This is a genomic window from Sphingomonas sp. PL-96, assembly GCF_020707215.1.
Taxonomy (GTDB): Bacteria; Pseudomonadota; Alphaproteobacteria; order Sphingomonadales; family Sphingomonadaceae; genus Sphingomonas.
On sequence record NZ_JAJFET010000003.1, the window covers coordinates 345,219 to 386,358 of the forward strand.

Sequence of the window (41,140 nt, forward strand, 5' to 3'; positions counted from 1 at the left end):
CTGCGCGCATCCCCAGCGGATCTCCGCGAGCGCGGCACCGTTCACGTCGGTGTCGAACGCCACAGGCACGCCGAACGGCGCAGAGAGCGTGCCCAGCACGTCGGCACCTGGCCAGCCCGCCTTGTTGGTCGCCATCACCTGGCCATAGGTCGGCGACTTGGGATTGATGTCGATCGGCCCGAACGAGGCGATGCCGATCGCCTGGAAACCGTGCGCGGCATGCCACTCGTTCAGGATGGCGAGGATCGCCGGCAGTGTCTCTGCCGGAACCGTCGTAGGCACCGTCCGCTGGTCGAGGATGGCGTCCGGTCCGTGCGCGAGCGTGCAGATGCACTTGGTCCCGCCGAGTTCGATGCCGACGAGCGGAAGCGCCGAGGTGTCGATAGCAGTGTTCACGCGCGTCGTTTCCGGAATTGTGCGGCCGCGGGAGAGGATGGCCGGCAGGGCGCCGCCATCGAGTTCAGCCGGAACATGGAATCGTCTCCCCTTGTTGGCGCCTACCCGCAATCGGAGCCTGCGCCATCCTGAATTAATACATCAAATTTTGTAACTCAACGGGCAACAAACACAGGCGACCGTGCCGGTACGAAAAGGTTGTATCTGCGTCACGCTGCTGCATTAGTAGGAGCAGACGGATCCACCAAGGGTCGCCGGCGGGCGGGAGAGACAGATGCACAGAGCCACGACCGAGCCTCCGCATCATCCGTTCCGGCGCCGCTGGATCGCCGCATGATCGCTGCCGCGTCCGGTGCACGTCTTTCCGGAACCAATCTCGAACGCGCTGCCGACCACAACCAGCGAGTGACGCTGCATGCGATCCGGGTATGTGGTTCGCTCACGCGCGTCGAACTTGCCGGCATCACAGGGCTCACGCCGCCTGCCATCGCGAACATCACCCGTCGGCTGCTGCAGGACGGGCTGATCGAGGAGGCTGGCCAGCGCCGTGGGGGGCGCGGCCAGCCGCCGACAAAGCTCGTCGTGCGTCGCAACGCCTGCTACTCGATCGGCGTCAACATCGACCGCGACCATATCACGGTGGTGCTCGTCGATTTCTCGGGACGGACGCTCGCGCGGGCGTCCGAAGAGGTCGCGTTTGCGCTTCCCGACCATGTCCACTCGCTGTACGCGCGGTCGATCGAGGAGATGCTGCGCACGGCGGACGTCGATCCGTCGAAGCTGGTCGGCATCGGTGTCGCGGCACCCGACGATCTCGGCCTGGTCGACTTGCCCGGCCGGCCCCCGGAATATGCGGCGTGGAACGGGCTCGACATGGCTTCGCTGTTCACCGACCCGTACGAGCTTCCCGTGTTCGTCGAGAATGACGCTGCTGCTGCGGCAAGCGGCGAGATGCAGCTGGGGCTGGGCCAGAAATACGGCAGCTTTTTTTACGTGCTCCTATCGTCGGGGCTTGGCGGCGGCTTTGTCGTCGACGGTGCCTATGTTCGCGGCGCCAACGGCCGCAGCGGCGAACTCGGCTTTATGCTTGCAACCGATGGCAAGGGCGGGCGGGAGCCTGTCCAGGCGCTCGTCTCGCTGTCTGGCCTTTCCCGACACCTTGAAGCTTCGGGCTTTGATCTTGCCGACGCCATGCACCGCACCCGGATCGCGCCCGAGCTGTCGGCCTGTGTGGATGAGTGGATCGAGGCGGCCGCCCAGCGGCTGTGTACGCCCGTCTCGGCGATCTGCTGCCTCATCAATCCAGCGACGGTGCTGATCGGCGGTCGCCTCCCGAGCGCCTTTGTCGAACAACTCGCTGACCGCGTGAACGCGCTGATGCGCGAGCAGGTCGATGTGCTGCCGGCGATTGCTCCCGTGGCACGGGCGGCCTTGTCCGAGGACGCGCCCGCGGTCGGTGCCGCGGTGCTGCCCTTCAGCCACTTCCTGCTGCCCAAGCCCGGCGCACTGTGGAAGACCCCGGTTGCCGACCGCGCCACGGCTGGCCCGGCGGCGGTACTGTAACGCCGGATCAACCCGTCCCGCCTTGGGCCGGGCGGGCGCCACCCCGCCATTCAATCCGTAGCCCGGCGCAGGCAGGGAACCAGGGCCGGGCGAAACAACACTTGCGGCGTTTGGGGCCCTGGGCTCCTGCCTCCGCAGGAGCACGGTGTCGGAGATGTGCCGCCTGCGGGGTCGCCTACTCTCCGCGCACATCCTGACCCACGAGGATCATAGAAGGCGCGCGTTCGATGAACACGTCCAGCACGCCGTCCGCCACCTTGATCGGACCCTGCGGCCGGGTGGTGTTCGGGATGGTCTGGATCGCCGCTGCCTGTGCCGCGAGCGCCTTTGCCTGCGCCAAGAAGGCGGGCGCGCGCGAGCCGCCCTGGTCTGCGGACGACAGCCCCATCGCAGTCGCCTGCAGCGCACGGCCCCAGAGCTGGAGCGCGTCCAGCCAGGGCTTGCTCTGCGCGATGAAGCCCGCGTCCGCCACGCCTGCGCGGATCGTGTCGGAGGCGCCGGCGAGCGCATCCGCCGTCGTCTTCAGCTCGGCGAGCGCTGTGCGGCGCGCGCCGGCGTCACCGGTCGCCAGTGCCTCGGCAACGCCGTCGAGCGTAGCCTTCAGCCTGGGTGCCGAGGGCTGCCAGGGCTGGCTGCCGAAGGTCGGCGCCAGATGCTCGACGTCGAAGAAGGTCATCAGCGCCTCGGTCGTCGCAGCATCGTCGGATGCGAGCATCCGCGCTGCCGCTTTCCAGGCGCGGTCCGCATCATAGCCGCGGTCATTCCAGGCAAAGGCGGCGCTGCCGAACACGGCGACGCGGCTCGGCGCCTCCTGGTTCATCGGGTTGGCCAGGATGCCGCTCAGTTCCTTGGAAAGCCCCGCCTCGCGCTTGGCGTAGGGTGCCATCAGCAGCCGGCCCGCGGACTCGCCATAATCGTTGACGGGGTAGTTGTCCCAGAGCAGCGTTTTGCGGCCGAACGCCTTCGTCGCATCCTTGGCATTGCCGATCGAGATGGCGGGCGGCACCACATCGGTGCCGGTCCACTGCACGTACACGGCCGGATCGACCTTGCGCAGCGCCGCCTTATACGGCGTCTCGGTCGTGTTGTAATATTCGGTAGGGACGATCATCAGTTCGGCCTCGTCGCCGTCCTGTGCCTTCAGCCAGCTGTAGATGCTGTTGGAAAGCTGCGCCTGGGCAAGGCCCGCGGCCCGCTCGCCCGGCTCACCCAGCGCGGCGCGATCCTGGTCGCAGTTCCACTTCTTATACTCGATGTCATCGAACGCGATGTAGAAGGAGCGGACGCCGAGCGCCCGGAACGCGTCGAACTTGCGCTTGAGCGCCTGCACATCGGCCGGGTTCGAATAGCAGATCGAGGGGCCCGGCGAGATCGCATAGGTGAAGCGGACGTGGTTGCGCCGCGCCTGGTCCACGAGCCCCTTGAGCGCATCGAGCGTCGCCTGGGGATAATCCTCGCGCCACTTGTCGCGCGCGAACGGATCGTCCTTGGGGCTGTAGATATAGGTATTGGCCTTGACGCTACCCAGGAAATCGAGGTGCGCGGCACGGTCAACCGTCGACCAGGGCGCGCCGTAGAACCCCTCGATCGTGCCGCGGATTGCCATTGCCGGGTGATCGGCGATGTTGATGGCGGGCAGCGACCCGCGTGCCGTCAGCTGCCGCAGCGTCTGCGCGGCGTAGTAGAGTCCGTCCGCGTCCTTGCCGGCGAGCACCACCAGCGCAGCATCGCCGCGTAGGCCGCTCGTCAGCGTATAGCCCTCGCGCTGCTCCGGAAGCGTGCCGTCAAGCTGGGTGACGGCAGAGCGCACCGCCGAGGCAGTCGCCGTGCCGAGGACCACGACCGTGCCCCGCGCGTTCCCGGGAAGGCTGCGCGCAAGGTGGATCGTCTCCACGCCCGCCGCAGCAAGCGCGCCGCGCACGAGCGCGATCGTCGCCGTGTCGATCGTGCCGTCCGCCACCAGCGTCGCTTCGCTGCCCAGCGGCAGGGCGGGGCCATTGAGCGTCATCGACACCGGCTGCGGGAACACCTGCGGCAGGGTAGTGACAGGCCCCGCCTGTGCAGTGCCGGCAAGCAGCGCCGCAGCCGCGGTGGTGAACAGGGCAGTCGAGCGGAAAAGGATCTGAGGCACTTTGGTCTCCGAAAGGTAGCCAAAAGGTCTCAGAACATCGCGCCGCTGTCTAGAGGTTCCGACTGCCAGGGGCAGGCAGGCGCGGAGGCGCGTCCGCAGCGGCTTTCGCCGCTGCGGCGCTGCGTACCAGTACCGCCGTCGACAGCAGGATCGACGAGACCAGCCCGCCGATCGCCAACAGCCCGGCCGGGGTCACCTCGACACTCGCGCTGAACCCGCGGCGGCGCCCGAACTTGAGCGACACCGAGGCGCGCTGGCGTCCCGGCGCCGTCGGGTTGACGGGCGCGGGGGGCACGAGCCCCCGGCTCATGACTCCGCGCTGCCCGGCATGTCGAACAGCGAGCGATACTGCCGCGGCTGTGAGCGCAGATACTGGTCTGCCGCCCGGACCCGGCCGCCCAGATGCGCGGCGGCATGCCACGGCCAGCGCGGATCGTAGAGGATCGTGCGCGCCAGGCCGACATAGTCGGCGTCGCCGGTGCCGACGATCGCCTCCGCCTGCTCGTAGTCGGTGATGAGGCCTACCGCGACGACCTGCACGCCGGTCGCCTGCTTCACCGCGCGTGCCAGCGGCACCTGATAGTTCGGCCCGACCGGGATCTGCTGGCGCGGATCAAGGCCGCCGCTCGACACATGGATCAGCCCGCAGCCGCGTGCCTGCAGCGCCTTGGTGAAGGCGATCGTCTGTTCGACGTCCCAGCCACCCTCGACCCAGTCGGTCCCCGACACGCGCACCGTCACCGGCTTGTCGGCCGGGAAGGCTGCACGCACTGCGTCATAGACCTCCAGCGGGAAGCGCATGCGATTCTCCAGGCTGCCGCCATAGTCGTCGGTGCGCTGGTTGGAGAGCGGCGAGAGGAACTGGTGCAGCAGATAGCCGTGCGCGGCATGGATCTGGATGGCGTCGATGCCGAGCCGGGCCGAGCGGCGCGCCGCATCGGCAAAGGCGTCGCGGACCCGATCCATGCCGGCGCGGTCGAGCGCCTGCGGCGCGTGCTCATGCGCCTCGAACGGCAGCGCGGAGGCGGAGACGGTCTGCCAGCCATTGGCGTCCTCCGGCGGCAGCTGTGCGCCGCCCTTCCACGGCACCTCGGTTGACGCCTTGCGGCCGGCATGCGCCAGCTGGATCGCGATCGGCATCGGCGAGTGCCGACGGACGCTCTCGAGGGTTCGCGCCATCGCCGCCTCCGTCGCATCGTCCCACAGGCCGACGTCGCCGTAGGTGATGCGGCCTTCCGGCACGACGGCCGTCGCCTCGATCGTCAGCAGCCCAGCGCCCGACAGCGCCAGCTGGCCCAGGTGGATCAGGTGCCAGTCGGTCATGCAGCCGTCGACGGCGGAATATTGGCACATCGGCGCGATGACGATGCGGTTGTCCATCTTGAGCGAACCCACGGTGGCCGGGGTGAACAGTGCTGGGGTGGTCATGAAGTCTCCGTCAGGCGTCGGGAAAGTCGGTGGCGAGGCTGATGTCGCGATTGCCCTCGATCTCGGCGAGGCGCTCCTTCAGGCGGGCGACAACCGCGTCATGGCCGAAGCGGCCGAGCACCAGGTGTCGCGGCGGATCGGCCTGCTCGGCAAGCGCGATCATGGCATCGGCGGCACGAGCCGGGTCGCCGGCCTGGGTGCCGCTCACGCCGCGGGTGTCGTCCATGCGCTTGCCGGCGGTCTCGGCGTAGTCCGCGATCCGGTTCGGCGTCTGGCGCAGCGAGCGGCCGGCCCAATCGGTGCGGAACGGCCCCGGCTCGACACAAGTGACGTGGATACCGAGCGGCGCCGCTTCGGCGCGCAGCGTGTCCGACCAGCCCTCGACCGCATGCTTCGACGCGGCATAATAGCCGGATGCCGGGAAGCCGATCAGCCCCGCAACCGAGGTGATGTTGAGGATGCGTCCGCTACGCTGCGCGCGCATCAGCGGCAGCACGGCGCGGGTCAGCGCGAACAGGCCAAAGACGTTGGCGTCGAACTGCGCGCGGATTTCCGCCTCTTCGCCTTCCTCTACGCTGCTTTGATAGCCGTAGCCGGCGTTGTTCACGAGCACGTCGATACGGCCGAACTTTTCCCGCGCGGCAGCAACGGCAGCCGCGATCTGACCGGCCTCGGTGACGTCCAGCGCCACCGCCAGCGCGCGGTCCTCGCGGCCTGCAACCAGGTCGGCGACGGCGTCAGCATTGCGCGCGGTCACCACCACCCGCCAGCCGTGGTCCAGAACGCGCGTGGCAAGCTCGCGGCCAAAGCCGGTCGAACAGCCGGTGATGAACCAGACGGGGGCGGTGGAGGTCATGGCGGCATCCAGATGGAGCAAGGGACCCGAAAGGTAAGGGCCGATCCTCGCTCCGCAACCCGCTACGCCAGGTGACAGGCACCAAAAAAAAGGGCCCGTGCTCGCAAGGAGCACGGGCCCAGTTCATGGGAACTATGTCCGCGGGGAAGCGATCAGAAGTTGACCGTCGCCCCGAACGCGATCTGCCGGCCCAGCGAGTCATACCGCGCCGAGATGGTGTTCGCGCGCGAAAGGCCGATGTCGTAGGAGTTCGGCAGGATCGGCGGCGTCTTGTCCAGGATGTTGTTCGCCGCGAAGCGCAGCGAGAAATTCTCCTGGACCCGGAAGTTCGCCGACAGGTCGAAGTAGTTGTAGGCGCCGATCCGGTAGAAGGTCGAACGGGTCGAGTCCTCCGTCCAGCCGAGCGTCTCGTCATACGAGTTCGACGTGCGGGTCAGCGGGCCCAGGTAGCGCCAGTTCAGCGACAGGCTGAACACCTTGTCCTCGGTCGTATAAGTGCCGCGCAGGTTGTGCGTCCACTTCGGGATGAACTGGCTGCAGCCAGCACCCCCGAAATAGCCGGCGCAGTTGCGCTCGGACAGGAACGATGCGTCCTGTGCACCTGCACGGGTGGTCAGCGAGCCCGAGAAGTCGAAATCGAGGCGGCCGACCTTGCCGAGGCCCAGGCCATATTGTGCCTGGAAGTCCCAGCCGTACGACTTGCTCTTGTAGTAGTTGGTCGTGCCCTGGCGGATATAGCCGGTCGTCGGGTTCGTCGTCGGATCGCTGGACAGCGTCCCGTCGGCGTTGCGGACGAACATGCTGCAGAAGAAGTCGTCGCCCGTCTCAGCGCAACCCTGCGAGAAGTAAGAGTAGTCATTGTACCCGATCGACTGGTTCAGATCGATCAGGAAGCGGTCGACCGAGACGATCAGGCCCGGCAGGAAGCGCGGCTTGAGGACCACGCCGAAGGTCTTGGTGTAGGCGGTCTCCGGATCGACGGTAAAGCCGCCAGCCTTGTAGGTGCAGCCGACGTCCGTCGGGCAGAGCAGGGTGGCGCTGCCGTAGAGATTGTCGGCGAGACCGGTTGCCGCGCAGACCTCACGCGATGCGACCGGCGAGCCATAGGTATTGATCTGCTGGCCCGTGTTCGGATCGAACGTCGTCCCGGTGATGGTGGGTGCGCAGATGTCGTTGTACGCAGTGGTAATCCGGCCGTAGCTGGTGTTGCTCGCCTGGAACTGTTCGACGACCGTTGGTGCGCGCTGCGCACGGTTGATCGAGCCGCGGAAGGTGATGTCCGGGATCGGTGCCCAGACCGCCTCGGCCTTCCAGGTCGAGAAGGTGTCCGGGTTGCTGCTGTACTTCGACAGGCGATAGGCGCCGTTGAACTGCAGCAGGTCCGCGAACCGCTGGTGCTGCATGATCGGGACCTGCAGCTCCACGCTACCTTCCCAGACGTGCTGGGCCAGATAGCGATCCGAGTCGTTGCTGATCGTTTCGCGCCAGATCTCGTCGGCATGGCTCTTGAGCTGGTCCTCGCGGAACTCGGCGCCGACCGCAACGGCCACGCCTTGCTCGGCCCAGGGGCTCTTGATGCCATAGGTGCCCAGGTCACCCTGAACCGTGGCAATGGCGTTGTAGAGCGTGTTGGTGGTGGTTGAAGTGCCGTACGTACCCGAAATCAGGTAGTTGTACAGCGCAGCGTTGTTGACTTCGGAATTGGCGCTGAACGGGTCGAAGGGAACGCAGCCGTTCTCTACGTCGTTTGCGCAGCTGATCACGCCGTTGTTGTTGACCACGTTGAGCGAGTTGTTGACGCGCTCCCATACCGGCCCGGCGGACCAGCTGGTGATCATCTTGTTGCGCGAGTAGACGCCGCCGACATCATAGCTCCAGCCTTGGGCGAAGTCGCCGCGGAAGCCGGCGGTGATGCGCGTGCCTTCGTTGGTGTAGCGGTCTTCCAGGTCCGGCACGCCGCTAAAACGGTAGCGCAGATCGATGGGCACGCTCGTGTTCGTGCCCGCATCCGCGCCGCAGATCGTCGCCGACTGTGCCGCCGACATGTACGGGTTGTCGCAGCTGACCGTGTATGCACCCTCGCTGTACGAGGTCGAGCTGAACACGCGCGCCGGATAGAGGTTTACCGACTTGTCCTTGAACCACATTGCGCTGGCATAGAGTTCCACCGCGTTGGAGATCTCGAACGAGGTGAAGCCACCGGCGTTCCAGCGCTTGCTGCGCCGCTGGAACGAGTAGTTGTCGTACGGATTTTCGGCGAGCGCGGTCGAATAGGGAACGAAGCTGCGCGTGCCGTCCGGGTTGTTCACATAGGCGTTGCCGGCGTTCGGACCGCTCTGGGGCGAGACATAGCCGGTGCGCGTGTAGGTGGACACCGTGCAGCTCAGCGGGCCGTCCTTGACGCTCTCGGTCAGCTGGCAGCCCGAGGTCTCACGCGCGCTGTAGGGGACGAGGTCCGCCTGGCGATAGTTGACGTAGCCCGAGATGTGGAAGCGGTCGTCGAACAGCTTCTTGCCGGCGGTCAGCGACAGGTCGATGCGCGCGCCGTCATTGGTGGTACCGGTCGCCGGCTGCGCAAAGCCATATTGGCTCGCCACGTCCGAGATCAGGCCGGACTTGTTCTTGTGGTTGTAGAAATTGTAGTTCGCGTTCGCCTGGATACCCTCGAAGTCGTTGTCGAGGATGAAGTTCACGACGCCCGCGATGGCGTCCGAACCATAGACCGCAGAAGCGCCGCCGGTGAGCACGTCGACGCGCTTGATCAGCGAGGTCGGGATCATGTTGGCGTCAAGGCCGTTGACGGTGCCCAGGCGCTTGCCGTCGACCAGGACTAGCGTGCGCTCGAAGCCCAGGTTGCGCAGCTTGATGCGCTGGCGGCCGTCCGAGTCCTGATAGTTCTGCTGGCTGTCCGGCGCGACCGACGGGATGCGGTTGAGCACTTCCTCGATGTTCACCGCCGCCTGTGCGCGGATCGATTCAGAGGTGACCGAGGTGATCGGGGCTGCTGCCGCGACGTTCGGGCGATTGATGCGCGAGCCGGTGACGACGATCGAGCCGCTGTCCTCGGCAGCAGCGTCGTCCTGGCTGACGATGGCGGAATCGGTCGTGATCGGCCCGCCGGTGACATTGGCTTCCTGAGCCATCGCCGGCATGGCAACGCCGGCGATGCAGGTGGATGCTAACAACAATCGCGTCATCGTCTTCATCAATAGTCCCCTTAGTTCTTGGCGCCGCTCGGCCCTTTGAGGCTCTGTGCGGCGTGAATGGTTGTCCTGCCTTCGGAATCGGTAACGGCGTAGGTGAAGCCCGGAAGGTGCGCGAAGGCGCCGACCTGCCCGTGACGGTCGATCGCCAGGAAGCCGACTTGGGCATCCCGGACGGCATCGCCGCGGAGCTTCACGATGTGCTGCACGGCCTCGACGCACGCTGCCTGCGGCGTCATTCCCATGCGCATCGAATTGGTGATGCGGGCGGTGCCGACGATCCGGGTGACTTCCTCGCCCACGCCGGTCGCGGTGGCGGCGCCGACGCCCGGCTCCACCATCAGGCCGCAGCCAGCCTGGGGAGAGTCGCCGACTCGCCCGCGCAGCTTGAACGCCATGCCGGAGGTCGTGCAGGCACCCGCCAGCCGTCCGTCCGGACCGCAGGCGAGGATGCCGATGGTGTCATGGTCGAGCGCGGAGCCGCGCTGGTTCTCGCTGTTGGCGACCGGCTTGTACTGCGCAGTCTTCAGCCATTCGCGCCAACCCGCCTCCGCCTCGGGAGTCAGCAGCTTGGTGCGCTTAAAGCCCTCGGCCATCGCGAACTGGCGCGCACCTTCGCCGACCAGCATGGTGTGCGGGGTCTTTTCCATCACCCGGCGCGCGACCGAGATCGGGTGGAGCACGTCCTCCAGCGCCGCGACTGCGCCGACGTGGCCCTGATCATCCATGATGATCGCGTCGAGCGTCACATGGCCGTCGCGGTCCGGATAGCCGCCATAGCCGACCGAGTGGTTCGTCGGGTCCGCTTCGGGCACCTGAGCGCCGGCTTCCACCGCGTCGATCAGCGTGCCGCCCGCCTTGAACCGGGCAAAGGCTGCGGCGTTGGCGGCAGCGCCAAAGTCCCAGGTAGAGATGATGAGGGCGCGTCCGGCGGGTGCGGCGCGCGCCGCCGACGCGGACGCAAGGCCGGCAAGGCCGATGGCAAGCGTATCTCTGCGCGACACAATCACGACCCGGCCCCCCCAAGTGTGTCGGGAAACATCGATACGTTTCCCGCCTCAAAATGGTCGCGCTATCATTTTTGACTGCGCGTCTGTGAAACAAACCTGTCACAGTCCCAAGATCAATACAATACCAAAAAGAGTTAATGGTGCTGTCGCGCGCGGGTGTGGCACTCCTGCCATAGAAGGCGGTTGCAGGCTCGCGTGGCGCAATAAAAAAGGCCGCAGACGCCTGAGCGTCCGCGGCCCGGTACGCGAAGTTGGTGGCGTTATCGTCGCGTGATGAACCCGCCGATGCCGGCGATCGCCAACCGCTCCTTTGGCAATGCCGCCTCGGCAAAGCGCAGGCGCAGGAATCGCGCACTGCGCGGTGTCTCGAACGCGATTCGCTGCGTCGACAGCGCATAGGCGATGTTGCTGAATTCACCCGTGGCGGCGGACTGCCACGTCTTCCCGTCGACGCTCGTCTCCGCGACATAGCCCTTGGGTGGCGCGGCATTGGTCATCACCTGGCGCGATGGCGTCAGGCTGAAGCCGGCGAGCATCACCGTCTCGGAAAGCGCCACCGTCACGCTTGCCGGCTTGCCGGCGGCAGGCGCAGGCTGCGCCCAGATCGTCGCCGCGTCATTGTCGAGCAGCTTTTCCGCGCCCGGCGCGCTCGCCTCCACGATCTTCCAGCCCGACGTGTCGAGCACTGTTGGATCGGACGAAACGATCGCCGGCACCTCTGCCGGGGCGACGGAGCGGAACAGCGCGACTTCGCTGATGGCCGGGCAAGCCGGCGCCTCCAGGATGCGCAGCCGCACGCGCCGGGCGGCGATCGGCTTTTCGAGCCGCACGATGCGCTGGGCGGAAATGCACTCATGCTCGCCCAACGTCTGCCAGCGGCCGTCCACCTCTGCGTCGATGGCGAAGCGCGTGACGCGCACGCCCAGCGGCAGATATTCGCGCACGCGGATCACGTCGAAGCTGCGCCCCGGCGGCAGGTCCAGGGTCAAGCTGGGGTTGGTGACGCCGTCGGGCGCCGACCAGTAGCTCTCGCGATCGCCGTCCAGCACCCGTGCCGGCTCGAATCCGCGCCCGCGGCTGTGGCTCGCCGTCGCCACCGCGCCTTGTGCCAGATCCTTGGCGAAGGTCGCGCGGATCGCTTCACCAAAGGACTTGAGGATCTTGAGGTCCTGGTCGGCGATGCGCCCGCGCCGGTCCGGCGGCAGGTTGAGGTTCAGATTGGTACCACGTCCAACCGACTCGTCGTACAGCCGCACCAGCCGTTCCGGGCTCTTCACCTTGGAGTCCTCGTCGGCATGGTAGAACCAGCCCGGACGGATCGACACGTCGGTCTCGGCCGGCCACCACAGCTCGCCACCGCGCACCCCGCTGTTGCCGTCCTTCTGGTCGTAGGGCTTGTTCGGCATCGTCGGCCAGCACGGGTCGCCCGCGACGCCGTCCTCGTTGCCCACCCAGCGGATGTCGGCGCCCAGCGGGTCGAAGGTGCAGGCGTTGGGCTGCAGCTTGTGGACCATCGCGATGATCGAGGGCCAGTTGTAATAGCGCGGCGCGTCGATCTTCCGCGCCTCACGCGCGCCGCCATAATAGCCGTCACCGCCGTTGGCACCGTCGAACCACACTTCGAACAGTTCGCCATAGCGGGTGCACAGCTCGGTCAGCTGCGCGCGATAATAGGTGATGTACGCCGGCCGGCCGTATTCGGCGTGGTTGCGGTCCCATGGCGACAGATAGAGGCCGAAGGGGAGGTTGGCGCGGCGACAGGCGTCCGTCATCTCGCGCACGATGTCGCCCTTGCCGTCCTTGTACGGGCTGTTGCGGATGCAATGCTCGGTCAGGGTCGTCGGCCACAGGCAGAAGCCGTCGTGGTGCTTGGCGGTCAGGATCAGCCCGCGCAGTCCGCCTGCCTTGGCCGCCGCGACGATCTGGTCTGGGTCGAAGTCGCTCGGATTGAACAGCTTCGGGCTTTCGTCGCCAAAGCCCCATTCCTTGTCGGTGTAGGTGTTGATCGAGAAATGGACGAAGGCATAGGCCTCACGCCCGTGCCAGCGCCATTGGCGCGGGGAGGGAACGGCGCCCCAGGGCTTGGGCGCACCGCTCTTGGTGGCGGCAGCGCGGGCGGCGCCGGCGGGAAGGGCGCCTGCCACCAGGCTGGTGGCGATCAACGTACGCCGCGAAACATCGGTCATGGGTAACTCCGACAGGAACAGGTCAGGCAGGCGTGCTGCCATAGGAAGGCGGGCGGTCGGCTAGCGCGCGGCCGAAGTCGCGGTTGGGCGTCGCGCTCATGGTGAAGCGCAGCGTGCCGCCTTTCACAAGCTCACGGTGCGCAATCCAGCTGCGCGTCCAGGGACGCCCGTTCCAGTGAACGGCCGCGACGTACGGCGTGTCCGCGCGGTTCCCCGGTGCCTCGATGATCAGGCGGCGGGTGCCGCCCAGCTTCAGCTCGGCACGCTCGAACAGCGGCGATCCGAACACATAGGCAGCCTCCACCGGATCGACCGGATAGAAGCCGAGCCCGCTCATCACGAACCACGCGCTCATCTGGCCGCAATCGTCGTTGCCGATCACGCCATCCGGATCGTCCTTGTACATCTCGGTCAGCAGCCGCCGGACCATCGCCTGCGTCTTCCATGGGGCACCGGTATAGGCATAGAGATAGGCGACGTGGTGGCTCGGCTCGTTGCCGTGCGCATATTGCCCGACCAGACCCGAGATGTCCGGCGGCGCATTGTCGGGCAGCGTCGAGGGTGCCGAGAACAACGCGTCGAGCTTTGCCTCGAACGCCGCATCGCCGCCGAAATGCGCGATCTGGCCATAGATGTCGTGCTGGTTCAGGAAGGTCGCCTGCCAGCCGTTCGCCTCGGTATAGTCGCGATACTCCGACACCTTGTGACCGATCTGGATCGGGTCGTAGGGCGTGATCCAGCTGCCGTCGGCAAGCCGTGCTCGCGCGAAGCGGATCTTGGGATCGAGCACGTTGCGATAGTTCAGGCTACGCTTGCGCAGGGCCGCTGCGTCTTCGTGCGCGCCGGCCGCCGCGGCCAGATGCGCCATCGCCCAGTCGTCATAGGCATATTCCTGCGTGCGGCTGACGGACTCGTCGACTCGGTCGGCGGGCAGGTAGCCGAGCGCCGCATAGTCGCCGCGGTGGCGGGTTCCGGCGACGTCGGGCGTGCTGGGGTCGAACGCCCGCTTGCGGATCGCCGGCCAGGCGGCGGCATAGTCGGCGGCGATCCCCTTGGCATGCGCCTCCGCCATCACGGCGACGGCATGCTGGCCGATCATCGTGCCCGTCTCGACCGCCTGGAGCGGCCACACCGGCGGCCCGAAGCGGCTCTCCTGGCTCTGGCGGAGCAGGTCGTGGGTGAATTCGACCGAACGCTCGGGCTCGATCAGGGTCAGCAGCGGATGGAGCGCGCGATAGGTGTCCCACAGCGAATAGGTGCTGTAGGCGCGCTCCCTGGCGCCAAGCTGATGGACCTGCTGGTCCATGCCGAGGTAGCGGCCGTCGACGTCGGAAAACAGCGTCGGCGCCAGTTGCGCATGATAGACCGCGCTCGCCAGGATGGTGCGCTGCGCGGGTGTCCCGCCGGACACGCGCACCGTGCCGAGCGCCTTGTCCCAGGCCTTGGTCGCCGTGCGGCGGCGCATGTCGAAGTTCCAGCCTCGACCTTCGGCATCCAGGTTGGCGAGCGCGCCCGCCACATCGACGCCGGAAAGGCCGCACTTGGTCAGGATCGGAGCAGCACCGGCATCGTCATAGTGCAGGACGATCTTGAGCTTGTCGCCCGACACGCTGCGCGTGCCCTCCGGCTGCGCCTTGTCGTCGACGTACAGGGTCACGCGATCCGGCGTGCGCGAGAGGCGCAGCGCGAAGTGGATCTTGCGCCCTTTGGCCCAGCGATAGACCGACCGGCTGCCCGTGATCGTACCGTCCTCGGCGATCGCCAGCGTGGCGTCGCGTACCAATCGATAGCTCGGCGGCTGCACCGGCGGCATGTGCCAGAAGTCGATCAGGACATGGCCGGGCCCTTGCGGGAAGCGGTGCCGCTGCCAGCCGGTCCGCTCGGTCGCGGTCAGCTCCGACAGCACGCCGCTTTCCAGCCGCACCCGGTAATAGCCGGGCTCCGCATGTTCCTCGGAAAAGCGCTGGCGGTAACCCTGGTCCGGATTGTCGCGCGGACCGGGCACGAGCTCGACGGGCCCGCGGGTCGGCACCACCAGTACGTCCATCAGGTCGCCGATGCCGGTGCCCGACAGATGGGTGTGCGAGAAGCCCATGATCGAGGTGTCGGTGCGGTGATAGCCGGAGCACCCCTCCCACCGCACATTGTCGGTATCGGGTCCGACCTGCACCATGCCGAACGGCATGGTCGGGCCGGGATAGGTGTGGCCGTCGCCCCCGGTGCCGATGAACAGGTCGGGCGGCGTCTTCTCGACCCCGCGGCCGACTGCCTGGTGAGGCAGGCTGAGCGCGGTCACGGCCAGGCCGGAGGTCGCAAGCAAAGTGCGGCGGCTCATCGTCATGTCAGAGGGCTCCAGCCAGCAGCTTCGGGCGTCGATCGGCAAGCGTCACCAGCAACTCCCCGAACAGCCCGTTCGCCCAGGCGAACCAGTCGCGGGTGAACTTCACCGGATCATCCTGATCAAATGCCTCATGAATGAAGCCGGTACCGCCGTCGGTATCGCGCAGCATCTTCAGGCACTGGCGGATCGTCGCGTCGTCCTCGGCCACGAAGGCGCGCTGGATCAGCGACATCGGCCAGATCTGACCCAGGCCGACATGCGGTCCGCCGATGCCCTCGGCCGCGCGCCCGCGCGACCAATAGGGATTGGCATCGCTCCACGCGGCATCCGCGGTCCGGCGGAACAGCGGGTCGCTCGCCGGCATGCAGCCGAGATAGGCGAGGCTCGAAAGCGAGGGCACGTTGGCGTCGTCCATGAAGATGGCGTTGCCATAGCCGTCGACCTCAAACGCCCAGACCTCACGCCCGTCGCGCAGGCGCATCTTGCCGTACGCGTGCAACGCCGCCTCGACCTCGGCCGCAAGCGCGGTCGCGTCCTCGGCCAGCGCCGTGTCGCGGCGTGCCTCGTTGGCGACCACGGCGAGTTCTCGCAGCGCCGTCACCGCGAACCAGTTGGCAGGGATCAGGAAGGGATAGACGCACGCGTCGTCGGACGGACGGAAGCCACAGTGGATCAAGCCCACCGACTTCGATGGCGGCCCCCAGCCGTCGAGCATCAGCGTCTCAGTGGTGCGATTGCTCACCCGCTGGAAGCGATACGGTCCGCGATTCTCTTTGCGCTGCTGCTCGCGAAAGGTGCGGACGCTCGCGCGCGCGGCCTCGGCCCATTGCGCGTCGAACGGCGTCGCGTCCCGTGTCGCCTGCCAATAGCCGTGCGCCAGGCGCATCGGATAGCACAGCGAGTCGATCTCCCACTTCCGCTCGGCGACGCCGGGCTTCATCTCGGTCTGGTCGGTCAGCGCCCAGCTGAGCTCGGTCTTGCCGTTCGGATCCTCCAGGAACGCGTTGGCATAGGGGTCGATCAGGATGCAGCGCGCCTGGCGGTGGATCAGCCCCTGGAACAGCGTGCGCAGCTTCGGGTCCTGCTTCACCAGATGCAGGTACGGCTTCACCTGCGCGGCCGAATCCCGCAGCCACAGCGCGTCGATGTCGCCGGTGATGACGAAGCTGTCGGGCTTGCCGTCGACGGTGCCCATCTTCACGGTGGTGTCGAGCGTGTTCGGATAGCAGTTGCCGAACATCCAGCGCAGCTTCGGATCGCCGATCTTGGCGGAGACCCGCGCGATCTCGCGCTCCACCGCCTTGCTGGTGAAGCGGCGTTCGGCCAGCGCAGGCCGCTTGCTGGCAGGCGCCGAAGGCGCCGTGCGGGCGAAGGCGGGCGTTGCCGCCAGCGCCACCCCGGCGCCGATCACGGAACGACGATCGATCATTTCGCAAGCTCCCGGGCGTCGCCCGTCACAGTGAAGTCGGTCCAGGCGCCGACGCCGTCACCCGGCTGGCCGCCGCCGACATAGAGGCGATAGGCGCCCGGCTGCACGGTGCGCGTACCATCGCGTGCGACGGTGCTCAGGCTGCGCGGATCGAGGTCGAAGCGCACGGTCTGCGTCTTGCCCGGCTTCAGCGACACGCGCTGGAACGCCACCAGCTGGCGCTGGAGCACCGGGGTGGTGAGCCCGCCTCCCTTGCCTGCGGCCGGCGGCACCAGATAGGCCTGCACCACCTCGTCGCCAGCGCGCTTGCCGTCGTTGCGTACGGCCACGCTGACCGACACATTCGCCCCGGTATCGCCGGCCTTCGCCACCGGCGTGCCGTAACCGAAGCGCGTGTAGCTCAGTCCGTGACCAAAGCCCCACAACGGCTTGCCCGTGAAGAAGCGATAGGTCCGCTCCTTCATGCCATAGTCGGTGAAGGCCGGCAGGTCGCTGGTCTGGCGGTAGAAGGTGACGGGCAGGCGGCCCGACGGGTTGTTGAGCCCGGCTAGCGTCTCCGCGATCGCAGTGCCGCCCGACTGGCCCGGGTACCACGCCGCCAGGACCGCATCGGCCATGTCGGGATCGATCGAGACCGCGCTGCCGCTGGTCAGCACGACCACGACCGGCTTGCCGGTGTCGCGCAGTGCGGCGAGCAGCTTCTGCTGAGCGAACGGCAGCGCGATGTCGGTGCGGTCGCCGCCGACGAAGCCGGGGACGCTCACCTGCAGCGCTTCGCCCTCAAGATCTGCCGAGAGGCCGAGCACCGCGACGATCACGTCCGCGTCCTTGGTCGCCTCGACGGCCTGGGCAAGCAACGGTTCGGCCGGCGGCAGCCACAACAGGCGAATGCCCTCGTCCTCGCCCTGGTGGTCCAGCTCCAGGCGGATGTCGACCGCGCGACCGTCGCTGGTGAACGGCACCTCGACGCGACCCTTGGTGATTTCGCCCGCCATCAACGGCTTGCCGTCGACCCACAGCCGCACGGAATCGTGCGACTTGCAATATTTCCAGCAGACCGGCGTATCGATCGCCAGCCGGTAGGCACCCGGGCCGGGCGGCACCAGTTGCCCGGTCCAGCGGACCGCGAATCCTTCGGGCGAAAGCTGGGGCAGGGGCGCCGCGCGATTAAAGTCGAAATCGACGCGCCGGTCCTGGCGGACCGCCACCGGCGTGCCGGTCACCGTCCTGCTGGCGAAATATTCCCCGCGCAGGCCCGGCTTGCCGTCGGCGCGCAACGCCGTCTCCGGGACCACCACCGCTGCGCCATCGGCGAGGACCGACCCTTGCGCATAGCGGACGTTGGCCGCGCCGAACTGCTTGCGGATGCCCTCGAGCGGCGTCACCGGTGCACCCGCCGTGCCGTGGTAGTTCGCCTGGAGCACGCCCAGGTCGTCCGCATTAGTGCCGATCACCGCGATCCGGCTGCCGGCCTTGAGCGGCAGGCGGTCGGCATCGTTCTTCAACAGCACGATCGATTTGCGTGCGGCTTCCAGTGCCAGCGCGCCGTGCGCAGTCGCGCCAAGCTGGTCAGGCTTGATCTTGGACCACGGACTGCTCGCGCCGAACGCGATGCCGAGTGCGCGACGGGCGTTGAGCGACCGGACCAGCGCGGTGTCGACCTCGGCTTCGGTGACCAGCCCCTTGGCGACGGCCTCGGGCAGGGCGGCAAAGCTCGTGCCGCAGTTAAGGTCGGTGCCGCCCTTGATCGCCGCCGCCGATGCCGACGCCGCGTCGAGGCGATAATGGTGGAACATATGGATGTTCGCGACCGCGTCACAATCGGTGACGGTGAAGCCGCGGAAGCCCCAGTCTTTGCGCAGCCGGTCGATCATCAGCGACGGCAGCGCACAGACGGGCGTTCCATGGATCGAGTTGTACGCGCACATCAGCGACTGCGCCTTGCCCTCGGTGATCGCCATGCGGAACGCCGGCAGATAGGTGGACTCCAGGTCCTGCGGGCTCACGTCGACGTCGAAGCTGTCGCGCCCCGCCTCCGGCCCGCTGTGGACCGCGAAATGCTTCGGCGTGCCGATCACCTTCGGGTGCGCGGCATCGGGTCCCTGCAGCCCCTGGATGAAGGCGGTGCCGAGCTTGCCGGTCAGGACCGGGTCCTCGCCATAGGTTTCCTGGCCGCGGCCCCAGCGCGGATCGCGGAAGATGTTGATGTTGGGCGACCAGATCGTCAGCCCTTCATAGATGAGCCGATCGGCGCTCGCGGGCTTGCGATTGTACATCGCGCGCGCCTCGGTCGACACCACATCGCCGATGTCGTGCAGCAGCTGGACGTCCCAGGTCGCGGCCATGCCGATCGCCTGCGGGAAGACAGTGGCAACGCCGTTGCGCGCCAGGCCGTGCAGCCCCTCGTTCCACCAGTCGTACGCCGGCAGTTCCGCCTTGGGATCGGCCGGTGCGCTGCTCTGGAGCTGCGCCGCCTTTTCCTCGATCGACATCTGCGACACCGTCGCGACCACCGGATCGGCCGGCGCCTCGACGCCGGCGAGAAGCAGGGGAAGGAAGATCATGGTCGGGCACTCAGCGTACGAAGGGTAAGGGCGCGCGCAAGCGCACGTGCGGAGGCATCGGACGCGACGTCGATGGTCACGCTTTCACCGGGCAGCAGGTCAAAGCCATCGTCGCTCGGCTGGGCGGCGACCGTGCCGAAGTCGAGCATCACCGCACGCGCCAGGTTCTTCGCGGTGATCGTCACCTGCTTGCCCTGCCAGCGCGTCGAAAGCTCGGGCGCGGGATAGGCCATGTCCTTGGGCAGCATGCGCTCGAACACCTTGCGCGACACGGTCTTGCCGTCGACCACCAGCTCCGCGACCGCATAGCTCGCGTTGGCTGGCGCGGTGCCGAACAGCTCGGCATCGGCGAGGCTCGCGATGTCCGCCGCCGAGAGCGGCGCCAGCGTCGTCGTGCCGCCCTTGTCGCCCAGCGGCTGCCCGGCCATGTCGAACGCGCGCACCCGCCACTCGGCCGCGATCGGCTGCGTCGCGTCGGAGACGAGCGCGATCCGCGTCTTGCCGTCGCGATGCTCGGGCACGATTGCCTGGGGCGCAAAGAAGCGCCGCGCCGCATAGTTCAGCAGCTTCCACCGGCCATGATAATCGATGCTCGCCCAGGAGATCGAAGGCCAGGTGTCGTTCATCTGCCAGAAGAGCGAGCCCATGTTGGTCGGGCGGCAGGCACGATGATGGCGCGCGGCCATGTCGATCGCCTGGGCCTGGTTGACCTGGGTCAGGTACACCGTGTCGGCGAAGTCCTTGGCCGGGCGCAGCCGCTGGTCGAGGTACATCTTCAGCCGCTCGTTGCCTTCGCCAGCCAGGAACTTCTGGTGGCCCTTCAGCACCGGGCTGTCGAGCGCGAGCGGGCCGTTGCCGGCGAACTCACGGATCGTCGCCATGTCCGGCATCGCCTGGAAGCCATATTCGGACATGAAGCGCGTGCAGCTATCGAGGTAGTTCTCGACCGGCTTGGAGCCGGACCACACGTCCCAGAAGTGGCGGTCGCCCGCGGCGTCGGTGTCGACCGGACCCTCATAGTTGGTCGACGGCGATCCCGGCCAATAGGGCGTGCCCGGCGAGCGGGTGAGCACCGCGTCGCGCAGCACCTGGTTGAACAGCACGGCCATGCCCGCACCGATCCGCTCCTGCTCATCGGCGCCGATGCGCTTCTTGAACGCCTTGCGGTCCGACCAGTTTTCCCAGCCGGACAGCACTTCGTTGCCGCCGGACCAGGCGACGACGGAGGGGTGCGACTGGAGCCGTGCGACCTGCTGCTCGGCCTCGACGCGGACGTTCTCGCGGAATTCCGCATCCGGCGGCGTCACCGACCCGCCGAACATGAAGTCCTGCCAGATCATGATGCCCATCTCGTCCGCCATCGCGTAGAAGGCGTCGTCGAGATAATAGCCGCCGCCCCAGATGCGCAGCATGTTCATGTTGGCGTCGACCGCGCCCTGCAGGATGTGCCGCATCTGCGCTGCCGGCACCCGGCTCGGAAAGTTGTCGAACGGGATGACGTTCGCGCCCTTGGCAAAGATCGGGATGCCATTGACCTGGAAGCCGAAGCCGCCGTCCTTGGTCAGCAGTTCCACCGTGCGCAGCCCGATGCGGCGCTCGGTCCGATCGGTTTCGGCACCCGCCTCGACCAGCGCCGCCTGCACACGGTACATGGGCTGCGCGCCATAACCGACCGGCTGCCAGCGCTGCGGATTGGCAATGGTCAGTGGCACCGTAACGCGGTTCTCGCCGGCCGCGACCTGCACCGTCCGCTCGACGCCCTGCGTCTGCCCGTTGGGACCGACGACATTGGTGCGCAGCGTCACGCTGCCGGCGGTATCCGCCATCAGCGTATAGCGTGCTGTCAGCTGCGCCTCGGCATCGTTGATCGCTTCCTGGTCGACCTGAAGCGTTTCGATGCGCACATCGTCCCAGGCTTCCAGGCGCACCGGACGCCACACGCCGATGTTGATGATGCGGGGACCCCAGTCCCAGCTGTAGTGGTATTTGGGCTTGCGGATGTAGGGCGAGCTCTGCTTGCCCTTGGGCTCGTCGCCGAACGCGGAGTCATATTCACCTGGCAGCGGGTTCGCTTCCTTCAGCACCATCGGCTGGAGCGTGCGTACGGGCGAGGCGATCGACACCAGCAGCTCGTTGCGCCCGAGCTTCAGTGCGGGCTTCGCATCCACCCGCCACTGGCGATGGGCGTTGGCCGTCGCGAGCAATTGCTGTCCGTTCACCGACACGGTCGCGAACGTGTCCAGCCCGTCGAACACCAGCTCCAGATGGTCGCGCCGGAGCATCTCGGCCGTGACGTCGATGGTGCGGCGGAACTGCCAGTTGGTGAGCCCGGCCCACTGGATCTTGGCTTCGTTCAAGCCCTGGAACGGATCCGGCACGCGCTTGGCGGCGATCAGGTCCTGCTGGACGCTGCCGGGCACTTGCGAGCGGAACCACTTGGCCTCGCGCGGGTGCTGGCCTGCGGCGGTCGCGTCGGCGGGATCGATGCGGACCTGCCAGTCGCCATCCAGCGAAACGTGGGTGCGCGGCGCGCTCCAGGCCGGCAGCGACGCGAACAGCAGGGGAAGGGCGATCCAGCGTTTCATGATGCGGTCTCCGTCAGAGTCGCCTGTCCGGCTGCATCGTGCAGGCCGAAGGTCGGGGAGGGGAATGGAACGGCGCGGTGCTGCACACGCGCGGCAAGGGGCAGCGAAGCGGGGAAGCGGACGCGCACGGCAGCGGTATGTCCTTGCGGCGCCCGGTCCTCGAGCGGCAGACATGCCGTGCACCCTCGCCGCTCGGGTCGGCTGAACCTCGCCCCCATCCGATACTCCCCCTTTCGGGCGTCAGGCGCCCTGGTATTGTAACTGTGTAACCAATATAGGTCCTGGCATGCAACAGAACTGTGCCGGCTGTAACACTTTGACGCGGAACGAACGCGCCTTCCAGGCTGGCAATACCATTGCAGGACCGGAGTTGCCCGCGAACCGCGCTTACGATAGCTCTTGTGCAAACAGGGCGCGAACAGCGCTGGCGGGGGGAGCGGAACGGATGGGCTTTTCGGATCAGGTGGGACGTTTTCGTGCGGGCAATCCTTCCCCGCTCTACCTTCAGCTCCAGCAGCTGATCCGCGAGGGTATCAACAGCCATTTGCTGGGCCAGGGCGACGCCATCCCGGCAGAGCGCGACCTTGCGACCGAATATGACGTGTCGCGCATCACCGTTCGCAAGGCGATCGGCGGGCTTGTGGAGGAAGGGCTGCTCACGCGTCGCCGCGGGGCGGGCACGTTCGTGGCCGGGCGTGTCGAGAAGAGCTTCTCCAAGCTCTCCTCCTTTTCCGAGGACATGGCCGCGCGCGGGCGAGCCGCCAGCAGCCGCTGGATCTCGCGTGCGTCCGGCACGGTCAACCCGGAAGAGGCGATGGCGCTGGATCTGTCGCCCGGCGCGCCGGTGCTGCGCTTCCACCGCATCCGCTCGGCCGACGACGTGCCGATGGCGCTCGAATATTCGACCATCGCCGGATATTGCCTGCCGTCGGTGGAGGCGGTCGGGGACTCGCTGTACGAAGCGCTGGAGGCTGCCGGCAATCGGCCCACGCGCGCGCTCCAGCGGCTGCGCGCCGTGCCGTTCGGGCTCGAACAGGCCAAGATGCTGGGTGTCGACGCGGGCGCGCCCGGCTTGCTGATCGAACGCCGCGGCTTCCTGCGCGACGGGCGCGCAGCCGAGTTCACGCGCTCCTATTATCGGGGCGACGCCTATGATTTCGTAGCGGAGTTGACCGACCTCTGACGGTCGCCCGCCGCTTCACCCGCGCGGCCGAGCGGCCGCCATCCGGAGGATCCCGCATGCACCGACGCCAGCTTCTGGCGAGCGGCGCAGGGCTTGGCGCCCTGCTTGCCGCCAATCCGCAGCTTGCCCTGGCAGCGCCCGCCCGGGGGCGCGGCCATGACGGCTTCCCCATGCCGCAGCCGGAGCAGACGCTGCCGCATCCGCTGGCGGTGCAGGACCCCTCGCGCACGCTGCTGGAGCGGGGCTGGCGCTTTCACGAAGGCGACGTCGTGGCGCCGATGCCCGACACGCACAATGCCACTTATCTGAGCGTGAAGGCTGGCAATGCGCTGGGCGCCGCCGCCATGAGCTTTGACGACTCCGATTGGCAGGCGGTGCGGCTGCCGCACGACTGGGCGGCGGGCCAGCCGTTCGTGGAGACAGCCAATGTCTCGCAAGGATATCGGCCGCGCGGCATCGGCTGGTATCGCCGCGCGCTGACCCTCGATCCCGCCGATCGCGGCAAGACGATCGAGCTGCACTTCGACGGCATCGCGACCAACGCCACCATCTGGATTAACGGCAGCACGGTCGCCCACAACTGGTCGGGCTACAACAGCGTCCATATCGACCTGACCCCCTTCGCGCGCTTTGGCGAAGAGACCAACGTCATCGCCATCCGCGTGGACGCCAACGCGATGGAAGGCTGGTGGTACGAAGGCGCCGGCCTGTACCGTCACGCCTGGCTGGTGCGCCGCGCGCCCGTCGCAATCGTGACCGACGGCGTTCACTGCGATCCGCGCCGGGCTGAGGACGGGCGCTGGCACGTCCCGATTACCGCCACCCTCGGCAATGTTGGCCGGGAGCCGGCCGACGTCACCGTCGAGGCGCTGCTGCTCGATCCGGACGGCAGGACCGTCGCCACCGGCCGAGCCGACACCGTGGTGCCGGTGCTGGAGCGCGCCGAGGCTTCGCTGACCCTTGATGCTGGCGCACCCAGTTTGTGGTCGGTCGAGACGCCGACGCTCTACACGGTCGTCACGCGCGTGCTACGCGACGGCGCAAGCGCGGACGAGCGCCGCACGCCGATCGGCTTTCGTACCATCCGCTTCGATGCGGACCGCGGCTTCTTCCTCAACGACCAGGCCGTGAAGCTGAAGGGCGTCTGCCTGCACCAGGACCATGCCGGCGTCGGCGTGGCGGTGCCCGACGCGCTGATCGCGTGGCGGCTGGAGCGGCTGAAGGCGATGGGCTGCAACGCCATCCGCTGTACCCACAACGCGCCCAATGCCGAGCTGCTCGACCTGTGCGACCGCATGGGCTTCCTCGTCATGGACGAGAACCGCCACTTCAATCCGGCGCCCGATTACATGGAGCAGCTCGAGTGGCTGGTGCGGCGCGATCGCAATCACCCGAGCGTCATCCTCTGGTCGATCTTCAACGAAGAGCCGATGCAGGGGACGGAGGCCGGCGTGGAGATGCTGCGCCGCATGGCGGCGGCGGTCCACCGGCTCGACGGTGCTCGGCCCGTCACCGCGGCGATGAACGGCGCCTTCTACGATCCCATCAACGTCTCGACCGTGGTCGATGTGGTCGGGTTCAACTACTACCAGGCGGACTACGACCGTTTTCACCAGCTCAACCCGACAAAGCCGATCACCAGTTCGGAGGACACCAGCGCCTACGAAACCCGTGGCGCGTTCGAAAGCATTCCCGCCGGTCATGTTCTCACCTCCTACGATACGGAGGCGACGAGCTGGGGCGCCACCCACCGCGAGACCTGGCGCGAGATCGCCAAGCGCCCGTTCGTGGCGGGCGGGTTCGTCTGGACCGGCTTCGACTATCACGGCGAGCCGACGCCCTATGACTGGCCGACCATCGCCAGCTTCTTCGGCATCCTCGACCTGTGCGGCTTCCCCAAGACCGCCTTCGACATCCACCGCGCCCACTGGATCGAGGACGAGGCGGTGGTCGGCATCGCGCCGCACTGGACCTGGCCGGGCAAGGAGGGGCAGACGATCCCCGTGTTCGTCAGCAGCAATGCCGAAACCGTGCTGCTGCGCCTCAACGGCCGCGATCTGGGCGTGCAGAAGGTTGACCGAATCCTGGGCAACGAGTGGCAGGTGCCCTATCAGCCCGGCCGTATCGAAGCACTGGCAATGCGCGGGGGCAAGGTGGTGGCGAGCGCCGCGCATGAAACCGCGGGCGCCCCGGTGGCACTGCGGCTCACCCCAGCACGCACGGTGATGGCCGGCGATGGGGAGGATGTGCAGCCGATCACCGTCGACGCGATCGACGCGCGCGGCCGCCACGTGCCCACCGCCAACCTGCTGAGCCAGTTCGCGGTCGAGGGCGCCGAGATCATCGGCGTCGGGAATGGCGATCCGAACAGCCATGAGGCAGAGCATGGCAACCGCCGCTCGCTGTTCAACGGTCTCGCCCAGCTGATCGTGCGGGCGGAGACGGGAAGGGGACGCATCACCGTGCGCGCGACTGCCGAGGGGCTGAAGCCGGCACGCCTCACCCTCGACAGGCTCCCCGCCAGTGGCCCTGCCCAGGTCGCGGTGACACCGCCGACGATGCTGCTGGCCGAGTGGCGCCGCTCGCCCGCGCTGGCCGAGCGACCCGACCCAGCGCTCGCGCCTGCCGATGGTGACAACAACAGCTGGGCGTTTGTGCGCAGCGGCACGCCGACGCGCGCCGAGCCGAGCGCCGGTTGGCGGGTCTATCGCACCGTGTTCCGCCCGTGGAAGCGGGTCGGCGCGGAAGGCGGCACGATCACCTTCGATCGTGTCGCCGGCAGTGCGGAGTTGTGGGTGGACGGGCAGAAGCTCGCAACCAAGGCCGATGCCGCGCCGGGCCCGCTCCGCGCCGACATCCCCGCCGGCACGGAACCTCGCCGCGTGGCCCTGCTGGTGAACGCGCCCGCCGACACCGTGTCGGGCATCCTGGCGCGCGTGACCGTCACGACGCGCTGAGGAGGCGGCGGCCGCCCCTAAGCGGCCGCTGCCCGGCGAAGGCCGGGGTGCAGTTGGAGGGCTTCAGGGATCCGTGCCCGCGCGAACCCGCGGCTAACCAGACCGACATCCGGGTATGTTCGGGACCCTGGGCTCCTGCGTTGGCAGGAGCACGGGTGCGCGAGCGGGTAGCGCGGCTCCAAACTCGTCGACCTGACAAGCGTCAGGTTCCATATCCGCAGCGGTCGGAGCAAGAACGCTGCGGCCGGGCCGCGGGTCTTCGCCACCTGGGCGAAGACCCGCTCAGCCTTCAACGCGCCAGCAGCGCCTCGAGCTTGCCTGGCGCCACCAGCAGGTGCGCCAGACCCTCGGCCGGCACTGCCACGGCGCGCACGCCCAGCGCGGCAAGCTCTGCCTGCCTGGTCTCGCCGCCCTGTGCCAGTTCCACCCGGATGCGGTTGCCATGGACGCTCACCCCGGACACGTTCGCTTCGCCGCCAAGTGCCGCGACCAGCGCGGGAGCCAGGCGGGTCCCGCTCGCCTCGACAGGCGCAGCATCCTTCGGCGCCAGTGCGACGGGCATCGCCAGCGCGTCGCGGATCTCGACCGCCACCAGGTCCGCCATCGGCCCGAGCACGATCTGCAGCGCCTTGTCGGACGGCCGGATGATCCCGCGTGCGCCGAGTGCCTTCAGCGCCGCGTCGTCGACCTTGCTCTGATCCCCGACGATCAGCCGCAAACGCGTGGTGCAGGCGCCGACCTCGCGGAGGTTGGCGGCGCCACCAAGCGCCTGGGCAAAGGCCGCGCCGCGGCTGTCTGGGGCTGCACCGCTGGTGCTCGCCGGGACAACTGCCGCCTCCGGCTCACGCCCCGGCGTCTGGAGGTTGAACCGGCGGATCACGAAGCTGAAGACGCCATAGTAGAGCGCGAAATAGACCAGCCCGATCGGGATCAGCATCAGCGGCTTGGTCGACTTGCCGTAGTTCAGCGCATAGTCGAACAAGCCCGCCGAAAAGCCAAAGCCGAGCTTGACGCCCAGTGCGTCCATGATCGCCATCGACAGGCCGGTCAGCACGGCGTGCACTGCGTAGAGCACGGGCGCGAGGAACATGAAGCTGAATTCGATCGGCTCCGTGACGCCGGTGAGCGCCGAGGTGAGGGCAAGGCTGAACAGCATGCCACCCACCGCCTTGCGCCGCTCGGGCAGCGCCGTGCGGTACATGGCGAGACACGCAGCCGGCAGGCCGAACATCATCACGGGGAAGAAACCCGCCATGAAGCTGCCTGCGGCCGGATCGCCGGCAAAGAAGCGGCGCAGGTCGCCGTTCGCGCCGTTGAAGTCGCCCAGCACGAACCAGAAGACGTTGTTGAGCAGGTGATGCAGCCCGGTCACCAGCAGCAGCCGGTTGAACAGGCCGAACAGGAACAGCCCGAAGCCTCCGGCATTGGCGATGCCATGGCCGAGACCATCGATGCCGGCGCTCAGCGCCTGGAAGCTGGTGCCGATGATCACCGCCAGCACCAGGCCCGCAAGCCCGCTGACGATCGGCACGAACCGGCGTCCGCCGAAGAACGCCAGATACTCCGGCAGCTTGATTGCGGAGAACCGGTTGTAGAAGATGCCGCCGGTCAGGCCGGAGAGGATGCCGATCGGCACGTCGAGCCGCGCCACCGCCTTGGCCTTCCAGCTTGCCGCGGCAAGCTCCGCGATCGCCGGATCCATGCCCGCGGTGGCTTCGGACGGTACGGCCAGCAGCACCTTGGCGGCCTCCGTCGCAACCAGGAAGCAGACGATGCCGGCAAGGCACGCCGCGCCATTGCCGTCGCGCGCATAGCCGGTGGCGACACCGATCGCGAACAACAGGCCCAGGTGCGAGAAGAGCGCATCGCCAGCAGCACTCAGGAACGCGATGTCGAGCAGGTCGGGCTGACCCAGGCGCAGCATCAGCCCCGCCACCGGCAACACCGCGATCGGCAGCATCAGCGCGCGGCCGAGCGGTTGCAGCTTCTCCAGGATCGACTTCATGCGCGGAACTCCCGGGCCAGAACGCGGACTTCGGCGGCCGACCGGCATTGCAGGGCGGCGGCGGCATGGGCGCGGCAGGCGTCCATCGACAGGCTGGCGACCAGCGCCTTGATCTCTGGCACCAGCGCAGCGGTTGCGGAAAGCTCGGTCACGCCAAGCCCGATCAGGATCGGCACGGCAAGCGGGTCGGAGGCCAGGCCACCGCACACACCGGTCCAGCGGTCATGCCGCGCCGCCCCCAGGCAGGTCGTCGCGATCATGCGCAGCACCGCCGGGTGAAGCCCGTCGATCGCGCCAGCGACCGCCGGATTGCCGCGGTCCATCGCCAGTGCATATTGGGTGAGGTCATTGGTGCCGACCGACAGGAAGTCGGCCTCGCTCGCCAGCAGGTCGGCGGTGACGGCTGCTGCCGGCGTCTCGATCATCACGCCGACGCTTACCGGCTCGGTCAGGCCAAGCTCGGCGCGCACCCGGTCGACAACCTCGCGCACCCGGCGCAGTTCGTCGAGCGACGCGATCATCGGGATCATGATCCGGCACTGGCCGGTCGGCTGCACACGCAGGATTGCGCGGATCTGGTCTTCGAGCAGCTGCGGATTGGCGAAGCCCACGCGGATGCCGCGCAGGCCAAGTGCCGGGTTCTCCTCCGGCGGGATCGGCAGATAGGGCGCGGGCTTGTCGCCGCCGATGTCGAGCAGGCGCACGATCAGCGATCGGCCGCCCAGCGCATCGGCGATGCCCTGATATTCGGCAGTCTGTTCGGCAAGCGACGGGGCCGTTTCGCGCTCCAGGAACAGGAATTCGGTGCGCAGCAGGCCGCAGCCCTCGGCGCCATTGGCGACCGCGATCTCCGCGTCGGCGCGCGAGCCCAGGTTGGCGAACACCTCGATGCGCTCGCCGCCAGCCATGTGGCAGGGGGCTGCGGCATTCGCCTGCGCCTCGGCCCGGCGCGCGCGCCGTTCGGCGACCAGCGCATGGGCGCGCGCCAGCATCTCGGCGTCCGGGGCAGTCTGGAGCGACCCGGCGTCGGCATCCAGGATCAGCATCGACCCTTCGGCGATTCCGTGCAGCGCCGGCCCGGTCGCGACCAGCGCCGGCAACCCCATGCTGGCGGCAAGGATCGCCACATGCGAGGTCGGCCCGCCCTTTTCGACGCAGAAACCGACGACATTGGCCGGATCGAGCGCCATCAGCTGCGACGGCAGCAGGTCTTCGGCCAACAGGATCGTGTCGGGCGGGAAGGCGATCGGCGCGTCCTCGACCCCGGCCAGCAGCGACAGCACCCGCCGCTCCAGGTCGAGCATGTCGTCCGCGCGTTCGGCCAGATGCGAGTCACCGGTCGCGCGCAGCGCGGCTGCCTGCGGGCGGATCGCCTCGCGCCAGGCGTGGCCGGCGCTGGCACCCTTGCCGATGGCGGTGCGGGCGGCATCGGCCAGCCCCTCATCCTCCAGCATCGCGGCATGCGCGGCCAGGATCGAGCGGCGCGGACCCGAGGTGGTCACGGTCTCGCTCTCCAGCCGCTTGGCCAGGGTGCGGATGGCCTGATCGAGGCGCGCCTGTTCTTCCTCCGCGCCGACGCCGATCGGATCGACGGCGAGTTCGGCCAGGTGAAGCCGGCGGGCATGGCCGATGGCCAGGCCAGCAGAGGCGGTCACGCCGGCCAGCTTGCCGTCCGCGCCGATCGTGGAAACGGGGGCAGGGGCGGCGGCCACCGGCTGCGGGGCGGGTGTCGCCTGCTTCGGATCGGCTGCCTCACCCATGCCGCTTGCGATCAGCGAGGCGACCGCCTCGACCGCCGCCTCCGCATCGGCGCCATGCGCCTCAACCCGGATGGTGTCTCCGAGCCGAGCGCCGAGCGTCAGCAGTGCCACGGGGCTGCGCGCATTGGCGACCTGCTCGCCCTTCGAGATCGTGATCTCGGCAGAGAAGCGCACCGCGGTCTCGCGGATGCGGGCGGCGGGTCGCGCGTGGATGCCGTGCGCAAGCGGCAGCTGCAGCTCCTGCGCGACCACTGCACCTTCGACCGTGGATTGCGCGACCGGCGTCGAAGCCGCCTTGGGTGCCAGCGTGAACAGCGGATCGCCGACTGCCACCGGTCCATCGTCGTCCGCCAGCAGCGAAACGGCATAAAGATCGCTGTCGAGCATCAGCACCGGGGTGATGACCGAGGGAGCCTCGCGCACCAGCAGGTCCAGGTCGAACCGGATCAGCGGATCGCCGCGCCGAACGCGGTCGCCCGCCGCCACCAGCGGCGTGAAGCCGCGGCCGCCGAGCGCGACCGTGTCGACGCCGACGTGGATGAGCACCTCCGCACCCTCCGCCGCCGCGATCGTCACGGCATGGCCGGTCGGCTGCAGCGCGCGCACGGTGCCATCGCAGGGTGCGTGAACGGTGTCGCCGGTCGGGTCGATCGCAACGCCCGCACCCAGCATGCCTTGTGCGAACACCGGGTCGGGTACGTCGGCCAGCGCACAGCGCCAGCCTTGCATCGGTGCGTGGAGGACGATCGAGCCCCCCGCCTGGTCGTCGATCGGGTCGGTCGGCGCGGTCGTGCTCAGAACAGCCTCCAAGGGGTCAGGCGATGGGTGCGCCGGCGATCCAGGTGCCCGCCGGCTGCAGATCCTGGGTCAGGCAGACCCAGTCCGCGCGCAGGCCGGGCGCCAGTGCGCCGCAATCGTGCGAAAGGCCCAGAAAGGCCGCCGGGCTGGTCGCAGCCATGGCTGCGGCATCCTCGATCGACAGGCCCAGGCGGGTGACGGCGTGGCGGAACGCACCGGTCATGTCCAGTGCCGAGCCTGCCAGCGTGCCGTCCGCGCCCAGGCAGCAGCCGTTCTCCACGCGGATGGTCCGCCCGTGCAGCTCGAAACTGTCGACGTTGGCGCCGACGCACGGCATCGCGTCCGTCACCAGCACGAACCGGTCGAGCGGGCGCGAGCGCATGGCGACACGCAGCGCCGCGTCATGGACGTGGAAGCCGTCGGCGATGATGCCGCAAAAGACGCTCTGGTCGTCCAGCGCCGCGCCGACGACGCCGGGCTCACGGTGCTTGAGCGGCGACATGGCGTTGTAGAGGTGGGTGACGCCGGTCATCCCGGCCGCGAACGCAGCCGCGACCGTGTCGTAGTCCGCATCGCTGTGGCCGACGCTCAGGATCACGCCCGCGGCCGCGAGGCGACGGATGTCTTCCAGCGAGACCATCTCGGGTGCCAGCGTCAGCAGCACCTTGCCCTTGCGGGGGCGGCTGAGCAGTTCGATCAGCGCGTCGTCCAGCCGCCGGAACTTCGCCGGATCATGGATGCCCTTGCGCGCGGTGTTGATGATCGGGCCTTCGATATGGACGCCGATGCAGCCCGGCACACCCGCTTCGATCGCTTCGTCGGTCGCGTCGAGCGCCCGGGCGATTGCCTCGGGCAGGTCGCTGATCAGCGTGGGCAGGAAGCCGGTGGTGCCATAGGGCGCGTGCCCACGGCCAATCGCGTCGATGCCCTCGGGCGTCAGCGCGTCGTTGAACAGCACGCCGCCGCCGCCATTGACCTGCACGTCGATGAAGCCAGGCACGACGATGCCGCCGGCCAGATCGATTTCCTGATCGGCAGGACCAGCCGCGGCGTCGATCGAGACGATCCGCCCTTCGGCCAGGGTGAAGGTCGCGCCCTCCAGAGTGCCGGCCGCGGTTACGACGCGGCCATTGGCGAAGCGGATCGTACTCATCGCGTTTCGGTTACCTTCCGCAGGTGCTGCGGACGGTCCGGGTCGAAGCCGCGGGCGACCGACAGCGCGTTGGTCATCAGGTAGAAGCTCTGCACCATCAGGATCGGCTCGATGGCCGGATGGCCCGCGATGCTGGGGAGCGTCGCCTCGCCGCCGGCCTGCGCATCGGCGAGGCACACGCGCGCCTCACGCCCGGCGAACTCGGCCGCCGCCTCACGGACGCTGTCGCCCGCGGTGTCGGAGGTCGCGAAACCCAGGACCGGGAAGCCCTTGTTCACGATCGCCATCGGGCCGTGGCGGACCTCGGCGGCGCTGAACGCCTCGGCATGGAGGCCGCAGGTTTCCTTGAACTTGAGCGCGGCTTCCTGCGCGATCGCGAGGCTGTAGCCACGGCCGATCACGAACAGGTTGCGCGCGTCGACCAGAGCCTCCTGCGCTACGCTCCAGTCGAGGTCGCGCGCCTGCTCCAGGCCCTGGGGCAGCGCCGCCAGTGCCCCGCCCAGCGCCGCATCCTGGCTCCACGCCGCCACGATCGCCGCCAGGCCCGCAAGCGAGGCGATGTAGGACTTGGTCGCCGCGACCGACTTTTCCGGCCCCGCCTTCAGCCCGATCAGCGTGTCTGCCATCGCCGCAAGCGGCGAACCTTCGTCGTTGACGAGCGCGACGACGCGCGCGCCTGCAGCCTTTTGCGCCTCGACGGTGGCCAGCAGGTCCGGGCTGCGCCCGCTCTGCGAAATCGCGATGCACAGGAAGTCGCCCGCTGCCACCGGCGCGCCAAAGACGCTGGCGACCGACGGCGCGGCCGATGCGACCGGCACGCCGGTCAGCGTCTCGATCAGATATTTGCCATAGGTGGCGGCATGGTCCGACGACCCGCGCGCACAGGTCACCACCAGCTTGGGCGGGTTCGCGCGCAACGTCTTGCCAAGCGCATCGAGCGCCGCTGCGTTGCCGTCCAGCAGGCGGCGAACCGCATCCGCTGCCTCGCGCGCTTCGCTCCCCATCAGCGTGGCGGTTGCTTCGACCATCATTCCCCTCTGTGTCATGAGAGGGACGATAAGTTACACATTGGTATTATTCAAGCTGCGATTACACCGATGCGACACAGGCTTTCAGCTTTCGCACTCGTTCCGGATCTGTGCGCAGCCGCGGCCCGTTCTGGAAGCCGAAGCGGCGCTCCAGTTCGCCCGCATCGCCGGCCGGGCTGCGGCAGGAGGCGTGCAGCTCCTGGACTCCCGTAGAGAGGATCGCGGGCGCACAGGTCGCGTCGATGCCGCTGCCCGGCAGGATGCGGATCCGCCCGGCCGCGCGACGGTGCAACTCCGCCAGCATCGGCAACGCGTCCACTGCACGCGGCTGCCCGCCCGAGGTCAGAATGCGGTCAAAGCCGAGCTCCACCGCAACGTCCAGCGCCGCGGGAAGATCGGGGCAAAGATCGAACGCGCGATGCAGCGTCAGTGACAGCGGAACACCGCGCCGCGAGCCGGCATCGCGAGCATGCGCCACCCATTGGCCCAGCAGCGGCACGTCCAGGCGACGGTCGGGTGCGCTCGCCCCGATCACCACCCCGGCAAGTCCTGCTTCGGCTGCAAGGCTGATGTCCTCTGCCACCAGCGCAGCCTCGGCCGCGTCGTAGCAGAAGTCGCCATCGCGCGGTCGCGCGAGCAGGTGGACGGGGATGGGTGCGTCAGCCGCCAACCGCACCAGCGACGCCGGCGGGGTGAGCCCGCCCACCGACAGCGCCGCGCACAGCTCGATGCGATCGGCACCGCCCGCGACCGCCGCGGCGATGCCGGCCGGCTCGTCGATGCAGACTTCGACGACCGGCATCAGCGCGCCGTGCTCATGGAGTAGGGGCGGGCGCTCGCTGCCTTGCCCCAGCTGCGATTGGGCGTGGCCTGCATCATGAAGCGCAATTCGCCGCCGGCCAGGATCTCGTCGTGGCGCAGATAGGTGCGGGCGAGCGGCTTTCCGTTCAGCGTCACCTTGCCAACGTACGGATTGGCGTCGCTCAGCCCTTCGGTCACCACATTGAAGCGCTTGCCATTGGGCAGGTTCAGCCCCGCGCGTTCCACGAACGGGCGGCCGATCACATATTCCAGGCTGCCCGGCGTCACCGGATAGAAGCCCAGCCCGGTGAACATCAGCCACGCCGACATCTGGCCCAGGTCGTCGTTGCCGGAAAGGCCATCCGGCGTCGGCTTGTACTGGCTGTCGACGATCTGCTTCAGCCGCGCCTGCGTCCGCCATGGTGCACCCGCGTGCGCATAGAGATAGGCGACGTGGTGGCTCGGCTCGTTGCCATGGATATACTGGCCGATCAGCCCGGCAATGTCCTCGGCATGGCTGTAGTCGAGCTTGGAGTTGTCGTACTCGAACATTGCGTCGAGCTTGGCGACGGTTTTGGCGTCGCCACCCATCGCGCGGAACAGCGCCGCCTGGTCCTGTGGCACGAACCAGCTGTATTGCCAGGCATTGCCCTCTGTATAATCCGACCCATAGTTGATGGCGGTCGGATCGAAGGGGGTGCGGAAGGCGCCGTCGCTCTTCCGCGCACGGACGAAGCCGGTCTTCGGATCGAAGCTGTTCCGCCAGTTGCCGGCGCGGGCGTAGAAGCGTTTCGCCACGTCGCTGCGGCCCAACTTCTCGGCCATGCGCGCGATCGTCCAGTCGTCATAGGCGTATTCGACCGTCTTGGATGCCGCCTCCGGCTCACGATCGATCGCGACATAGCCGAGCTTCTGATAGTCGCCGAGGCCGCCGTACGGATCATAGGTCGCGCTTGCGACCATCGCGTCCAGCGCTTCATTGGCGTCGAAGCCGCCTATGCCCTTCATGTACGCGTCGGCGATCACCGGCACCGCATGATAGCCGATCATCGTCCAGGTCTCCCGCCCCTGGAACTGCCACACTGGCAGGATGCCGTCGGGGCTGACCTTTCGACTGGCGATCAGCGAGCGCACCATGTCGCTGTTGGTCTGTTCCGGCGCGACCAGCGTCAGCAGCGGATGCTCGGCGCGGAACGTGTCCCATAGCGAAAAGGTCGAGCGGAAGGTGAAGCCCTCCGCCTTGTGCACCGCATTATCCGGCCCGCGATAGCGCCCGTCGACATCCCCTGCGACCGATGGCGCGATCAGGCTGTGGTAGAGCGCGGTATAGAGGTTGCGCCGCATGGGGGCGGGCGCCTCGATCTCGATCGCAGACAACGCCTTCTCCCAGGCGCCGCGCGTCTGCGCGCGTACCGCATCGAAGCCGCCGCTCTCGCTTTCCAGATTGGCGATCGCGCCCGCTTCGTCCACCGACGAGATCGCGACCTTCACCTCCAGCGGCGCGTCGAGGTTTCCGAAGTCGAGCCGTCCCACCAGCGCCTGGCCGGTCCGCTCCGCCACCGCATCGCTGCCGCGGCCGGGCGTCTGGAAGCCCTTGTACTTCACGTCCTTTTCGGTGCTGACAAAGGCGTGGCTCTTGACCGGCGCCGAGAAACGCATGGCGAAATAGAGCTGGCGTCCCGCCGCCCAGCCGCGCGTCGTGCGGGAGCCGGTCACCGTCCCGTCCGGCCGCAGCCGCAGCGACGACCACAGGATCTTGCCGGGATAATTGTAGAGCGAGCTGCGCAGATCCAGCAGCAGGTGCGCCGCCTTGTCCCTGCCAAAGCTGTACCGATGAACGCCGACGCGCGTACCCGCCGTCATCTCTGCCCGCACACCCGGATCGGTCAGCGTCACCGCATAATAGCCCGGCTGCGCGACCTCATCGGCATGGCTGAAGCGCGAGCGATAGCCCGAGCCCGGCTGCTTTGGATCGCCCGGCTCCAGCGGCACCGTGTCGCCTGCGACCGGCATCACCAGGAAATCGCCCAGGTCCGAATGACCAGCACCTGAGAAGTGGGTGTGCGAGAAGCCCTGGATCGTGGGATCGTCGTAGCGATAGCCCGCAGCATGGGGATAGCACTCGCGGATTTCGCAGGACGTGTCGGTGTCCGGGCTCAGCTGCACCATGCCGAACGGCGCGACGGCACCCGGAAAGGTATGGCCTTCGCCACCCGTTCCGATCCGGGGATCGACATCGTCATAGCCGTTGGCGAGCAGCATGGGCATTGCCAGCGCAAGCGCGGCAACGGAGGCGAAGCGGGTGCGGAGACGGTTCATATCGCGAGTGTAACCAGCGCCGCCGCTGACGGAAGAGGCTGGCGAGACAAAACCGCAATTTGTTTGCGCAATTACTTCGACAGAGGGGGCGCGTTCCACTTCGGCGCTTCTGCTCCGGCGAGCTTGCGCACGAAGAAGTCGAATTGCCGCCGCTGGATATAGTCGATCGGGCCGGTCGAGCGGCCGACGCTATGCTCACCGTTCGGCACGATCAGCAGCTCGAAATCCTTGCCCGCGCGGATCAGCGCGTCGGCGACCTGCATCGTGGAGGCGGGATCGACGTTGCTGTCCTGCTCGCCAACGATCATCAGCAACTCGCCCTGGAGATTGCCCGCATGGTCGACGCCCGAGGCGGCGGCATAGCTCTCGTCCACCGGCCAGCCGAGCCATTGTTCGTTCCAGCTGATCTTGTCCATCCGGTTGTCGTAGCAGCCGGCATAGGCGACCCCCGCCTTGTAGAAGTCGGGGTGGAACAGCAACGCGTTGAGCGTGCTCTGCCCGCCGGCCGAGGCGCCGTAGATCCCGACCCGGCCGATGTCGTAGGACGGGTCCTTGGCCGCCAGCGCCTTGTGCCACGCGATGCGATCGGGGAAGCCCGAGTCCGCGAGGTTCTTCCAGGCGACGTCATGGAACGCCTTCGACCGGTTGGCCGTGCCCATGCCGTCGATCTGTACGACGATGAACCCCAGGTCGGCCTGCGCCTGCATGCCGATCACCTTGTCGCCGCCCGAATGATAGCCGAACGGCCAGAACGCCTTGGGCACGAAGCTGTCGTGCGGTCCGGCATAGATGTTCTCGATCACCGGGTAGCGCTTGGCCGGGTCATAGTCGCGTGGACGCACGACCAGGCCCCAGATGTCCGTCTTGCCGTCGCGGCCCTTGGCGACGAAGGCCTCGGGCGGGTGGAAGCCGGCGGCGACCAGCCGGCTGATGTCGCCGCGCTCCAGCGTGGCGATCAGCCGCCCGTTGCTGGCGTGGTGCAGCTCCGACACGTTGGGCAGGTCGACCCGCGAATAGGTGTCGACGTACCGGGTCATGTCGGGGGAGAAGCGCACCTCATGCGTCGCGTCTGCGCTGGTGAGAGCCACCAGGTTGCGCCCGTCGAAGTCCACGCGGAAGTAGTGCTTGTAGTACGGGTCCTTGCCGGGGTGCGTGCCGCTGGCGGCGAACCAGACCTGCCGCCGCGCGTCATCGACATGAACCACCTCGCGCACGACCCAGTTGCCGCGCGTGATCTGGTTCTTCACCCGACCGGTGCGGCCGTCGATGAGATAGAGGTGGTTCCAGCCGTCGCGCTCGGAGGTCCACAGGATTTCCCGGCCGAGCCCACTCACGTCGTGGCTGAACCGGCGATCCCAGTAGAAGAAGGTCTTGGCGTCCTCGGTCACCGCGGCGTGCGCGATACCCGTCTCGGCATCCACTGCGATTACGCGCGCCTGTTGGTGCCCGCGGCGCAGGTACTCGAAAGCGAAGCTGCGGCCGTCCTTCCGCCATTCGACGTCCGACAGCTGATAGGGGTTGGGGAATAGATCGTCGGCCACCTCGATCCGCCGGCGCGCCGCGACATCGAACAGCACCGGCCGCTCCTGATCCACCGCATCGCCGGGTTTTGGATAGAGCTGCGTCCGCACCTGCGGCTGAAGCGTGTCCTCGGGCGCCGCCGCTACGCGCGTCACCTGTCGTGGGTAGCCGGGGCGCACCCGATAGGCGACGAGATGCCGTGAATCCGGCGACCAGCGGATCGTCTCGGGATCGTAGAAGTCGCCGGGCGTGCCATCGGTGCTGAGCGCCAGGGGATCGCTGCCCCCGGCATTCCGCACGACGATGTTGTCGTCCACCACCAGCGCCTCATAGCGCCCATCGGGCGAGCGGCGGGGGTGGTTGTCGGCCGGCACTCGCAGGTCGCGCACGACCCCGAACCCGCGCGGCCGTGCCTGATCGTGCGGCGCTGGCGCACAGCGATATGCCGCCAGGTCGCACTGCCATCCGGCATAGTCGATCGCGAAGCCGATCGTGTGACCCTCGCCGAAGGTGAAGCTTTCGAACGGCAGGCGCAGCGGATCGAGCTTGCTCCCCATCGCCTCTCCGAGCGCGCCTGCGAGCCGCGCCGCGTCGAACGCCGGCGTCTTGACGAGCGTCTGCGCGTCCACGGTGACGAAGGCGAAGCCGCCCTCCACCGTCTTGCGATAGGCGAAACGCCGCCCGTCCGCGCTCCACGACGCTTCGCCGGCTACGTCGCGGGTCAGCGTGATCCAGTCTTCGCGCAGGTCGACCGAGCGTTGGAAGGCCGCCCGGTCCGGCGCGCCCGCCAGCGCCGGCAAAGGCACGGAGACGAGCGCCGCCAGCGCGGCGCCGGCGAGGAGCTTGGAAAACATGCGGTTAGTTCCTCACGGCTTCGGGCCGGATCTCGAAGGCGAAGCTGCGCGGCTCAAGCGGGATGCGGTACTTCACATGGGGCCGGCCATCGAGGTTCCAGCCGGTATCGCCGCCGACGCCGGTCTGCACCGCGTCGATCAGCAGCGTGCCTTGTCCGTGCGGGCGGATGTCGGAGCTGTGGGCTTCGCCGACCGGCTTCATCTCCAGGTCGGAATAGGGGAAGGCAAGCGCGTTGACCGACAGCGGCTGAGCGCCCGTCACCCGTACGCCGCCCGCCTTGCCGGCCACCGCTACCCAGCGCACGTCCTGCTTGGCGCCGGTCTCCTGCGGGCGGGCATAGTCGTGATACTGCTCGGCGAGCGTACCGCTATGCACCGCGATCAGTCCGCCGGTCTTGCGATCGGAATAGGTTTCCTGCGGACCCCGCCCATACCATTGCACCTGGTCGAGCGCCGGGGGCGTCGCAAAGGCAACGCCGATGCGGAGCGGATCGGGCAGGTCGTCGCGCAGCGGCACGAAGCGCGCCTCCACCCGCACCGCGCCGTCCTTTGCCATGCGATAGCGCGTTTCGAACCGCACGGCGCCTGCGCCGATGTTGTAGCGGACGGCGATGGCGTCACCCTCGATCTGCGCCGAAGTCAGGGTCCGCTTTTCGGAAAACAGCTTCCACATCGCATGCGTCTTGGGGATGCCGGTGCCGATGTCGTTGTCGGTCGGCGCACGCCAGAAGTTGGGCGCGCCGCCCGTCAGCAGGGTGCGACCATCGGCAGCATAGCGGGTGAGCAGCCCGGTAGTCGCGTCGACCTCCAGCACCGCACCGCCTGCCGCCAACTGCAGCGTACCCGCACGCGCGACCGGCTTCACGCCGGCCCCAGCGAAGGCGGGAAGGGGGCTCGCCGGCCCCTCCAGGGCGAACTGCTCCCACGCGATCACCGTCCCCTCCGGCACCATCGGCACGGTGCCGGCACCGGCATGGGCGCGCAGCACCACGCGATATTCGGCCGCGGCGTGGGTGCGCGGCGGCAGGACGATGTCCAGCGGCGTTCGCGTCCCCGGCGGCGTCGGCCGCGCGGTCGCATCCCCGCGGGCCACCGCCACGCCGTTCTCCAGCAGCTCCCAGTCGAAGCGGAAACCTTCCAGGCCAATATGGTCGTGGCGGTTTACCAGCGTAAAGCGTCCGGCGCGTGCGTCCACCGCCTCGAACGCGATCGGCGCATAGACCTTGGCGAGCTCATAATATTCCGGGTCCGGCGTGCGATCCGCCTGGATCACGCCATCGCCGATCGTGCTGTCGTCGCCGATCGGGCTGGGACCATAGTCGAACCCCTGCGCCCAGTAGCTGCGTCCATCCTTGTCGGTACGCAACATCGTCTGATCGACCCAGTCCCACACGAACCCGCCCTGCAGCTTCTTGTGGGCGCGGATCACGTCCCAATAATCCTGCAGATTGCCCAGGCTGTTGCCCATCGCATGGCCATATTCGCACTGGATCATCGGCTGGGTGAACTCGGGCGAGTTGGCGTAGTCGACCATCTTCTCGATGTCGTCGTACATCGGCGCATAGATGTCGACGTACGCGTTGGGGTCATGCCGCCAAATCAGCGTGCCCCAGCCGAGATAGTTGAGCAGCCGGGTAGGGTCGCGCCGCTTGGCCCAGCGGCCGGCCGCCTCGAAGTTCGGCCCGATGCCGGCCTCGTTCCCCAGCGACCAGAACACGACGGAGGGGTGGTTCTTGTCGCGCTCCACCATCCGCTGCACCCGGTCGAGGTGCGCTGCCGCCCATTCCGGCTTGAAGCCCAGCTGATGCTTGGAGCGATCCGGGCTCGAGTTGCCCATCGCCATATAGGTGTGGCTCTCGATATTGGCCTCGTCCATGACGTACAGGCCATATTCGTCGGTGAGCGCATACCAGCGCGGATCATTGGGATAGTGGGAGTTGCGCACCGCGTTGACGTTCGCGCGCTTCATCAGCTCGATGTCGCGGCGCATGCTCTCCTCGGACAGCACCCGGAAGGTGTGGGGATCATGCTCGTGGCGGTTGACGCCGCGGATCATTACCCGCTTGCCGTTTACCCGTACTTCGTTGTCGACGATCTCGATCGTGCGAAAGCCGATGCGCTGCCGCGTGGCCTCGATCACCTGTCCCTTTGCGTCGAGCAGCTCCACTACCAGCGTGTAGAGGTCCGGGCGCTCGGCCGACCAGGTGCGGATGCCGGGCAGCGTCGCCTGCATCCGCGCCGTCCGGCCGGCTCCTGCCACAGTTGCCTCGCGCGTCAGCAGCGCGGTTTCGCCGTCCAGCACCGTTGCACGCACGCGCGCCGGCGCCTTCTTGCCCGCGGCTTCCACGGACAGGTCGAGCGACCCGTCACGATAGTTGTTCGTGAGCCCTGCGCGCGCCTCGAAGTCGCGGATGCGGGTCTTGGGAGCCGCATACAGCGTGACGCTCCGCTCGATGCCGCTCAGCCGCCAGAAATCCTGGTCCTCCAGATAGCTGCCGTCGGCATAGCGGTAGAGCTCGATCGCGACGACGTTGCGCCCCTGGCGCAGGTGCGGTGTCACATTGAATTCGGACGGGAGCTTGGAGTCCTCGCTATAGCCCACGCGCTCGCCGTTGACCCAGACGTAGTACGCAGCACCCGCTGCCCCGATCGTCAGGAACACGTCGCGGTCGGCCCAGTCGGCGCCTACGTCGAACTCGCGCCGATAGGAGCCGACCTCGTTCATGTCGTGGCGCACCCACGGCTGGTTCGCCCCGAACGGATAGCCCGCCCCGCTGAACAGCGGCTGGCCATAGCCAAGCGCCTGCAGGATGCCTGGCACCTTCACCGTCTTCCACCCTGACACGTCAAAGTCGGGACGGTAGAAATCCTTCGGGCGCGCCTCCGGGTTGGGCGAGAAGGCGAACTGCCACTCGCCGTCGAGCGATCGGTGGTAGCGGGATTGCTCGGGCTTGTCGGCCAGCGCTTCGGCACGGGTGGGATACCCGCGGAACGTCGCATGCGCCGCTTCCTTGCCCAGCTGGAACACCTCCGGCTGCTCCCACTCGGGGCGGGGGTCGGCGGGGGCGG

The 41,140-nt window shown here is 67.9% G+C and carries 23 protein-coding genes (1 of these 23 running past the window's edge); 3 read left to right on the forward strand and 20 right to left on the reverse strand.

The annotated features are described in order from the left end of the window. Positions 1 to 396 carry the beginning of an ROK family protein gene (locus LK533_RS09035; RefSeq protein WP_229362459.1) on the reverse strand. The gene continues 507 nt to the left of window position 1, outside the view, so the window shows 396 of its 903 coding nt (coding positions 1-396); its start codon is at positions 394 to 396; the stop codon falls past the left edge of the window. Between the two features lie 333 nt (positions 397 to 729). Between LK533_RS09035 and LK533_RS09040 the strand changes: the two genes are divergently transcribed. Next, a complete protein-coding gene (locus tag LK533_RS09040; RefSeq protein WP_229362460.1) occupies positions 730 to 1,959 on the forward strand; it encodes an ROK family transcriptional regulator in 1,230 nt (409 codons plus the stop codon). 175 nt (positions 1,960 to 2,134) lie between these two features. Here LK533_RS09040 and LK533_RS09045 read toward each other — a convergent pair whose 3' ends face one another. The 11 genes from LK533_RS09045 to LK533_RS09095 all read right to left on the reverse strand — a co-directional run bounded on the left by LK533_RS09045 (position 2,135) and on the right by LK533_RS09095 (position 21,692). Continuing rightward, entirely contained in the window at positions 2,135 to 4,090 is a 1,956-nt protein-coding gene (locus LK533_RS09045; protein ID WP_229362461.1) for a beta-N-acetylhexosaminidase family protein, read from the reverse strand. Positions 4,091 to 4,139: 49 nt separating this feature from the next. Next, complete coding sequence (locus LK533_RS09050) at positions 4,140 to 4,400, reverse strand: hypothetical protein (RefSeq protein WP_229362462.1); 261 nt, start codon at positions 4,398 to 4,400, stop codon at positions 4,140 to 4,142. Then, positions 4,397 to 5,518: an NADH:flavin oxidoreductase/NADH oxidase gene (locus tag LK533_RS09055; RefSeq protein ID WP_229362463.1), complete on the reverse strand. Its 1,122-nt coding sequence runs from the start codon at positions 5,516 to 5,518 to the stop codon at positions 4,397 to 4,399. The genes LK533_RS09050 and LK533_RS09055 overlap by 4 nt, the downstream gene beginning before the upstream one ends. A gap of 10 nt (positions 5,519 to 5,528) precedes the next feature. After that, a complete protein-coding gene (locus tag LK533_RS09060; protein ID WP_229362464.1) occupies positions 5,529 to 6,374 on the reverse strand; it encodes an oxidoreductase in 846 nt (281 codons plus the stop codon). Between the two features lie 152 nt (positions 6,375 to 6,526). Then, positions 6,527 to 9,580, reverse strand: coding sequence for a TonB-dependent receptor domain-containing protein (locus LK533_RS09065; RefSeq protein WP_229362465.1), 3,054 nt, complete (start codon positions 9,578 to 9,580; stop codon positions 6,527 to 6,529). Positions 9,581 to 9,591: 11 nt separating this feature from the next. Then, positions 9,592 to 10,581: a N(4)-(beta-N-acetylglucosaminyl)-L-asparaginase gene (locus tag LK533_RS09070; RefSeq protein WP_420705836.1), complete on the reverse strand. Its 990-nt coding sequence runs from the start codon at positions 10,579 to 10,581 to the stop codon at positions 9,592 to 9,594. Between the two features lie 266 nt (positions 10,582 to 10,847). Next, positions 10,848 to 12,773 carry an alpha-L-fucosidase gene (locus LK533_RS09075; RefSeq protein WP_229362467.1) on the reverse strand — a complete coding sequence of 642 codons (1,926 nt, stop codon included), beginning with the start codon at positions 12,771 to 12,773 and terminating at the stop codon, positions 10,848 to 10,850. A 22-nt stretch (positions 12,774 to 12,795) separates the two neighbouring features. Then, the gene (locus tag LK533_RS09080) at positions 12,796 to 15,114 is read right to left on the reverse strand and encodes a GH92 family glycosyl hydrolase (protein WP_229362468.1); all 2,319 of its coding nucleotides are present in this window, start codon (positions 15,112 to 15,114) and stop codon (positions 12,796 to 12,798) included. Position 15,115: 1 nt separating this feature from the next. After that, positions 15,116 to 16,543: a glycoside hydrolase family 125 protein gene (locus LK533_RS09085; protein ID WP_229362469.1), complete on the reverse strand. Its 1,428-nt coding sequence runs from the start codon at positions 16,541 to 16,543 to the stop codon at positions 15,116 to 15,118. Continuing rightward, positions 16,540 to 19,107 (reverse strand): glycoside hydrolase family 3 C-terminal domain-containing protein, encoded by a 2,568-nt coding sequence (locus LK533_RS09090; protein WP_229362470.1) that lies wholly within the window; start codon positions 19,105 to 19,107, stop codon positions 16,540 to 16,542. The genes LK533_RS09085 and LK533_RS09090 overlap by 4 nt, the downstream gene beginning before the upstream one ends. Further along, positions 19,104 to 21,692, reverse strand: coding sequence for a beta-mannosidase (locus LK533_RS09095; protein ID WP_229362471.1), 2,589 nt, complete (start codon positions 21,690 to 21,692; stop codon positions 19,104 to 19,106). The genes LK533_RS09090 and LK533_RS09095 overlap by 4 nt, the downstream gene beginning before the upstream one ends. Before the next feature lie 445 nt (positions 21,693 to 22,137). Between LK533_RS09095 and LK533_RS09100 the strand changes: the two genes are divergently transcribed. Then, entirely contained in the window at positions 22,138 to 22,875 is a 738-nt protein-coding gene (locus LK533_RS09100) for a GntR family transcriptional regulator (protein WP_229362472.1), read from the forward strand. Between the two features lie 56 nt (positions 22,876 to 22,931). Then, positions 22,932 to 25,832, forward strand: coding sequence for a beta-galactosidase GalA (gene galA, locus LK533_RS09105; protein ID WP_229362473.1), 2,901 nt, complete (start codon positions 22,932 to 22,934; stop codon positions 25,830 to 25,832). Between the two features lie 289 nt (positions 25,833 to 26,121). Here the strand turns inward: galA and nagE are convergent, their stop codons facing one another. The 8 genes from nagE to LK533_RS09145 all read right to left on the reverse strand — a co-directional run. After that, entirely contained in the window at positions 26,122 to 27,837 is a 1,716-nt protein-coding gene (gene nagE, locus LK533_RS09110; RefSeq protein ID WP_229362474.1) for an N-acetylglucosamine-specific PTS transporter subunit IIBC, read from the reverse strand. Next, complete coding sequence (ptsP, locus tag LK533_RS09115) at positions 27,834 to 30,326, reverse strand: phosphoenolpyruvate--protein phosphotransferase (RefSeq protein ID WP_229362492.1); 2,493 nt, start codon at positions 30,324 to 30,326, stop codon at positions 27,834 to 27,836. Before ptsP ends, nagE begins: the two co-directional genes overlap by 4 nt. A gap of 85 nt (positions 30,327 to 30,411) precedes the next feature. After that, on the reverse strand, positions 30,412 to 31,548 hold the full coding sequence (gene nagA / locus LK533_RS09120; protein WP_229362475.1) for an N-acetylglucosamine-6-phosphate deacetylase: 1,137 nt from the start codon (positions 31,546 to 31,548) through the stop codon (positions 30,412 to 30,414). After that, positions 31,545 to 32,594: an SIS domain-containing protein gene (locus tag LK533_RS09125; RefSeq protein ID WP_229362476.1), complete on the reverse strand. Its 1,050-nt coding sequence runs from the start codon at positions 32,592 to 32,594 to the stop codon at positions 31,545 to 31,547. The genes nagA and LK533_RS09125 overlap by 4 nt, the downstream gene beginning before the upstream one ends. A 43-nt stretch (positions 32,595 to 32,637) precedes the next feature. Then, positions 32,638 to 33,378 (reverse strand): copper homeostasis protein CutC, encoded by a 741-nt coding sequence (locus LK533_RS09130; protein WP_229362477.1) that lies wholly within the window; start codon positions 33,376 to 33,378, stop codon positions 32,638 to 32,640. Continuing rightward, entirely contained in the window at positions 33,378 to 35,696 is a 2,319-nt protein-coding gene (locus LK533_RS09135) for a GH92 family glycosyl hydrolase (RefSeq protein WP_229362478.1), read from the reverse strand. Before LK533_RS09135 ends, LK533_RS09130 begins: the two co-directional genes overlap by 1 nt. Positions 35,697 to 35,767: 71 nt before the next feature. Further along, positions 35,768 to 38,071 carry a S9 family peptidase gene (locus LK533_RS09140; RefSeq protein ID WP_229362479.1) on the reverse strand — a complete coding sequence of 768 codons (2,304 nt, stop codon included), beginning with the start codon at positions 38,069 to 38,071 and terminating at the stop codon, positions 35,768 to 35,770. A gap of 4 nt (positions 38,072 to 38,075) precedes the next feature. After that, a partial coding sequence (locus LK533_RS09145) for a glycoside hydrolase family 2 TIM barrel-domain containing protein (protein ID WP_229362480.1) occupies positions 38,076 to 41,140 on the reverse strand: 3,065 nt, incomplete at its 5' end.

Coding starts and splice junctions, on each gene's coding strand:
- nagA (WP_229362475.1), bottom strand. CDS start 31,548: ATGAGTACGATCCGCTTCGCCAATGGCCGCGTCGTAACCGCGGCCGGC.
- LK533_RS09090 (WP_229362470.1), bottom strand. CDS start 19,107: ATGATCTTCCTTCCCCTGCTTCTCGCCGGCGTCGAGGCGCCGGCCGAT.
- LK533_RS09050 (WP_229362462.1), bottom strand. CDS start 4,400: ATGAGCCGGGGGCTCGTGCCCCCCGCGCCCGTCAACCCGACGGCGCCG.
- galA (WP_229362473.1), top strand. CDS start 22,932: ATGCACCGACGCCAGCTTCTGGCGAGCGGCGCAGGGCTTGGCGCCCTG.
- ptsP (WP_229362492.1), bottom strand. CDS start 30,326: ATGCAAGGCTGGCGCTGTGCGCTGGCCGACGTACCCGACCCGGTGTTC.
- LK533_RS09085 (WP_229362469.1), bottom strand. CDS start 16,543: ATGATCGATCGTCGTTCCGTGATCGGCGCCGGGGTGGCGCTGGCGGCA.
- LK533_RS09130 (WP_229362477.1), bottom strand. CDS start 33,378: ATGCCGGTCGTCGAAGTCTGCATCGACGAGCCGGCCGGCATCGCCGCG.
- LK533_RS09095 (WP_229362471.1), bottom strand. CDS start 21,692: ATGAAACGCTGGATCGCCCTTCCCCTGCTGTTCGCGTCGCTGCCGGCC.
- LK533_RS09060 (WP_229362464.1), bottom strand. CDS start 6,374: ATGACCTCCACCGCCCCCGTCTGGTTCATCACCGGCTGTTCGACCGGC.
- LK533_RS09140 (WP_229362479.1), bottom strand. CDS start 38,071: ATGTTTTCCAAGCTCCTCGCCGGCGCCGCGCTGGCGGCGCTCGTCTCC.
- LK533_RS09075 (WP_229362467.1), bottom strand. CDS start 12,773: ATGACCGATGTTTCGCGGCGTACGTTGATCGCCACCAGCCTGGTGGCA.
- LK533_RS09040 (WP_229362460.1), top strand. CDS start 730: ATGATCGCTGCCGCGTCCGGTGCACGTCTTTCCGGAACCAATCTCGAA.
- LK533_RS09065 (WP_229362465.1), bottom strand. CDS start 9,580: ATGAAGACGATGACGCGATTGTTGTTAGCATCCACCTGCATCGCCGGC.
- LK533_RS09080 (WP_229362468.1), bottom strand. CDS start 15,114: ATGACGATGAGCCGCCGCACTTTGCTTGCGACCTCCGGCCTGGCCGTG.
- LK533_RS09055 (WP_229362463.1), bottom strand. CDS start 5,518: ATGACCACCCCAGCACTGTTCACCCCGGCCACCGTGGGTTCGCTCAAG.
- LK533_RS09125 (WP_229362476.1), bottom strand. CDS start 32,594: ATGACACAGAGGGGAATGATGGTCGAAGCAACCGCCACGCTGATGGGG.
- LK533_RS09135 (WP_229362478.1), bottom strand. CDS start 35,696: ATGAACCGTCTCCGCACCCGCTTCGCCTCCGTTGCCGCGCTTGCGCTG.
- nagE (WP_229362474.1), bottom strand. CDS start 27,837: ATGAAGTCGATCCTGGAGAAGCTGCAACCGCTCGGCCGCGCGCTGATG.
- LK533_RS09100 (WP_229362472.1), top strand. CDS start 22,138: ATGGGCTTTTCGGATCAGGTGGGACGTTTTCGTGCGGGCAATCCTTCC.